The 57,242-nt window shown below is 46.5% G+C and carries 55 protein-coding genes, 1 tRNA gene and 4 pseudogenes (1 of these 60 running past the window's edge); 32 read left to right on the plus strand and 28 right to left on the minus strand.

What is annotated here, in order from left to right; translation table 11 throughout:
- Positions 1-482 precede the first annotated feature (482 nt).
- Together pyrG and eno are read left to right on the plus strand one after the other, a co-directional pair.
- Positions 483-2,120: a glutamine hydrolyzing CTP synthase gene (gene pyrG, locus BN1044_RS11910; RefSeq protein ID WP_025800558.1), complete on the plus strand. Its 1,638-nt coding sequence runs from the start codon at positions 483-485 to the stop codon at positions 2,118-2,120.
- Between the two features lie 83 nt (positions 2,121-2,203).
- A complete protein-coding gene (gene eno, locus BN1044_RS11915) occupies positions 2,204-3,508 on the plus strand; it encodes a phosphopyruvate hydratase (RefSeq protein WP_025800559.1) in 1,305 nt (434 codons plus the stop codon).
- A gap of 113 nt (positions 3,509-3,621) precedes the next feature.
- Here eno and BN1044_RS11920 read toward each other — a convergent pair whose 3' ends face one another.
- Positions 3,622-3,849 (minus strand): HP1242/YdcH family protein, encoded by a 228-nt coding sequence (locus BN1044_RS11920; protein ID WP_072308888.1) that lies wholly within the window; start codon positions 3,847-3,849, stop codon positions 3,622-3,624.
- A 354-nt stretch (positions 3,850-4,203) separates the two neighbouring features.
- Between BN1044_RS11920 and BN1044_RS11925 the strand changes: the two genes are divergently transcribed.
- The 3 genes from BN1044_RS11925 (at position 4,204) to BN1044_RS11935 (ending at position 6,540) form a co-directional block, all read left to right on the plus strand.
- Positions 4,204-4,971, plus strand: a complete 768-nt coding sequence (locus tag BN1044_RS11925) for a basic amino acid ABC transporter substrate-binding protein (protein ID WP_072308890.1) — start codon at positions 4,204-4,206, stop codon at positions 4,969-4,971.
- A gap of 95 nt (positions 4,972-5,066) precedes the next feature.
- On the plus strand, positions 5,067-5,831 hold the full coding sequence (locus BN1044_RS11930; RefSeq protein ID WP_025800562.1) for an amino acid ABC transporter permease: 765 nt from the start codon (positions 5,067-5,069) through the stop codon (positions 5,829-5,831).
- The gene (locus BN1044_RS11935) at positions 5,818-6,540 is read left to right on the plus strand and encodes an amino acid ABC transporter ATP-binding protein (protein ID WP_072308891.1); all 723 of its coding nucleotides are present in this window, start codon (positions 5,818-5,820) and stop codon (positions 6,538-6,540) included. The genes BN1044_RS11930 and BN1044_RS11935 overlap by 14 nt, the downstream gene beginning before the upstream one ends.
- Before the next feature lie 118 nt (positions 6,541-6,658).
- On the opposite strand, the gene BN1044_RS11940 is transcribed toward BN1044_RS11935, so the two are convergent.
- The 9 genes from BN1044_RS11940 to tesA form a co-directional block, all read right to left on the minus strand.
- A complete protein-coding gene (locus BN1044_RS11940) occupies positions 6,659-8,092 on the minus strand; it encodes an amino acid permease (protein ID WP_072308893.1) in 1,434 nt (477 codons plus the stop codon).
- 101 nt (positions 8,093-8,193) lie between these two features.
- A complete protein-coding gene (hutH, locus tag BN1044_RS11945; RefSeq protein ID WP_072308894.1) occupies positions 8,194-9,729 on the minus strand; it encodes a histidine ammonia-lyase in 1,536 nt (511 codons plus the stop codon).
- On the minus strand, positions 9,729-11,417 hold the full coding sequence (gene hutU / locus BN1044_RS11950; protein ID WP_072308895.1) for a urocanate hydratase: 1,689 nt from the start codon (positions 11,415-11,417) through the stop codon (positions 9,729-9,731). Before hutU ends, hutH begins: the two co-directional genes overlap by 1 nt.
- A 342-nt stretch (positions 11,418-11,759) precedes the next feature.
- A complete protein-coding gene (locus BN1044_RS11955) occupies positions 11,760-12,215 on the minus strand; it encodes a DUF5071 domain-containing protein (protein ID WP_072308896.1) in 456 nt (151 codons plus the stop codon).
- Between the two features lie 10 nt (positions 12,216-12,225).
- A complete protein-coding gene (locus tag BN1044_RS11960) occupies positions 12,226-12,570 on the minus strand; it encodes a hypothetical protein (protein ID WP_072308898.1) in 345 nt (114 codons plus the stop codon).
- 71 nt (positions 12,571-12,641) lie between these two features.
- The gene (locus BN1044_RS11965) at positions 12,642-13,568 is read right to left on the minus strand and encodes a hypothetical protein (RefSeq protein WP_072308899.1); all 927 of its coding nucleotides are present in this window, start codon (positions 13,566-13,568) and stop codon (positions 12,642-12,644) included.
- 315 nt (positions 13,569-13,883) lie between these two features.
- Positions 13,884-14,738 carry a co-chaperone YbbN gene (locus tag BN1044_RS11970; protein WP_072308900.1) on the minus strand — a complete coding sequence of 285 codons (855 nt, stop codon included), beginning with the start codon at positions 14,736-14,738 and terminating at the stop codon, positions 13,884-13,886.
- Positions 14,739-14,812: 74 nt separating this feature from the next.
- Positions 14,813-15,586 (minus strand): SDR family oxidoreductase, encoded by a 774-nt coding sequence (locus BN1044_RS11975; RefSeq protein ID WP_072308901.1) that lies wholly within the window; start codon positions 15,584-15,586, stop codon positions 14,813-14,815.
- A gap of 54 nt (positions 15,587-15,640) precedes the next feature.
- A complete protein-coding gene (gene tesA, locus BN1044_RS11980) occupies positions 15,641-16,279 on the minus strand; it encodes a multifunctional acyl-CoA thioesterase I/protease I/lysophospholipase L1 (RefSeq protein WP_072308903.1) in 639 nt (212 codons plus the stop codon).
- On the opposite strand from tesA, the gene ybbA reads away from it, so the two are divergent.
- From ybbA to BN1044_RS23900, 4 genes and pseudogenes are all read left to right on the plus strand, one after another.
- Positions 16,250-16,936 (plus strand): putative ABC transporter ATP-binding protein YbbA, encoded by a 687-nt coding sequence (ybbA, locus tag BN1044_RS11985; protein ID WP_072308904.1) that lies wholly within the window; start codon positions 16,250-16,252, stop codon positions 16,934-16,936. The two genes, tesA and ybbA, sit on opposite strands and share 30 nt — an antisense overlap.
- Positions 16,933-19,338: a putative ABC transporter permease subunit YbbP gene (gene ybbP / locus BN1044_RS11990; RefSeq protein WP_072308906.1), complete on the plus strand. Its 2,406-nt coding sequence runs from the start codon at positions 16,933-16,935 to the stop codon at positions 19,336-19,338. The genes ybbA and ybbP overlap by 4 nt, the downstream gene beginning before the upstream one ends.
- Positions 19,339-19,579: 241 nt before the next feature.
- A pseudogene (locus BN1044_RS23895) lies at positions 19,580-20,282 on the plus strand (MASE4 domain-containing protein); the annotation flags it as partial.
- Positions 20,283-20,396: 114 nt separating this feature from the next.
- On the plus strand, positions 20,397-20,936 hold the full coding sequence (locus tag BN1044_RS23900) for a GGDEF domain-containing protein (RefSeq protein WP_247650351.1): 540 nt from the start codon (positions 20,397-20,399) through the stop codon (positions 20,934-20,936).
- A 191-nt stretch (positions 20,937-21,127) separates the two neighbouring features.
- On the opposite strand, the gene purK is transcribed toward BN1044_RS23900, so the two are convergent.
- The gene (gene purK / locus BN1044_RS12000) at positions 21,128-22,198 is read right to left on the minus strand and encodes a 5-(carboxyamino)imidazole ribonucleotide synthase (protein WP_072308907.1); all 1,071 of its coding nucleotides are present in this window, start codon (positions 22,196-22,198) and stop codon (positions 21,128-21,130) included.
- On the minus strand, positions 22,195-22,719 hold the full coding sequence (gene purE, locus BN1044_RS12005; protein WP_072308908.1) for a 5-(carboxyamino)imidazole ribonucleotide mutase: 525 nt from the start codon (positions 22,717-22,719) through the stop codon (positions 22,195-22,197). Before purE ends, purK begins: the two co-directional genes overlap by 4 nt.
- 515 nt (positions 22,720-23,234) lie before the next feature.
- Here purE and BN1044_RS12010 point away from each other — a divergent pair.
- The 3 genes from BN1044_RS12010 (at position 23,235) to dnaC (ending at position 26,144) form a co-directional block, all read left to right on the plus strand.
- Complete coding sequence (locus BN1044_RS12010) at positions 23,235-24,620, plus strand: sensor domain-containing diguanylate cyclase (protein WP_072308909.1); 1,386 nt, start codon at positions 23,235-23,237, stop codon at positions 24,618-24,620.
- A 211-nt stretch (positions 24,621-24,831) separates the two neighbouring features.
- Complete coding sequence (gene dnaT / locus BN1044_RS12015) at positions 24,832-25,395, plus strand: primosomal protein DnaT (RefSeq protein WP_072308910.1); 564 nt, start codon at positions 24,832-24,834, stop codon at positions 25,393-25,395.
- A gap of 20 nt (positions 25,396-25,415) precedes the next feature.
- Positions 25,416-26,144, plus strand: coding sequence for a replicative helicase loader DnaC (gene dnaC, locus BN1044_RS12020; protein ID WP_432612992.1), 729 nt, complete (start codon positions 25,416-25,418; stop codon positions 26,142-26,144).
- Between the two features lie 18 nt (positions 26,145-26,162).
- Here dnaC and BN1044_RS12025 read toward each other — a convergent pair whose 3' ends face one another.
- Complete coding sequence (locus BN1044_RS12025) at positions 26,163-26,888, minus strand: UDP-2,3-diacylglucosamine diphosphatase (protein WP_072308912.1); 726 nt, start codon at positions 26,886-26,888, stop codon at positions 26,163-26,165.
- An 11-nt stretch (positions 26,889-26,899) separates the two neighbouring features.
- Positions 26,900-27,394: a peptidylprolyl isomerase B gene (gene ppiB, locus BN1044_RS12030; protein ID WP_072308913.1), complete on the minus strand. Its 495-nt coding sequence runs from the start codon at positions 27,392-27,394 to the stop codon at positions 26,900-26,902.
- A 298-nt stretch (positions 27,395-27,692) separates the two neighbouring features.
- Here ppiB and cysS point away from each other — a divergent pair, with 298 nt between their 5' ends.
- Complete coding sequence (gene cysS / locus BN1044_RS12035) at positions 27,693-29,078, plus strand: cysteine--tRNA ligase (protein ID WP_072308914.1); 1,386 nt, start codon at positions 27,693-27,695, stop codon at positions 29,076-29,078.
- Positions 29,079-29,143: 65 nt separating this feature from the next.
- Here cysS and ybcJ read toward each other — a convergent pair whose 3' ends face one another.
- The 3 genes from ybcJ to folD all read right to left on the minus strand — a co-directional run bounded on the left by ybcJ (position 29,144) and on the right by folD (position 32,044).
- Positions 29,144-29,356 (minus strand): ribosome-associated protein YbcJ, encoded by a 213-nt coding sequence (ybcJ, locus tag BN1044_RS12040; RefSeq protein WP_072308915.1) that lies wholly within the window; start codon positions 29,354-29,356, stop codon positions 29,144-29,146.
- A 186-nt stretch (positions 29,357-29,542) separates the two neighbouring features.
- Positions 29,543-30,910 (minus strand): NAD-dependent succinate-semialdehyde dehydrogenase, encoded by a 1,368-nt coding sequence (locus BN1044_RS12045; protein WP_072308916.1) that lies wholly within the window; start codon positions 30,908-30,910, stop codon positions 29,543-29,545.
- A gap of 276 nt (positions 30,911-31,186) precedes the next feature.
- Entirely contained in the window at positions 31,187-32,044 is an 858-nt protein-coding gene (gene folD / locus BN1044_RS12050; RefSeq protein WP_072308917.1) for a bifunctional methylenetetrahydrofolate dehydrogenase/methenyltetrahydrofolate cyclohydrolase FolD, read from the minus strand.
- 204 nt (positions 32,045-32,248) lie between these two features.
- Here folD and BN1044_RS12055 point away from each other — a divergent pair.
- From BN1044_RS12055 to BN1044_RS12080, 6 genes are all read left to right on the plus strand, one after another.
- Positions 32,249-32,325: transfer RNA gene (locus BN1044_RS12055), tRNA-Arg, on the plus strand.
- A 195-nt stretch (positions 32,326-32,520) separates the two neighbouring features.
- A complete protein-coding gene (locus BN1044_RS12060; protein ID WP_072308918.1) occupies positions 32,521-33,732 on the plus strand; it encodes a tyrosine-type recombinase/integrase in 1,212 nt (403 codons plus the stop codon).
- Between the two features lie 120 nt (positions 33,733-33,852).
- Positions 33,853-34,143 (plus strand): hypothetical protein, encoded by a 291-nt coding sequence (locus BN1044_RS12065; RefSeq protein ID WP_072308919.1) that lies wholly within the window; start codon positions 33,853-33,855, stop codon positions 34,141-34,143.
- Positions 34,144-34,748: 605 nt separating this feature from the next.
- Positions 34,749-35,609, plus strand: a complete 861-nt coding sequence (locus tag BN1044_RS12070; protein WP_072308920.1) for a hypothetical protein — start codon at positions 34,749-34,751, stop codon at positions 35,607-35,609.
- A gap of 2 nt (positions 35,610-35,611) precedes the next feature.
- Complete coding sequence (locus BN1044_RS12075; protein ID WP_072308921.1) at positions 35,612-36,088, plus strand: DUF4234 domain-containing protein; 477 nt, start codon at positions 35,612-35,614, stop codon at positions 36,086-36,088.
- A gap of 170 nt (positions 36,089-36,258) precedes the next feature.
- A complete protein-coding gene (locus tag BN1044_RS12080) occupies positions 36,259-36,570 on the plus strand; it encodes a hypothetical protein (protein WP_072308922.1) in 312 nt (103 codons plus the stop codon).
- Positions 36,571-36,657: 87 nt separating this feature from the next.
- Here the strand turns inward: BN1044_RS12080 and BN1044_RS12085 are convergent, their stop codons facing one another.
- The 6 genes from BN1044_RS12085 to BN1044_RS12110 form a co-directional block, all read right to left on the minus strand.
- Complete coding sequence (locus BN1044_RS12085; RefSeq protein WP_072308923.1) at positions 36,658-37,488, minus strand: ATP F0F1 synthase synthase; 831 nt, start codon at positions 37,486-37,488, stop codon at positions 36,658-36,660.
- The gene (locus BN1044_RS23905; RefSeq protein ID WP_247650346.1) at positions 37,488-37,922 is read right to left on the minus strand and encodes a hypothetical protein; all 435 of its coding nucleotides are present in this window, start codon (positions 37,920-37,922) and stop codon (positions 37,488-37,490) included. The genes BN1044_RS12085 and BN1044_RS23905 overlap by 1 nt, the downstream gene beginning before the upstream one ends.
- Before the next feature lie 262 nt (positions 37,923-38,184).
- Positions 38,185-41,100: a type I restriction endonuclease subunit R gene (locus BN1044_RS12095; protein WP_072308924.1), complete on the minus strand. Its 2,916-nt coding sequence runs from the start codon at positions 41,098-41,100 to the stop codon at positions 38,185-38,187.
- A 59-nt stretch (positions 41,101-41,159) separates the two neighbouring features.
- Complete coding sequence (locus BN1044_RS12100; RefSeq protein WP_072308925.1) at positions 41,160-42,392, minus strand: restriction endonuclease subunit S; 1,233 nt, start codon at positions 42,390-42,392, stop codon at positions 41,160-41,162.
- A complete protein-coding gene (locus BN1044_RS12105; RefSeq protein WP_072308926.1) occupies positions 42,389-43,996 on the minus strand; it encodes a type I restriction-modification system subunit M in 1,608 nt (535 codons plus the stop codon). The genes BN1044_RS12100 and BN1044_RS12105 overlap by 4 nt, the downstream gene beginning before the upstream one ends.
- Positions 43,997-44,037: 41 nt before the next feature.
- On the minus strand, positions 44,038-44,625 hold the full coding sequence (locus tag BN1044_RS12110) for a restriction endonuclease subunit S domain-containing protein (protein ID WP_072308927.1): 588 nt from the start codon (positions 44,623-44,625) through the stop codon (positions 44,038-44,040).
- A 285-nt stretch (positions 44,626-44,910) separates the two neighbouring features.
- On the opposite strand from BN1044_RS12110, the gene BN1044_RS12115 reads away from it, so the two are divergent.
- Together BN1044_RS12115 and BN1044_RS12120 are read left to right on the plus strand one after the other, a co-directional pair.
- Positions 44,911-45,342 (plus strand): helix-turn-helix domain-containing protein, encoded by a 432-nt coding sequence (locus tag BN1044_RS12115; protein ID WP_072308928.1) that lies wholly within the window; start codon positions 44,911-44,913, stop codon positions 45,340-45,342.
- Positions 45,343-45,346: 4 nt separating this feature from the next.
- Positions 45,347-45,643 (plus strand): hypothetical protein, encoded by a 297-nt coding sequence (locus BN1044_RS12120; protein WP_072308929.1) that lies wholly within the window; start codon positions 45,347-45,349, stop codon positions 45,641-45,643.
- 138 nt (positions 45,644-45,781) lie between these two features.
- Here BN1044_RS12120 and BN1044_RS23105 read toward each other — a convergent pair whose 3' ends face one another.
- Positions 45,782-46,270, minus strand: a complete 489-nt coding sequence (locus BN1044_RS23105) for a putative zinc ribbon protein (RefSeq protein WP_081329584.1) — start codon at positions 46,268-46,270, stop codon at positions 45,782-45,784.
- Here BN1044_RS23105 and BN1044_RS12130 point away from each other — a divergent pair.
- A pseudogene (locus BN1044_RS12130) lies at positions 46,199-46,927 on the plus strand (IS630 family transposase); the annotation flags it as partial. The gene BN1044_RS23105 and the pseudogene BN1044_RS12130 sit on opposite strands and share 72 nt — an antisense overlap.
- A gap of 288 nt (positions 46,928-47,215) precedes the next feature.
- Here the strand turns inward: BN1044_RS12130 and BN1044_RS12135 are convergent.
- Both BN1044_RS12135 and BN1044_RS12140 read right to left on the minus strand, forming a co-directional pair.
- A complete protein-coding gene (locus BN1044_RS12135) occupies positions 47,216-47,431 on the minus strand; it encodes a helix-turn-helix transcriptional regulator (protein ID WP_020303517.1) in 216 nt (71 codons plus the stop codon).
- A gap of 106 nt (positions 47,432-47,537) precedes the next feature.
- Positions 47,538-48,179 carry an inovirus Gp2 family protein gene (locus BN1044_RS12140; RefSeq protein WP_072308930.1) on the minus strand — a complete coding sequence of 214 codons (642 nt, stop codon included), beginning with the start codon at positions 48,177-48,179 and terminating at the stop codon, positions 47,538-47,540.
- 619 nt (positions 48,180-48,798) lie between these two features.
- On the opposite strand from BN1044_RS12140, the gene BN1044_RS12145 reads away from it, so the two are divergent.
- From BN1044_RS12145 to BN1044_RS12185, 10 genes and pseudogenes are all read left to right on the plus strand, one after another.
- Positions 48,799-49,785, plus strand: coding sequence for a hypothetical protein (locus tag BN1044_RS12145; RefSeq protein ID WP_072308931.1), 987 nt, complete (start codon positions 48,799-48,801; stop codon positions 49,783-49,785).
- 297 nt (positions 49,786-50,082) lie between these two features.
- Positions 50,083-50,904, plus strand: a complete 822-nt coding sequence (locus tag BN1044_RS12150) for a DUF932 domain-containing protein (RefSeq protein ID WP_072308932.1) — start codon at positions 50,083-50,085, stop codon at positions 50,902-50,904.
- 32 nt (positions 50,905-50,936) lie between these two features.
- Positions 50,937-51,386, plus strand: coding sequence for an antirestriction protein (locus BN1044_RS12155; RefSeq protein WP_072308933.1), 450 nt, complete (start codon positions 50,937-50,939; stop codon positions 51,384-51,386).
- Positions 51,387-51,397: 11 nt separating this feature from the next.
- Positions 51,398-51,877 carry a RadC family protein gene (radC, locus tag BN1044_RS12160; protein WP_072308934.1) on the plus strand — a complete coding sequence of 160 codons (480 nt, stop codon included), beginning with the start codon at positions 51,398-51,400 and terminating at the stop codon, positions 51,875-51,877.
- Between the two features lie 13 nt (positions 51,878-51,890).
- A complete protein-coding gene (locus BN1044_RS12165) occupies positions 51,891-52,112 on the plus strand; it encodes a DUF987 domain-containing protein (RefSeq protein WP_072308935.1) in 222 nt (73 codons plus the stop codon).
- A gap of 24 nt (positions 52,113-52,136) precedes the next feature.
- Positions 52,137-52,494: pseudogene (locus BN1044_RS12170) on the plus strand (type IV toxin-antitoxin system YeeU family antitoxin).
- Between the two features lie 55 nt (positions 52,495-52,549).
- Positions 52,550-52,936, plus strand: a complete 387-nt coding sequence (locus tag BN1044_RS12175) for a TA system toxin CbtA family protein (RefSeq protein WP_072308936.1) — start codon at positions 52,550-52,552, stop codon at positions 52,934-52,936.
- Positions 52,937-53,022: 86 nt separating this feature from the next.
- Positions 53,023-53,868 (plus strand): DUF4942 domain-containing protein, encoded by an 846-nt coding sequence (locus BN1044_RS12180; protein WP_072308937.1) that lies wholly within the window; start codon positions 53,023-53,025, stop codon positions 53,866-53,868.
- A 198-nt stretch (positions 53,869-54,066) separates the two neighbouring features.
- A pseudogene (locus tag BN1044_RS23910) lies at positions 54,067-54,241 on the plus strand (integrase); the annotation flags it as partial.
- Positions 54,242-54,698: 457 nt separating this feature from the next.
- Positions 54,699-55,364 carry a YidX family protein gene (locus BN1044_RS12185; protein WP_072308938.1) on the plus strand — a complete coding sequence of 222 codons (666 nt, stop codon included), beginning with the start codon at positions 54,699-54,701 and terminating at the stop codon, positions 55,362-55,364.
- Positions 55,365-55,402: 38 nt separating this feature from the next.
- On the opposite strand, the gene yiaA is transcribed toward BN1044_RS12185, so the two are convergent.
- Complete coding sequence (gene yiaA / locus BN1044_RS12190) at positions 55,403-55,852, minus strand: inner membrane protein YiaA (protein ID WP_072308939.1); 450 nt, start codon at positions 55,850-55,852, stop codon at positions 55,403-55,405.
- 321 nt (positions 55,853-56,173) lie between these two features.
- Positions 56,174-57,242, minus strand: the 3' portion of a protein-coding gene (locus tag BN1044_RS12195; protein WP_139130936.1) for a flotillin family protein. The gene runs 662 nt beyond the window's last position; 1,069 of the gene's 1,731 nt are visible here — the last part of the coding sequence; its start codon lies off the right edge, out of view — the gene reads right to left on this strand; the stop codon is at positions 56,174-56,176.

The following is a 57,242-nucleotide window of genomic DNA, read 5'->3' on the forward strand; positions in this document are numbered from 1 at the left end:
GCGGAAAAACGCCCTATGAATAGGGCGATATTCGAGGCAGTTTAAATGGATAGTGCAAATTTTTCCGCCCTCATTTGTCATCCGGCAGTGCAATCCCTCGGGTTCCCAATAAAAACAGCAGCGTCATTAGTGCTATTGCTAGCAGACCAGCTTGGCTGACGCGGGCTCGAGATCGTTGGTAAGCCTCGGTGATAGCTAGGAGGTCTTATTTGGCTTATGCCACTGACTTTGGGAGGGGAAATTGGATGAGTTATCATCGGTTTTAACAAATTTCACCGCCTATCGTTGGTTTATAGGTTTTTTTTACCAATGAAATTTTTATCTAATTGTAATTTAAAGATTAAATGAATTTAGTCATACCTTTTACCCTAAACAAATGTGACTTAGGCTCTGAGATCGTTTGTGGCAAATGAAAGGTTCGGGTATACTACTGTCCCGTCTTGGTTCTTCCATCGTCTTTAAACCTAACTCTCAGGTTCAGCATGACAACTAATTATATTTTTGTGACCGGCGGGGTTGTATCCTCTCTGGGTAAAGGCATTGCCGCAGCCTCCCTGGCGGCTATTCTTGAAGCCCGTGGCCTCAACGTAAGCATGATGAAACTGGATCCGTACATCAACGTCGATCCGGGCACGATGAGCCCTATCCAGCACGGAGAAGTTTTCGTCACCGAAGACGGCGCAGAAACCGATCTGGATTTAGGTCATTACGAGCGTTTCATCCGTACCAAAATGTCCCGCCGCAATAACTTTACCACTGGCCGCATCTATTCCGATGTGCTGCGTAAAGAGCGTCGTGGCGATTATTTGGGCGCTACCGTTCAGGTTATTCCTCATATCACTAATGCAATCAAAGAACGCATCCTTGAAGGTGGCGAAGGTCACGATGTGGTTCTGGTTGAAATCGGCGGTACCGTCGGTGATATCGAATCCTTGCCATTCCTCGAAGCTATTCGCCAAATGGCGGTAGAAGTGGGTCGCGAGCACACCATGTATATGCACCTGACTTTGGTGCCATATCTGGCGGCGGCTGGCGAAGTGAAAACTAAGCCTACTCAGCACTCTGTAAAAGAGCTTCTGTCTATCGGTATTCAGCCTGATGTGCTGATTTGTCGTTCAGATCGTGCTGTTCCTGCGAATGAGCGCGCAAAAATTGCGCTATTCTGTAATGTTCCTGAGAAAGCCGTTATTTCTCTGAAAGACGTTGATTCTATTTATAAAATTCCAGGTCTCTTGAAATCTCAGGGACTTGATGATTACATTTGTAAACGATTCAGCTTAAACTGTCCTGAAGCAAATCTGGCAGAATGGGAGCAGGTGATTTACGAAGAGGCTAATCCAGGTGGTGAAGTGACCATCGGTATGGTCGGTAAATACATCGAATTACCGGATGCCTATAAGTCTGTTATCGAAGCATTGAAGCACGGCGGCCTGAAAAATCGCGTTACCGTGAACATCAAGCTTATCGATTCGCAAGACGTAGAGACCAAAGGCGTTGAGTTGCTGAAAGGTCTGGACGCGATTTTGGTACCTGGCGGCTTTGGCTACCGTGGTATCGAAGGCAAGATCGCTACCGCACGCTATGCGCGTGAAAATAATATTCCATATCTGGGCATTTGCTTAGGTATGCAGGTTGCTCTGATGGAATTTGCCCGTAACGTGGCAGGCATGGCTGATGCGAACTCAACCGAGTTTGTACCAGACTGCAAATATCCAGTGGTTGCGCTGATTTCAGAATGGCGTGACGAAGAAGGCAACGTAGAAGTACGTACAGAAGAAAGCGACCTAGGTGGCACGATGCGTTTAGGTGGACAACAATGTAATCTGGCCGATGGAAGTTTGGTTCGTCAGATGTACGGTTCACCAACCATCGTTGAGCGTCATCGCCATCGCTATGAAGTAAACAACATGCTGTTGAAACAGATTGAAGCTGCGGGTCTGCGAGTGACCGGCCGTTCTGCGGATAACAAGCTGGTGGAAATCATTGAGTTGCCAAACCACCCATGGTTTGTAGCCTCTCAGTTCCACCCTGAGTTTACTTCTACGCCGCGTGATGGACATCCGCTGTTCGCTGGTTTTGTTAAAGCGGCCGGTGAGTACCAGAAGCGTCAGGCAAAATAAGTGAATATACTGGTAGGCGCGAAGCATCGGTTTCGCGCCTGTCGTCTGGAGTTTTTAGTTTAACTTGTATCGAGGAAAACCTAATGTCCAAAATCGTTAAAGTCATTGGTCGCGAAATCATCGACTCACGCGGAAACCCAACTGTAGAAGCTGAAGTTCATCTGGAAGGCGGCTTTGTAGGTATGGCTGCTGCACCATCAGGTGCTTCAACTGGTTCCCGTGAAGCGCTGGAACTGCGTGACGGTGACAAATCCCGTTTCATGGGTAAAGGCGTACTGAAAGCCGTTGCCGCTGTAAACGGCCCAATCGCTCAGGCGGTTATGGGTAAAGATGCGAAAGACCAGGCTAACATCGATAAGATCATGATCGATCTTGATGGTACAGAAAACAAATCCAAGTTTGGCGCTAACGCTATTCTGGCTGTTTCTCTGGCTGCTGCTAAAGCTGCTGCTGCCTCTAAAGGCCTGCCGCTGTATGCGCACATCGCTGAACTGAACGGCACTCCAGGCAAATATTCTATGCCTCTGCCTATGATGAACATCATCAACGGTGGCGAACATGCCGACAACAACGTTGATATCCAAGAGTTCATGATCCAGCCTGTTGGCGCTAAAACTCTGAAAGAAGCGGTTCGCATCGGTTCTGAAGTGTTCCACAACCTGGCTAAAGTTCTGAAGTCTAAAGGTATGAACACTGCTGTTGGTGACGAAGGTGGCTACGCGCCTAACCTGGGTTCTAACGCAGAAGCGCTGGCTGTAATTGCTGAAGCGGTTAAAGCAGCAGGCTACGAGCTGGGTAAAGACGTTACTCTGGCTATGGACTGCGCTGCATCTGAATTCTACAAAGACGGTAAATACGTTCTGGCTGGCGAAGGCAACAAAGCTTTCACCTCTGAAGAATTCACCCACTTCCTGGAAAACCTGACCAAAGATTACCCAATCGTTTCTATCGAAGACGGTCTGGACGAATCTGACTGGGATGGCTTCGCATACCAGACTAAAGTACTGGGCGACAAAATCCAGCTGGTTGGTGACGATCTGTTCGTAACCAATACCAAGATCCTGAAAGAAGGCATCGAAAAAGGTATCGTTAACTCCATCCTGATTAAATTCAACCAGATCGGTTCTCTGACCGAAACTCTGGCTGCAATCAAAATGGCTAAAGACGCTGGTTACACTGCAGTTATCTCTCACCGTTCAGGTGAAACTGAAGATGCTACCATCGCTGATCTGGCTGTTGGTACCGCTGCAGGCCAAATCAAAACCGGTTCTATGAGCCGTTCTGACCGTGTTGCTAAATACAACCAGCTGATTCGTATCGAAGAAGCTCTGGCTGCACAAGGCACCCCAGCACCATTCAACGGTCTGAAAGAAGTTAAAGGTCAGTAATTCGTTACTGAGCACGTTTTTTTAATTAAAAACGGCTTCATTAAAAAACCCGCTCATGAGCGGGTTTTTTTATTCGGTATTCTGTATTTAGAAGAAAACGGCACCATAACCTATCAGGTTGTTGTTTCATCTTCATACGAACGCAGGATTTTATAAAGCTCGTCTTTCAATCTGAGCTTTTCTCGCTTCAATCCTGCAATTTGCTCATCAAACGGGGCTCCTGGCCGGCTTTCAGCCCTTCGGATCGTATGATCCAACTGGTTGTGCTCATGAAAGAGCGTGGCAAAACGGACGTCTTCTGTTTTCAGTCTTGAGATAAGATCTCGATACTCTGGGAACATATGCACTCCTTTTTGTCAAAACCTAGAAGTACTATGCCACAAAAAATCTGCTTATTTTGTAATCGATATCTCAACGTGTTCGATAAAGCGTAAAGTTATGTCTTTCTCCCCGCCGCTTCTCCTCCCTATCATGCTATCTGATTTCGTATAAAACATAGCCTTTGCGTGTGTTTATAAGATCTCCCACTGGAATACTGAACTCCTGCAACAACAGATGCTTAATTGTGGTGCTAGATTGAATTTTTATGCTGATAATGAAATTTTATTCGCAATGGTATTGAGTTGGTATGCTTTGTTGTGTATTTTTATGCATTAAAACTGCATAAATAAAACATCTAACGTCAGGGGAAAGACATGTTGAAGAAAATGGTATTAGCAGGCTGCTTTATGGCTGCCATGATGGGGAGCACCTTCGCTGCACAACAAACTTACGTCGTGGGCTCTGGCGGCACTTATCGCCCATTTGAGTTTGAAAATAGCCAGAAGCAGCTGGAAGGTTTTGATATCGATATTATTAAAGCGATCGCTAAGGCTGAAGGGTTTGATATCAAACTGGTTAATACGCCGTGGGAAGGCATTTTCGCCACGCTGAACTCAGGCGATCGCGACATCATTATTTCTGGTATCACCATTACCGACAAACGCCAGCAGATGGTGGACTTCTCCGCGCCATACTTCCCAGCCGAACAGTCTATCGTGGTGCCGAATGGTTCAAAAGTAGACTCGGTTAATGCGTTAAAAGGGCAGAAGGTTGGGGTGGTGAATTCAAGCACCGGCGACATTGTGGTGTCTGAGGTATTAGGCAAAAACAGTACTGATATTAAACGCTTCGATAATACACCGCTGATGCTGCAAGAGCTGTATGAGGATGGTTTGGGCGCGGCGGTTGGTGACGTGGGCGTGGTGAAGTACTACATCAAAAATCATCCAGAGAAAGAATTCAAGCTGGTTCCCGATAGCAAATTTGAACGCCAGTATTTTGGTATCGCCGTGGCAAAAGGAAACCAAGAATTACTCGGAAAAATTAATGCCGGCCTGAAGAAAATTGTGGCCGACGGGACCTATGCCAAGATTTATACCCAATGGTTTGATACGAACGTTCCAACGCTGCCTGAAAAGTAAAGGCTGTGAGTTGCGCTCATGGACTGGGCGCAACCGGTATAGCTGTTATAACTTGCTGTCATAAATAGAAAAAATGTAATAAACAGGAAAGTTGTATGACCGGATTCCGTTGGGAAATCATTCAGGAATATGCACCGCTGTTTGCTGAAGGCGCGTGGATGACCATTAAATGCACCATTATCTGTGTAATTTTAGGCACGCTTTGGGGGTTAACCTTAGGCTTAGGAAGAATGGCTAAGGCGGAAAACGGCCCATGGCGCTTCGTGCTGCGTTATTTTGTGCAATGGCCTGTACGTGTTTACGTGAGTGCTTTCCGTGGCACACCGCTGTTTGTACAGATTATGGTGGTGCATTTTGCCCTCGTTCCTCTGCTGATAAACCCACGCGACGGTGTTTTGGTGACGAGCGGACTGATGTCCGTGGATTTTGCCCGCATGCTGCGTTCAGACTATGGCGCGTTCCTCTCTTGTATCGTGGCGATTACGCTTAATGCTGGCGCTTATGTGTCGGAGATCTTCCGTGCAGGCATTCAATCTATCGATCACGGACAAATGGAGGCCTCACGTGCGCTTGGTATGAGCTGGGGTAAAACCATGCGCAAAGTGATTTTGCCGCAGGCGTTTCGCCGGATCCTTCCGCCGCTGGGGAATAACGCGATTGCTATCGTTAAAGATTCTTCACTGGCCTCCGCCATTGGCTTGGCCGATCTTGCGTATGCGGCGCGTACCGTATCTGGCGCATATGCGACTTATTGGGAACCCTACCTAACGATTTCAGTGATTTACTGGATGCTTACGTTCATTCTGTCGCTGCTGGTGCAACATATGGAAAAGAGGTTGAGCAAAAGTGATTCACGTTGATAATTTGCAGAAGCAATTTGGTGAAACGCACGTGCTGCGTGGGATCTCTTGCGATATCAAACCGCAGGAAGTGGTTTGCATTATTGGCCCGTCTGGATCGGGGAAAAGCACATTTTTGCGCTGCCTCAATGCCCTAGAAAAACCCGATGGCGGCGAAGTGTCGGTTAATGGTTTTGACGTTCATAACCCCAAAACTAATTTAAATAAAATGCGCGAAAGCGTTGGCATGGTGTTTCAGCGTTTTAATCTGTTCCCGCATATGACGGTGTTAGACAATCTGATTATGGCGCCGATGTCGGTGAAAGGGATGTCGCGTGCCGATGCGCTCAAGCGCGCTGAGCTTTTGCTGGATAAGGTCGGCCTACTCGACAAAATCGATGCATGGCCTGCTAGCTTGTCTGGTGGGCAGCAACAGCGAGTGGCAATTGCACGTTCTATGGCGATGGAACCCTCGATTATTCTGTTTGATGAGCCTACCTCTGCGCTTGATCCTGAGTTAGTTGGCGAAGTGCTGGAAGTGATGAAGAAGCTGGCTCTAGAAGGAATGACGATGGTGATCGTGACTCACGAAATGGGCTTTGCCCGTGAAGTCGCCGACCGCGTGGTGTTTATCGACCAAGGCATCATTCAGGAAGAGGGCACGCCGGAGCAGATTTTCACCGCGCCACAGAATCCACGTACGGCAGCGTTTTTGAGTAAGGTTCTCTAGACAGACCCCACCCTAACCCTCCCCTTGGCAGGGGAGGGAACCGTTCGACGTAGATTGTGAGAATTCTCGATCAACTCCCCCCTGTCAAGGGGGCGGCTGGGAGGGGGTATTCGCTGAGCTACACATCCGCCTCAGTTTCTGCATTAAAATCATTCACAGATTGGCCTTTCGGTTTTCTCACCCAAATCCACCATGCCAAAGTCAGTAGTGCCATCCACACCACACCCACGGCGAGAGCGACTCGGCTGTCTTCAAAATAACCCAGCAGGGCAATAACGAAGGCCATGAAGATGATGGTTAACGCTGGCGCTAACGGCCAGAACGGTACTGGGAATTTCAGCGTAGCGACTTCTTCCTTGCTCATCTGGCGGCGCATAGCAACCTGAGAAAGCAGGATCATCAGCCATACCCACACGGTGGCAAAGGTAGCGATAGAGGCAATAATCAAGAACACTTTTTCTGGGATCAGATAGTTCAATACCACACCGGTGAGCAGCGCAATCGCCATCACTAGAACGGTCATCCATGGCACACCGCCCGCGGTTAATTTGGTAAAGCACTGAGGTGCTTGTCCATCTTTTGCCATGCCGTACATCATTCGGCCGGCGCCAAAAATATCGCTGTTGATGGCTGATATTGCCGCGGTGATCACTACCACGTTGAGGACGTGAGCGGCAGAACTGATCCCCAGACTTTTAAAGATTTCAACGAACGGACTGCCGTGCTGGCCAATGCTATTCCACGGGTAAATCGCCATCAATACCATCAGCGTGAGGACATAAAACAGCAGAATACGTACTGGTACCGTGTTGATGGCCTTCGGGATCACCCTCGCCGGATCGCGGGCTTCGCTCGCCGTTACGCCGATAATTTCTATCCCACCAAAGGCAAACATAACCACGGCCAGTGAGGCGATAACGCCGGTGAGGCCGTTGGGCATAAATCCGCCGTGTTGCCACAGATTACTAAAGCCCGTTGCCTGTTCATGCTGGCCGAATCCAAACATCATAATGGCACCGCCGCCAACGATCATGGCGATAATCGCCACTACTTTAATCAGCGAGAGCCAAAACTCCATTTCGCCAAATACTTTAACGCTGCACAGGTTTAGCGCGCCGATAAAGCACACGATGCTGAGCACCCAAATCCATTGTGAAACATCGGGGAACCAGAGCCCCATGTAGATGCCGAAGGCCGTGACGTCTGCCATGCCGACAATTACCATTTCAAAGGTATATGTCCAACCGGTGATGAAACCGGCTAAGGGGCCAAGATAGCGGCTGGCATAGTGACCGAAAGAGCCGGATACCGGCTGATGCACCGCCATTTCACCCAGCGCGCGCATCACCATGAAAACGGCAAGCCCGCCCACGAGGTAGGCTAATAAAACCGCGGGGCCGGCGAGTTGTATTGCACCCGCAGAACCGTAAAACAAACCGGTGCCGATAGCCGAGCCTAAGGCCAGAAAACGAATGTGGCGTGCGTTCAGACCACGTTTGAGGTGCGAAGTGTTGTGAGGTTGCAGGGGCGATGTTTCATTATTATTTTGCATGTTTTATCCCGTCATATTGGTCGGCAGGTACAGATTACCGACGCAGGGTATAGAATATATACCCTGCGTGCTCTTACTTTTTGCAGATAATGAGAGAGGACTTAGGCTTGGCTAGGCAGCAGCGCGGTAGGAATAAGCGCTTTGAGCTGGCCGGAACCTAGTAGCTGGCTGGCGGCTTCAATGTCGGGGGCGAAGAAACGATCCTTGTCGTAATAAGCCACGCTTTCGCGTAACAGCTGACGTGCTTGTTCCAACCGTGGGCTGGTTTTTAAGCCGTCGCGGAAATCTAACCCTTGGCAAGCTGAAAGCCATTCAATCGCCAGAATTCCACGCACGTTTTCTGCCATTTCCCAGAGTCGGCGGCCCGCAGCTGGCGCCATCGAAACGTGATCTTCCTGATTAGCGGAAGTCGGTAAACTATCGACGCTAGAAGGATGCGCGAGGGCCTTGTTTTCACTGGCCAGCGCGGCCGCAGTGACCTGAGCAATCATAAAGCCGGAGTTAACGCCGCCGTTGTTAACCAAGAATGGCGGCAGCTGTGACATATGCTTATCCATCATCAGCGAAGTTCGGCGTTCAGACAGCGCACCGATTTCAGCCAACGCCAGCGCCAGATTATCTGCCGCCATTGCCACCGGCTCTGCGTGGAAGTTGCCGCCAGAAACCACGTCATTTTGTTCGGCAAAGACCAACGGATTATCGGAAACTGCGTTAGCCTCAATCTCAAGCACGGCAGCGGCCTGACGGATTTGTGTCAGACAAGCCCCCATCACCTGTGGCTGGCAGCGTAGGGAGTAAGGATCTTGAACTTTTCCGCAGTTATGATGGGAATCAGAAATTTCACTGCGTTCACCGAGCAGATGGCGGTAGGCTGCGGCGCTGTCGATTTGGCCAATCTGTCCACGTACGTCGTGAATACGGGCGTCAAACGGGCTACGTGAGCCCAGCACGGCCTCAACGGTTAAACCGCCACACACTAACGCAGATGCATACATATCCTCTGCGTCGAAAAGGCCACGTAGCGCATAAGCGGTCGAAACCTGGGTGCCATTAAGTAACGCTAACCCTTCTTTGGCCGCCAGTTGAATAGGTTTCAAACCGGCTTTCTCTAGCGCCTGCGTGGCGGGTAGCCATTCGCCTTGATAGCGTGCCTGACCTTCACCCAGCAGCACCAGACTCATGTGTGCCAGCGGGGCTAAATCTCCAGAAGCGCCGACGGAGCCTTTTATTGGAATATGCGGATACACTTCGGCATTCACCAAGGCAATCAAAGCGTCCAGCACTTCTTCGCGAATTCCCGAGAAGCCACGCGCTAGGCTATTGATTTTCATCACCATGATTAAACGCACGATCGCGTCATCGTTAGCGCTGCCTACACCTGCCGCATGTGAAAGCACGATGGAGCGCTGAAGGTTTTCTAAATCGCAGGTTTCAATACGTGTTGAAGCCAGTAGGCCAAAACCGGTGTTGATGCCGTAGGCGGTACGACCTTCGGCCACGATACGTTCGACGCAGGCCACGCTTTGACGAATTGGCTCACGCGCGCTGCTGTGCAATTGAATATGCACCGGATGATGGTAGATCTCACGCAGCTGGCTAAGGGTAATTTTTCCTGGCTGAAGCATTAATTCGAACATTATTTTTTCCCCTGAGCGGAGGTAATCATTGGCAGGTTTAATCCCTGCTCGTGTGCGCATTCAATGGCAATCTCATAGCCAGCATCCGCATGACGCATCACGCCGGTTGCGGGGTCGTTGTGCAATACGCGGGCGATGCGTTCAGCGGCTTCGTCGGTGCCATCACACACGATAACCATGCCGGAATGCTGAGAAAAGCCCATCCCAACGCCGCCGCCGTGATGCAGTGAAACCCATGTTGCTCCGCTGGCGGTGTTTAATAATGCGTTCAGCAGTGGCCAGTCGGATACGGCGTCAGAACCATCTTGCATGGATTCTGTTTCGCGGTTTGGACTGGCAACCGAGCCTGAATCTAAGTGGTCGCGACCTATCACGATAGGGGCAGAAAGCGCGCCGCTGCGTACCATTTCATTGAAAGCTAAACCTAACTTAGCGCGCTGGCCTAGGCCAACCCAGCAAATACGCGCTGGCAACCCTTGGAAGTGGATGCGCTCACGCGCCATATCCAGCCAGTGGTGCAGGTGTTCATCGTCAGGAATAAGTTCTTTGACCATGGCATCGGTTTTGTAGATATCTTCAGGATCACCTGACAATGCCGCCCAGCGGAACGGACCTACGCCGCGACAGAACAGCGGACGAATATACGCGGGGACAAAACCAGGGAAATCGAAAGCGTTAGCCACGCCCATCTCTTTGGCCATCTGGCGGATGTTGTTGCCATAGTCAAAGGTAGGGATACCCATCTTTTGGAAAGCCAGCATGGCTTCAACGTGCTCAGCCATGGACTCTTTAGCAGCGTTCACCACGAATGCAGGCTCGGCCTGCGCTCGCTCGCGATACGCTTCCCATGTCCAGCCTTTCGGTAAATAGCCATTGAGCGGGTCGTGCGCGCTGGTTTGGTCGGTTACCATGTCTGGGCGTACGCCGCGACGGACTAATTCAGGCAGAATTTCTGCCGCATTGCCGCACAGGGCAATAGAGATAGCTTTACCCTCATTGGTATAACGTTTGATGCGTGCCAGCGCGTCGTCCAGATCGGTCGCCTGTTCGTCGACGTAGCCCGTTTTTAGACGAAAATCGATACGGCTTTGCTGGCATTCGATGTTCAATGACGTTAACCCTGCCATGGTTGCGGCTAACGGCTGAGCGCCACCCATGCCGCCCAAGCCTGCGGTCAGAACCCAACGACCGGTTAGATCGCCGTTGTAATGCTGGCGGCCTGCTTCCACAAACGTTTCATAGGTGCCCTGAACGATGCCTTGGCTACCGATGTAAATCCAGCTGCCAGCGGTCATTTGGCCGTACATCGCCAAGCCTTTGGCATCGAGTTCATTGAAGTGTTCCCACGTTGCCCAGTGAGGTACCAGATTGGAGTTAGCAATCAATACGCGCGGTGCATTGCTGTGGGTTTTGAATACGCCAACGGGTTTACCCGATTGCACCAGCAGGGTTTCGTCGTCGTTTAATTTTTTTAGTGTTTCAACGATTTTATCGTAGCACTCCCAGTTGCGTGCAGCGCGCCCGATGCCGCCATAAACCACTAATTCATGAGGGTTTTCTGCAACTTCGGGATCAAGATTATTCATCAGCATGCGCAATGGCGCTTCGGTCTGCCAGCTTTTGGCATTGAGTTGAGTACCACGCGGGGCGCGGATGTCGATTTCACGCAGTCGGTTTGGAAGAGCCACTTTTATTTTTCCTTTCGCGTTATCAGTTCAGATATCAGGATTTACTAGTTAACTAGTGTTTAACAAAAGCCGTTATTGATTAACATATACTTGTATAGACAAGTATATGCAAATAGATTTTATGCGAGTGATTTAAAGGAATAAGGACGTGGAGAAGAAAAGTATTTATAGATAAAACAATGAATTAATTTCTTAATTGTGAAGGGTTTTAGCCGATAGTCGCAGGGGCGGTTGTATAAAAATTGGGAAGGGGATCACAGGTGGGGAGTGAATCAATGAAAAGACAAAAGATAAAGGCGACGAAAAACACACTGAATTTCGCCGCCTTTATATCAGGTGAAACTAAGGGCGCTGTGTTTGGAGTTTATGCAAAATCGCGTCAATAGCTGAATTGACGCTAATATCATCCTCGTCGAGGCTCGCCGCCGTTTTGAGTTTCAACTGCTGCAGTTCAGGGGCGATGGCTTTGGCCAGTTGTAGGTCGGCTGTATCGACTAATTCACTGATGACCCAATATTTCCAAATCGAGTCTTGAGTTTCAAGCACATCAAGTACTGGCTGTTTTAGCGGGGCACCAATTTGGGCTAAAAACGGTGTTAACTCCTGCGCTACCGGCCAGTTAAGATCCTGCAGCCAATAGATGAGCACCGGCAGAATAGTCGCAACTCCTGGATAGCCGTAGTCCACCGCTTTTTTGGCGGTTTCTACGTCCATTTTATCCTGTGGGATAAGTGCATAGAGTTCAGAAGAAATCGTTGTGAAATCAAATGAACCGCACATTTGTTTAATGAGATCCATAAATCTTCCCCTAGTTAACTTGGCCTGTACGTGCCGTGTTGACGTCCGTAGTGTAGGGGCCGATGAGAGGATTCGTCCATGTATTATCGGCGAGCAGAGCCTCTCGAGTTGCGGCCCAATCTAGCAAATCCTGTCCTACATTGGGATTTGGCAAAATTGAATAATGCTGTGGGTTTCCTGGGGTAGGCGTATTAATAATTTGGGTCACCTGAGTTAAGTCTGAGTCAATAACCTGCGCCCTTACTGCTGGCGCCGCATTTGCCATGGAGAGCCCCGCGCCGGGCCCTACGGTATCGGCAATACGCGGTGTGAAATTAGCTGGGGTTCTATTCCCAAGTCGATAGTAATTAGGCATAGCGGTTTTCCTATGATATTTAATTGCTGTGGGTATGAATTTGATCTGAAGTGAATATATTTGTGTTTTAATTATATTTTTAACAACCCAGCCTCTCTGCGTTTTATTGCTTCGAGTAGATGTTTGTTACTGGAGTAAAATATTCTGTATAGAGCGTTTTGAGAAATAAATTCTTTTGCCAATTGTGTTCCTCTTTCTTTCTTCGGATCGAGTTCGCGTATTTTCTTTAAAATATCTTCTATGACTTTTTCAAATTTAGCGGACATGACAGACCACTGTTCATAGGTTATTTTATCCTCAAAGAATTGCTGGTCATTTTTGTCCGAGGCAAATTTAGTCACGTTTAACGTGTTTTGATACTGATCGATAAGCGCGATTTTTGCCTGCAGTTCAAACTCTTCAACGGAGAATCTAACAATATAAGCAAACTGATAGGTTGCGATTTTCTCGTTATTAAAGAAAGAGGAACGCTGGAAGGTTTGGGTTCCGACGGAGCCGAAAATTCGTAGCCCACCGCCAATAGGATCTGACTTGGTACCGTGCTTCACGGTAATGGAGGTGGCATTGCCGAACGATCCAACGATACCGGCCAGTAGGTTAAAGCAGTTAGTCGCAATTAATAACCGCTTATCCTTATTCATATCATACTTTTTATTAATATCCTGTGCTTTATCTCCTGCATCAGTTCCTGCTGGCAGATTCTCAATTTTTCCATCGACGGTACCAATAACCGCAGCGGATATTTTGTTAATAATGGCAGATACAGATGCGAGCGACCACTCTTGCACGGATTGGTAATCAAATTGTTTGCCCGTAATATAAAGATCGCTCGACCAGGGTTTTTCATGTTCTTTTTGATAGAAGTTTTCAGCTTCTTTTTCTAACGTTGCGTAGGTATTTCCGAGTTTGTTAGTCAGTTCATTGGCTATGTCATCTAAATATTCACGGCTTTTTTTATCTTTCTTTTCCATTTCTTCAATACTTGGACTTTTACCCATGATTTATCCTCTCTTGTTAATATCAGAGACAAACATTTTTAATGAAAATAGATTTGGTGATAGCCGGAAAATACGATGCTTGTCATCGGACTCAAACTATCACTAAAAATGATAGATTAAGACTGTCTATTATCAAGCGAGGATAATCATATTTTTTCTTAGATGAGGCTAATATATTGATTTCGATCAATCTTTATTTTTTGATGTTTTTTTAAGAGTTAGATTAAGCTATTTAAAAAAGTGTATATATCAGATTTTATTATGAAATGCCGCTGATTTAATATCGGCGGCATTAGCATCGGGAATAACTATTGATTAATACAACAACGAATACAGTTGTTTCCGGTACTTAGACGCCAATGCATCGCCATTCCCCAACGCGGCAAGAATGTCCATCAGGGTTTTACGCGCAGCACCGTCGGCGGCGGTCAGATCTTTGCGTAGATGAACCATCAGCAGTTCAAGAGCCTCTTCGTTACGTCCGACCTGATGCAGCTGTAAAGCCAGCTGAGCGGCAATAACCGCATTTTCTGGTTCAGCTTCTACCTGTTTTTGCAGCAGCTGAATTTCAGGTGTATCGGCGGCCTGTTTCAGTAACTCAATTTGCGCCACAAGGCCTTGATAGCGAGAATCCTGATCCTGCATTGGGATGGTCGCTAATACCGCTTCTGCTTCATCACTGCGGCTGAGTGCGATCTGTACTTCGGCCAGCATCAGGGCGATATCGCTGCGTTTAGTATCCAACGCACGCGCTTCTTTCAGCAACGGTAAGGCTTCGGCCATTTTGCCTTCGGCAATGAATTCTGCAGCCTGTGCAGCTTTCAGCTCTTCTTCTTTTGGCAAGAAGCGGCCTAACAGTTCGCGGATAAACTCTTCCGACTGTGGCCCTTGGAAGCCATCTACTGGCTGACCATCTTTAAATAAGTAAACCGTTGGGATGGCACGCAGCCCAAACTGTGAGGCCACCATTTGTTCTGCGTCGCAGTCCACTTTAGCTAGCACGAACTGGCCCGCGTATTCTGACGCGAGTTTGTCGAGAATAGGGTTGAGCTGTAGGCAATGCTGGCTGCGTTCAGACCAGAAGTAGAACAGCACCGGAATAGATGCAGACTGCTCTAGCGTTTGATGTAGGTTGGCTTCGGTAACGTTGATCACGGAATTATTTAGCATTCTTTTGTTCTCTCAGACGCTTAAACATATAAAAACGATATGGGGCTTATCTGGCCGTTTGCAATGCCAAGGCGTTAATTACCACTTAGAACCTTGTCGAGTAATCTCCCTGGCAAAATACGGCGCAGCACGGTTAGCGCGTGAGCAACCAGCGTAACCGGATAGCGAAGTTTTGGCCTTTTGCTTTCTAAGGCATGATGCAACTTAGGCAGAATGGCATCAGGCGTGAGCGTAAAGCGCGCAGCAATGCCTGGATTGGTCACCGGTTTATCTTTTTCCATTTGATGCACATTGCTCGTGAAGCGGGTATTTATCGGGCCCGGTTCAATGAGTGAAACATGGATGCCGCTGCCGTGCAGCTCCATTCGCAGTGCATCAGACCAGCCTTCAAGCGCAAATTTGCTTGCAGCGTAAGCACCTCGCCCCGGCGTTGCGACGAGTCCCATCACTGAACTGGTTTGAATAATTCGGCCTTCACCGTGTGGCAGCATAATGGGTAATAAAAGCTGAGTGAGCTGGTGGGTGCCAAACAGGTTAGTGGCAAACTGCCGTTCTAATTCGGCTCGGCTGATGGTGTTGAGCGGGCCATAGAGGCCAAAACCGCCGTTGTTAAACAGCGCATATAGGCGTCCTTCAGTGATACGAATCACTTCCGCAGCGGCGTGTTCCACGCTCTCGCTGTCGTCCAAATCCAGCTCAATACCTTCCATGCCCAGATCGCGCATCACCTCAACGTCTTGCGGCTTGCGACAAGCGGCTAGCACCCGATATCCCCGGTTACGGAGATCCTGTGCTGCGGTAAGTCCAATTCCGCTGGAGCAGCCGGTGATAAGGATAGCTTTTTGCATAACTTTACCTATGTAAACCTGTTGGCACGGCGTTAAAGATGTTTAATTAAAACATTACTGATGGGGATTCGTCAGCAAGGGGTGAAGCTGTTCGCTCATCCATTGCGCAATAAACGGCTGTGCTTCACCGTTTGGATGTAATCCGTCCTGCTGCATCCACTCGGGTTTTAACGCCACCTGCTCCATATAGAATGGAATAAGCGGTATTTGATGCTGTTTTGCCAGTTTGGGATAAATGGCCGCAAAGGCTTCGGTGTAGCGGCGGCCATAGTTAGGCGGTAGCTGAATTTGCATTAGCAGAGGCTGCGCTCTCGCCTGTTGTACCTGAGTAATGATTTTGTCTAAGGCTGCTTCAATATCGGCGGGGGCAAAACCTCTCAGCCCATCGTTAGCGCCGAGTTCTATCAATACCCAGCGCGGCTGATGCTGTTTCAACAACGTAGGAAGTCGAGCAAGACCTTGATCGGCAGTGTCACCACTAATGCTACCATTAACCACAGAAACTGATGGCGTCGTTTTTTGCCATTGCTGTGCAAGACGCGTGGCCCATGAATCGGCAATGGGTAATCGATAGCCTGCACTAAGGCTGTCGCCTAATATTAACAATGTATCAGCGGCCATTGCCCGCCCACATAACAGGCTGAATAGAAGAAGGAAAGGGATATGCCAACGGAAAATGTTCTTGAAGTTCATCATTTAGCCAAAGAGGTCGGTCAAGGTGATAGTCAGCTTTCCATCCTTACCGGAGTTGAGCTGGTTGTCAAACCTGCGCAGACATTAGCGTTGATTGGTGAGTCAGGCTCGGGTAAATCAACGCTGCTGGGGATTTTAGCCGGTTTAGATGATGGAACGCGTGGGGAGGTTTCCCTTTTAGGCCAGCGTTTAGATCAAATGGATGAGGAGCAGCGGGCGGCGTTGCGTGCGCGAGACGTTGGCTTTGTGTTTCAGTCGTTTATGTTAGTGCCCACGCTAACGGCATTAGAGAACGTTCAACTACCCGCGTTACTACGTGGTGATAGCGATCGTCAAAGCCGTCAACAGGCGGTGCAGCTGTTAAACCAGCTCGGGCTGGGCAAGCGTTTGAATCATCTACCGGCGCAGCTATCAGGTGGAGAACAACAACGCGTGGCGTTGGCGCGTGCGTTCAGTGGCCGTCCCAAAATTCTGTTTGCCGATGAGCCAACCGGTAATCTCGATCGCCATACCGGCGACCGTATCGCCGATCTCCTGTTTTCCCTAAATACCGATTTTGATACCACGTTGATTCTGGTGACTCACGATCCTCAGTTGGCAGCAAGATGCCAGCGGCGTATGCGCTTGGTTGAAGGCGTATTGCAGGAGGAAGCATGATTCTGCGTTGGTTTTGGCGCGAGTGGAAATCGCCTTCGCTATTGATTGTGTGGATGGCTTTAACGCTGGCGGTGGCCTGTGTGTTGGCGCTGGGAAGTATCAGCGACCGAATGGAACGCGGGCTGAGTCAGCAAAGCCGCGATTTTCTGGCCGGTGACAAAGTTCTGCGCAGCGCACATCCTGCTGATGAACAGTGGCTGACGCAGGCTCAGCGCGACGGGCTGAGCGTAAGCCGCCAGCTTTCTTTTTCCACCATGACGTTTGCTGGAGATAGACCACAGCTGGCGGATGTAAAGGCAACTGACACGCTTTATCCGCTGTATGGTGAATTAATTACGCAACCTGCCGGATTACGTCCTGAGCCTGGCGAAGTGCTGGTCGCCTCACGTTTGCTATCCCTGTTAAATTTAAAAGTTGGGGATAGTTTAGATGTGGGGGACGCGACGCTAAAAGTGGCTGGCGTGGTGGTGCAAGAGCCTGATAACGGGTTTAATCCGTTTCAAACTGCGCCAAGAATTCTTATCAACCTTGCTGATGTTGATAAAACGGGTGCGGTGCAGCCAGGCAGCCGCCTGAGCTATCGTTATATGTTTGCCGGCCCCGCTGATGCTATCGAACGGTTTACGCAGTATCTGACGCCACAGCTGAAGCCTGACCAAAAGCTGTTTGGGCTGGAGGAATCCGGTGGGACGCTGGGTAAGTCATTGCAACGCTCGCAGCAATTTCTGCTGTTATCCGCGCTGCTAACGCTTTTACTGGCGGTGGCTGCGGTGACTGTAGCAATGAACCACTACTGCCGAAGCCGCTATGAACTGGTGGCGATCCTAAAAACGCTCGGCGCTGGGCGTAAAACGTTGTTGCGTTTAATTGCAGGGCAATGGCTGGCCTTGCTGCTGGTGGCTGGTGTGGCGGGAAGTGCGTTAGGGCTATTGTTTGAAGCATTGTTGATCCGCCTATTGGCACCGGTTTTACCGACAGCACTTCCTGCTGCGGGAGGCTGGCCTTGGGTTTGGTCGCTGGGAGGCATGGTTCTGATTTCGCTGGTGGTTGGTTTAAGACCTTATCGCCAACTGATAGCCACTCAACCGCTGCGAGTGCTGCGTAGCGATGCTTTTCGCGTGGTGTGGCCGCTGCGCTATTACCTTCCCATTACGGCGCTGATTTTAATTGCAGGCTTGATATCGTTAGTTGGGCTGAGCACGCTGCTGTGGTCGTTGTTATTGGGCATGGTGGCCTTGGCATTTCTGCTTAGCGTGGTGGGCTGGGGTGGGTTAGTTGTGCTGCGTAGGCTTACGCTTAAGAATTTGGCGCTACGTTTAGCGGTTAACCGCTTATTGCGCCAACCTGCGGCGACCATCAGTCAACTGGCTGCGTTCTCACTGTCGTTCATGTTATTGGCTTTGCTGTTAGTGCTGCGTGGGGATTTACTCGATCGTTGGCAGCAGCAATTACCGCCGGACAGCCCGAACTATTTTCTGATGAATATGACGGAGCAGCAGGTTCCACTGGTAAAAAATTTCCTTGAGCAACATCAGGTAGAGGCACGTACGTTTTATCCCGTGGTGCGCGTGCGTTTAACAGAAATTAACGGACATGAGGCGACAAAGTTAATTGCTGAAGATGCGCCTGGGGGAGAGGCGGTTAACCGTGAGCTCAATCTGACGTGGCAAGATAAATTACCTGAGCATAATCCGTTAACCGCGGGCTATTGGCCGCCTAAGGCCGGTGAGGTTTCCATCGAGCAGGGGATTGCAGAACGTCTGGGCTTGGGGATTGGTGATGAGGTGGCGTTCAGTGGTGATACGCAAAACTTTAGCGCCAAAATCACCAGCCTGCGTAAAGTTGACTGGGAAAGCCTGCGGCCAAACTTCTACTTCATTTTCCCCCCGCATGCGTTGGATGGACAGCCACAGACTTGGCTAACCAGCTTCCGTTATGTGGGCGACGAACAGCTACTGACTCAGCTTAATCGGCAATTTCCAACGCTGAGCCTGCTTGATATCGGTGCGATATTGCAACAGGCGAGTCAGGTATTGCAGCAGGTAAGCCGCGCATTAGAAGTGATGGTGATTCTGGTCATTATCTGCGGCGTATTGCTGCTAATGGCGCAGGTGCAGGTGGGAATGCAACAGCGTCGGCAGGAGCTAAGCGTTTATCGTACGCTAGGTGCAGGGATGCGTTTATTACGCCGCACATTGTGGAGCGAGTTTGCCTTATTAGGATTGGTGTCTGGTATTGCGGCGGCAGCGGGTGCCGAAGTAGCATTGTGGCTGCTGCAACGACAGGTGTTTGATTTCCCGTGGCAGCCGAATTACTTAATGTGGGCCTTAGTTCCTATTAGCGGTGCGCTGTTGCTTTCATTGTGCGGTGGCTTCTTAGGTGCTCGCTTGCTGAAGAGATAATTAATATGAGCACGCCGACATGGGCGTGCTCATCGATATATTATTCAATTCATCTCTTTCTTAATACTAATTTCTCTGGTTGATTGAGATATAAATCCCGAGGTGTTTGCTCGTTTATTTTATAAAATCATATGTTTTTAGTGTGATTAATTGCATGTGATGTCATTCATAAGTAATATCGTTTTATATGGTTTTAGTAGAATATATGGATGTTTGTTTAATATTTAAAAGGAATTTAAATATGAATAGAGCTGAGGTTAGTGCAGAGTCTATTAAAATAAATAAATTTGTTATCTTTTCAATTACATTATTGATTGTGCTTTTTGCCTTGTTTCGCCTGTTTGGTTACATCAGACTTCCCGCATTAGAAGCATTATTCCCAGTTTCTACATCAGTAACGCTGGTGCTAAATGTTTTACTAGCACTATTTATGCTGATGAAGTTTAGCTTCGATAGAAAACACCTTTATTTGGTGGTGCTGGCGTTCGCTTATGGTATCTCTTCTCTTTACCTCATGAGCAAACTGCTTAGTTATCCGGGAGTTATTTTTATCGATGGCGATATTTTTTCTTTTATCTTTAGCTGTTTATCGCTTATGGAATAATCGATTTATTAATATGGTTTCGGTCACTGCTCTGTGCACGTGCTTGACGATTATTCTGCTGTCTACTGCCTATTTTGTTTCAAGCCATAGTTTGGTTTTAAGTTTGCCAATTGTTGATGAGGGAAGTCTTTCTTATCAGCAGTTTTGGAGCTCATTCGTAGGGATTTATCTGGTTTTTCTCTGGGGCGGAACCACCTGTGCGGTGATGTGTTTTGCCGGTGTGAAGAATAATTTTTGGGCAAGCCTAAGTCTTAGTTGTATGGCATTTTTAGGTAGCACTATGCTGCTTAGCGGCAGCGAATATATGACGTCTCTAGCATGGTATGGCGCTCATCTTTTTGAAGTGCTTGCGACATTTGTTGTGATGCTGGCTTTCTTATTCGATATTTTTAAACTTTATCAAAAAGCACGTATCGATTATAAGATTTCCTACAATAATTCCATTCGTGATCCTATGACGCGTTTATATAATCGTAGTTACTACTATGATTCTTTAGTCAATCGAATGCATAGCGTATCAAAAAGCGCGCCGATTACCTTACTCGTGGCTGATATTGACCATTTCAAACGGATTAACGATATCTACGGGCATATAACCGGTGATCGTGTGGTTCAATATGTGGCAAAAACCTTGCAAAGCACAATACGCAAAACAGATATTGCAGCACGTATTGGGGGAGAAGAGTTCTCTGTGATGCTAGATGGTGTTAGCACAAATGATGCGCTAGAGATTGCAGAGAAAATACGCGTTAAGATTTGCCATCATCAGGACTCGCCATATGGGAAGGATGTTCCCGAGAAAATGACTATCAGCATTGGCATTTATACCGTAACGGGGAATGAGCTTACCGCTGAACAATGCGTTGCTCGTGCTGATGAGGCAATGTACCGAGCGAAGTTGGAAGGCCGCGATCGTGTGGTTATCTATTCGGCGCTCACCGCGCCAATGCTGGGGCGCGAGAACTCAGCGCCATTAAGAGCAATATATACTTAGTTTATTGCTGTGAAGTAAAAACGGAGCCTTTAGGTTAATGCTGGTCACTTAAGCGTGATTTTAGGGGAAGTACACCGATGGGGTCGTAGCAGCTTTAGCTGCCGGAGCGCCCCGCGGTGTGCTAGCCCCGTGTATCTCGAACTCTTAAACGATCTGCATTAGCCTTTAGGCTCCGTTTTTCATGATCAGAATTAGGCGAGTAGTTTTTCCTGCGCCCAACGTATCCCGCTGTGATACTCCGCCGAAAGCTGTGGCGTGAGCTCATTTAACGCGGCGCTGAGAAGTGAAGCGTTGGTGTCATTGAGATTGAGATGGCCAACTTTGCGCCCCGGACGTACTTCTTTGTCGTACCAGTGAAGATGGACTAACGGTTGTGCCATCCAGCTATAGTTCAGCTCGGTGCCAATCAAATTAACCATGACTGAAGGTGTGCTAACCACGGGAGTCGGGAGCGGCAAATCCAGAATAGCGCGCAGATGCAATTCAAACTGGCTTATCGATGCGCCATTCTGCGTCCAGTGCCCGCTGTTATGGACGCGCGGCGCAAGCTCGTTAATCAGTAAACCATCATCCACCACAAAGCACTCCATCGCCATTACGCCGACGTAACCAAGCTCATTCATGATAGCGCTGAGCATTTGCTCTGCCTGCTGCTGAAGCTGAGCATTTGGCTGAGGAAGGGCGACGCTAGCCCGCAGGATCCCATCTTCATGCAGGTTGTGCGTTAACGGATAAAATACACAATGGCCATCATGGGCGCGGGCACCCACTAATGAGACTTCGCCAGAAAAGTTGATGCCTTGTTCAACGATGCAATCGCCGTAAACGTCTGCGGGTAATTCAACCTCATCACCAGGGCGAATTCGCCATTGACCGCGGCCATCGTAACCGCCGGTGCGACGCTTCACTATCGCGAATTGACCAATATTGGCAAATACTTCTGGCCAGTCGCTTGTTGAGGCTAATAGCTGCCATGGTGCGGTAGCTAGATTCAGCTCATCCAGCAGCTGTTTTTGTGTCAAACGGTCAGCTAGACGCGGAAAAATATCGCGGTTAACAAAGCCACTGTGGCGTGCTAACTCTCGGGTCAGTGGAGTTTCTGGCCAGCGTTCGATTTCAGCCGTAATAACGCCTTGTTGCCAAGGAACGGCTTCTGGGTCAACGTCGAGTCCGACGGGGAAAACGGTGATCCCCAGCGGTTCACCCGCCTGACGTAGCATACGGCCAAGCTGGCCATTACCTAAAACGCAAACGGGCTTCATGCTTCCTCCCGAGGATCGGGGTGTGCCAGTACTTCGTCGGTTTGTGCCTGACGCCATGCCGCCATTCGACGTGCGAGCATTGGGTCATGCAAGGCTAAAATCTGGGCTGCCAATAACCCTGCGTTTGCAGCACCGGCTTTACCGATAGCTAACGTGCCAACGGGAATACCTCGTGGCATCTGCACGATGGAATAGAGGCTGTCTACGCCGCTGAGCGCTGCGCTTTGCACGGGCACGCCGAGTACAGGAACTAATGTTTTTGCCGCCAGCATGCCTGGCAGATGTGCAGCACCACCCGCACCGGCGATAATGATGTCAAAGCCTCGCTCGCAGGCCTGCTCGGCAAAACTAAAGAGTTTGTCTGGAGTTCGGTGAGCGGAAACCACTTCGACATGGAACTTAACATCAAGCTGGGTCAAAACTTCGGCGGCAAACTGCATGGTAGCCCAATCGCTTTTGGAACCCATAACGATGGCAATTTTTGCCTCGGATGGGTTAGCCGGAACAACATTGGCTGACATTGATGGCAAGCTCCTGTTTAACGAACTAACTTTGGTAACTCAGCACCGCTGAGCGAGTAAAGAGGTGCGAAGTATATCACGTGTTTATAGTGACGAAAACGGTTGCGTAGCGTTGCCTATACCGAGTTTTAGCGTCAACAATAGCACTTTGAGCATCAACATTATGTATGCCGTGCTGTTGTGTTTTTGAACAGATATGACGCTATGTATATTGTTATAATAGCTCGAAAAAAGTTAGTTATAATTATTAGTCGTCATTGAACAGGTTGTTAATTTTGTTTTTCTAGATACTTTTTCAGCTAAATTACATTACTGCTTATTAGTTTTAAAATATATAAGAATTCGATCTATTATAGTCATGTTATATATTTCATTGATGGTGTAATTGTAAATTGTAACGATTAATTTTATTCATTGAATGTCTGTTTATATAATGATATATATCAGTTAACAAATTAAATAACATGAAAATCCTAACTTAACCTTAGTGGTGGTTAGAGAACAGGATGTTCGCTATGTTAGAAAAAAAATTTTCCTTTCTGGAAAAAGGTCATTTTTTAAGTTTAGTTTCGTTCTTATTACTATTTTGTTTATTTGTATTTTTTGTCCGCTTTGGTGAGCATCGGTTTGATGCTCTGCGCTCTTTTTTTCCAGTATCTACAGCTATTGTCTTAGTTTTGCATATGTTTTTAACTATTATTATTTTGATACGCTTTCACTTCAATAATACCCATCTGCACTTAATCGCCATAGCAAGTGCTTATGGACTATCGAGTTTGTTTCTTGCGAATAGTCTATTTATATACCCTGGTGTTTTAATCTCAGAGTCTAAAATTAGTGAAAGCGCAAATGCTTTAGCCGTTGATTTCGTTATTCGCAGCTTTTCAATGGCCGCGTTATTTTTGCTCTCAGTGTTCTTCTATATAAAAAGAAAATGTAATTATGTTAATAAAAGCACTGTGGCCGCGAGCTGTGCTATTGTCATATTGATAGCCGTTAGCTTAGCGGTTGTTATTATAAGCAATAATGACATTTTACAATTGCCAATAATTGAAACGGATGAACTTAACTACCGCCGCCTGTGGAGTTCACATATTGGCAATGTCTTGATAATTATTTGGGTAATAACAACATTCACGGTTGTGTTCTTTACTAAGTTAGTTAATGGATTTTGGTTTAGTCTCAGTCTCAGTCTCAGTTGCCTAGCATTTCTTGGCAGTATCTTGTTGATGTGGCGTAGTGAATACGTAACCTCGTTAGCGTGGTACGGCTCTCATTTGTTTGAAGTACTGGCTACATTGTGCGTTGTTCTGGCGTTTATTTACGATATCTACAAGCTTTATCAAAAAGGCTTGGAGGATTATCTTGAATCCTATGAAAATTCTATCCGTGACTCTCTCACGCATCTCTATGACTGGCGTTACTTTAACCATAAGTTGGCTAGCCGGATTAAAGGGGCTTCTGAAGCGTCACCGATTTCACTATTTTTCATTGATATTGACCATTTTAAAAGTATCAATGATGGCTACGGTCACCCGGTTGGCGATAAAGTGATTCGTCATGTTGCTGATACAATGGTGGCATCAGTGCGTAAATCGGATGTGGTTGCGCGCTACGGTGGTGAAGAATTTGCCATTATTCTTAAAGGGTTAAATTCAAAGTCGGCATCTAGAATTGCTGAGAATATCCGCAATCGTGTGTCTGAAGACGTTCACGTTCATGGGGGACCGGAAAAAGTTACGGTCAGCATCGGTGTGTACACTATAACCGATCAACATCTCAGCGCAGATGAAGGCATATCCCGAGCCGATACCGCGATGTATCAAGCTAAAAAAAGCGGACGAAATTGTGTTGTGATTTTCTCTCATTCTATCTCCGACGTTGAGCACACAATCGCTTAGCTTCCCTCAAACATCAGAATTTTCGCGTTTTCTCATTCATCTGACTATTTCATTCCTTTTCTCGTTCGAGATAAGACTGATTTATACTGTATGGACTGGTAATATACCGCCACATCGCTTAAGGCTAAAAATGCCTAGGCGTGTGGCATTTGGACGGTATGCACCGTTATTCGCTTTATCAGTTCACACTTCATCAGAGTAAAAAGAAAACATGTCTGTCAAAATTTTGGCCTCCTCCATTACGAGCCTAGACTCATTTAGCCGCGATCCGGCGACGGCGTTAAAATCCGGCGATCGCGGAGTGATGACTGTGCTCGATAACAACATGCCAATTTTTTACGCCGTGACGCCAGAGAGAATGGCTGAGCTGTTGGCCATTGAAGATGCTGCCGGTCGTGCAAATTCAGATGTCGCTCTTGAAGAGTCTCTGTTTAATGATGATTTTAGCCATGACGCTGCCGCGCCTGTGGTACAGAATATTCCAACGCCGTTGGGTAAATTTATGATGTACGCAGGATGGCAGCCTGACGCTGACTTTTTGCGCATGGCGGCAATGTGGGGATGTATTTTGACCTCACCGGTGACGCCAACCGAACTGGCCTCCTTTGTTGCTTATTGGCAAGCAGAGGGGAAAGCCTTCCATCATATACAATGGCAGCAAAAACTCGCACGTAGCGTGCAGCAAAACCGCATGAGCAACGGCGGGCAGCCAAAACGTGATGTTAATGACATAGGCGAACAAGATTATTCCATCCCTAAAGGTTTCAGAGGTTAAAGATGAAAGATGCCGCTAGCATGAACCTGATGCAGAGATTGAAGAAAATGATGCCTGCTCACGTTGAGCCTAAATTCACTAACGCCGAAGAGTGGCGGGTTTGGCAGGAAGAAGAAGGGCGCAAACGGTCAGAAGCCATTTCACGTGAGAATCAGGCAATGAAAATGCAGCGCGTTTTCAAGCGCTCTGGCATTCGCCCCCTGCATATGAACTGTTCGTTTGATAATTATCGTGTCGAGTGTGAAGGGCAACGCATTGCTCTAGAGCGCGCGCGCCAATATGCTTCAGAATTTGACGGCAATATCGCAAGCTTTGTGTTTTCTGGTAAGCCTGGTACAGGGAAAAATCATCTGGCGGCGGCTATCGGCAACGATCTGATTTTGCGAAATAAGTCAGTACTTATTGTCACCGTGGCGGATCTGATGTCGAGCATGAAGGGCACGTTTAGTGGCCACAGTGACACCACCGAAGAGCGCCTGTTAGAGGATCTCAGCGCGGTGGATTTGCTTGTTATCGATGAAATTGGTGTGCAGACTGAATCACGCTATGAAAAAGTAATCATCAATCAAATCGTTGACCGCCGTTCATCGTCTAAACGACCAACTGGCATGCTGTCTAACCTAAACGTGCAAAGCATGAATACGTTACTCGGCGAACGCGTGATGGATCGCATGAGCTTAGGTAATAGCTTATGGGTTAATTTTGATTGGGAAAGCTATCGCAGCCGCGTAGTGGGTAACGAATACTAACGCGCGTTCAAGGCGTATTTAGAAGGGAAACTCAATCAGTTCAATACCTGCGGGCGTAACGCTTATCATCGAACCTTGATAGTGCCATGCGCCCAGTACGGCCCGCTTTGCAAGCTTATCGTTTGGCATGGAAACATCATGAATCGCTGGACGGTGAGTGTGCCCATGAATCAGCCACTCGGCCTGATTTCTCTCTAACGCTTCTATAACAGCCTGTTGATTGACGTCCATGATGGCGTCAGATTTATCACCGTTGGTCATTTGGCTGCGATCGCGCATCTTGGCCGCGATATTTAAGCGGGTACGCAGGGGTAACCACAAAAACAATTTTTGAATAAGCGGGTTATGCACTTTACGGCGGTAGCGTTGGTAGTCTTCATCGTCGATACACAGGGTGTCACCGTGCATGATGAGAATGCGGTGTCCATACAGCGTCAATAAAGTTTCTTGGGGAAGTAACGTCATCCCGCATTCCTGTGCGAAACGTTTACCGATCAAGAAATCACGATTGCCATGAATGAAATAGCAAGGTGTGCCAGAGGATGTTAGATCGCGTAATGCTGCGGCAATTTCACGGTGCAGCGGCTGCGGATCGTCGTCGCCAATCCAGTATTCAAAAAAGTCACCGAGAATATACAAAGCATCTGCCTGATAGGCATCGCGCTGTAAAAAACGCAGAAAACCGGCGGTAATCGCCGGTTCCTGTTCGCTAAGATGCAAATCTGCAATAAATAGCGTACGCATCAAGAAAGCGATTATTCGCTTACGGTGACGCTTTTGATGAACACGTCTTCACGTGGAACATCTTGGTGCATGCCGCTACGGCCAGTAGAGACAGCTTTGATTTTGTCTACTACGTCTAAGCCTTCAACGACTTCGGCAAAGACTGCATAGCCCCAACCGTCTGGACGCTCTGAACGGAAGTTCAGGAAATCGTTATCAACCACGTTAATGAAGAACTGCGCAGTTGCTGAATGTGGGTCGTTGGTACGCGCCATTGCCAGCGTGCCACGGGTGTTTTTCAAACCGTTGTTCGCTTCGTTTTTGATCGGAGCTTTGGTTTCTTTTTGTTTCATGCCAGGTTCAAAGCCGCCGCCCTGAATCATGAAGCTATCGATAACACGGTGGAAGATGGTGTTGTCGTAGAAACCTTCACGGCAATATTCCAGGAAGTTGGCAACGGTAGCCGGTGCTTTGTCGTCAAAAGTTTTGATGACGATGTCACCGTGGTTGGTGTGGAAAGTAACCATATCAATAATCCTGTTTTTTTGATGTAGAGGACGAAAGAATGCGATTGTAGCCGATGCGCAGGGCGCTGACACCCTTTTGTCGCAGTTAGCGTATCGCCTTTCTTAACGGTACATCACTACGATAACGGAAATACCCCTTGGGCTGCAAAACTCTGTGAAAATCGAAAACTTGAAAGAGTACAAAGAAGAACACAAGAAATCGGCCCCCAAACGGGTGAAAATAGGGGTTATTCTTGCAAACAGCCTTTCTTCGCGGTTCAATACACCTAATATTATGTCAAACATCACGGATGCCCCGATGCTAAAGATTTTTAACACACTCAGTCGTCAAAAAGAGGAATTCAAACCTATTCACGCCGGTGAAGTCGGTATGTATGTGTGCGGGGTAACCATTTATGATCTGTGTCATATCGGCCATGGCCGTACATTCGTTTCTTTTGATGTGGTGGCGCGTTATCTACGCTATTTAGGCTACAACCTTAAATATGTGCGTAACGTGACGGACGTAGATGACAAAATTATCAAGCGTGCGCTGGAAAATGGCGAAACCTGCGAGCAGTTGACCGAACGTATGCTGGCTGAGATGCACAAAGATTTCGATTCGTTGAATATTGCGCGTCCCGATCTTGAGCCACGTGCGACGCACCATATTCCTGAGATTATTGAAATCGTCGAATTGCTGATTGCGCGCGGTCATGCTTACGTCGCCAGCAACGGCGATGTGATGTTTGCCGTGGATACCGATCCGGATTATGGTCTGCTGTCTCGACAGGACTTGGATCAGCTGCAGGCAGGTGCTCGCGTTGAAATTGCCGACGTGAAACGCAATCCGATGGATTTCGTGCTGTGGAAAATGTCGAAACCGGGTGAGCCAAGCTGGGAGTCCCCTTGGGGCCTAGGTCGTCCTGGATGGCATATTGAATGTTCAGCCATGAACTGCAAACAGTTGGGCGAACATTTCGATATTCACGGCGGCGGTTCTGACCTGATGTTCCCGCATCACGAGAATGAAATTGCGCAATCAAGCTGTGCGCACGATGGTCCTTATGTGAATTACTGGATGCACTCCGGTATGGTGATGATTGACCGCGAAAAAATGTCGAAATCGCTGGGCAACTTCTTCACTATTCGTGATGTGCTGCAGCACTATGACGCTGAAACCGTGCGCTATTTCCTGATGTCAGGCCACTATCGTAGCCAACTCAACTACAGCGAAGAGAACCTGAAGCAAGCACGTGCTGCTTTGGAACGTCTGTATACCGCGCTGCGTGGCACCGATCCTCACGCTGAACCAGCCGGTGGCAACGTCTTTGAAGCACGTTTCCGCGAAGCTATGGACGACGATTTCAACACGCCAGAAGCCTATTCGGCATTGTTTGATTTGGCGCGTGAAGTTAATCGCCTGAAATCAGAAGATATGACGCTGGCTAATGCCATGGCGGCCGAGCTACGTAAGCTGGCGAAAATCCTTGGCCTGTTGGAGCAGGATCCAGAAGTATTCTTGCAAAGCGGTGCGCAGGTTGACGACGGCGAAGTGGCTAAGATTGAAGCATTAATCAAACAGCGTAACGATGCTCGTGCGGCAAAAGATTGGGCGATGGCCGATTCGGCGCGTGATCAATTGAATGAGCTCGGTATTGTGCTCGAAGATGGCCCGCAGGGCACGACTTGGCGTCGTAAATAAGACGTTCGATTTATCCAATAAAAAAGCCGGCGGATAAGCCGGCTTTTTCACATCAAGCGTAGAGATTACGCTTTGACCTGCACGCTTTGACCGTTATAAGTCACCGTCTGGCCGTCAATAATTTTGCAGCGTTTACGGGTTTCGATCTTCCCATCAACTTTCACATAGCCGTCAGCAATAGCGTTTTTTGCTGCTGCGCCGCTGTCATTCCAGCCTTGTAGTTTCAGCAGATCGCACAGTTCAACGTGCGGATGGTTTTCCAGATGGAAGATTTCCATGGTGTTATCTCTTTATTCTTTGGGAGTGATTCGTTCGAGATGCCGTAGCCATCATATAGCCAGTGCATGGCTATCAATATACGGCGGGCAATGCGCTATTATGCCAGTTTGCACGCAATGGCGCATAGCTAATCTACGAGTGCGGGTGCGTTGCCACACCCGCGGAGAATTCACCCCAAGAATAATTTAAGCCACAACGACCAGTTTTTGGTTTGTGAACTCTTTAATCCCCAGATCGGCCAGTTCATGGCCATAGCCTGAACGTTTTACGCCACCAAACGGCAGTTCTGGCGCAGTACCGCTCAAGGTATTGATAAATACCATACCGGTTTCAATGCGCGAGGCCATTTTTTTACCGCGTTCAATGTTGTTAGTGAAGATGGCACCACCAAGGCCATAGTGTGAATCGTTCGCCAAGCTGATGGCTTCATCGTCACTCTTCACGACGAACACCATCGCAACTGGGCCAAAGAACTCTTCGAAATAGGCTGGATTATCGCGCTTGATGTCGGTGAGAATTGTTGGGGGGTAGAAATAGCCTTGTTGATCCACCGCCTTGCCACCTAATGTGGCCTTAGCGCCATTTTTGACTGCTTTATCAACCTGTTTAACCAAGTTCTGCAATGCGCCTTTAGAAGATAGCGGCCCCATGGTGGTGCTCGGATCGAGCGGATCGCCCATTTTTACGGATGCCAAAGCTTGGGTAAAACCAGCAAGAAACTTATCGGCAATTTTTTCATGAATAATGAAGCGTTTGGCTGCGGTACACACCTGACCCGCATTTTGCAGACGAGCCTGAGCGCCTACTTTTATCGCCTTGTCGAGGTCGCAATCATCAAGAACCACAAATACGTCGTTCCCACCAAGTTCCATGGTGGATTTTTTAAGGTTCTTGGCCGCCTGTGCAGCCACCACGCTACCCGCTTGTTCTGAACCGGTAAGAGCAACGCCGCTGACACGATCGTCATCGATGATGCTGGCGACTTGATCCTGTGAGATGAACAAATTGGTATAGGCACCTTTGGGGGCACCAGCCTGAGAGACCATCCGTTCGAAGGTTTCTGCGCAGTGGGGGACGATGCTAGCGTGTTTCACCATCACGCTGTTACCGACGGCCATATTAGGGGCTAATACGCGCATAAGCTGGTAGAACGGGAAATTCCAAGGCTCAACGGCCATGATGATGCCAATGGGATGATGTTCAACCCACGCATCACCGAGCGATGAAGGGTATTTCACCGGTTTTAGAAACGCTTTAGCGTTGTCTGCATAATATTGGGCGATTGCAGCGCAGATCTTAACTTCCCCACGGCTCTGCTCAATAAGTTTACCCATTTCTTGGCTGATCGTTTTCGCCAGTTCTTCTTCGTGTTGGGTAAACAGCTCAGACAGCTTGCTAAGAACCTTAAGGCGTTGAGATATATCGCCTTGTGCCCAGTCTGACTTATAAAGTTGGTGTGCGGTTGCTAAGGCCGATTCGACATATTTATCGTCGTGCTGCGGATATTCTTTGATGAGTTTATCGGTGTAAGGGTTGATTGTCTGGTATGGCATGATGGCTCCTTATCGGTATAGATCATGTTGACGAAGACGAGTTGGATATTCTCCGAGCTAGGTGATTGAATGACATCATGTTTATGAACGTGAATGGAGCAACTGAGGTTAACGAGTTCGCGGCTCAATCGCAGATGTGTAATAAATAACTATAGGCTGGAATGACATATCTACAAGGAAATGGCGTGAGACTAGGAATTATCTTGCTGAGTTGACCGGCGCTAAAAATGAATAAAGCCAGTCAATGACTGGCTTATATTGAAAGTGGTTTGCTGCTTAAATATCGTGAAACTCTTCGCAAGCCTGCAGGGTATTTTGAATCAGCGTTGCTACGGTCATTGGCCCAACGCCACCCGGTACCGGCGTGATCCAACCCGCGCGCTCAACGGCAACGTCAAACTCAACGTCACCAACGACTTTCCCACTGGCTAAACGGTTGATCCCAACATCGATCACTACGGCGCCAGGTTTGATCCATGCACCTGGAATAAAGCCCGGCTTACCCACGGCAACCACAACCAGATCGGCATTTTCAACGTGCTTTTGCAGATCCTTGGTAAAGCGATGGGTAATGGTGGTAGTACAACCAGCCAATAACAGCTCGAGTCCCATAGGACGGCCCACGATATTTGACGCCCCAACGACCACGGCGTTCAAGCCATAGGTATTGATTTCGCAGCGTTCTAGCATGGTGATGATGCCGCGAGGGGTGCAAGGGCGGAGCTTTGGCGAACGCTGGCATAAGCGGCCAACGTTATAAGGATGGAAGCCATCAACGTCTTTATCTGGGCTGATTCTTTCCAGCACTTTTACGTTGTCGATACCGGCAGGCAGCGGAAGCTGAACCAAAATGCCGTCGATAGTGTTATCGGCGTTGAGGTCATCAATCAAACTTAATAGCTGCTCTTCGCTGGTGGATATCGGCAGATCGTAAGATTTTGATACGATACCGACTTCTTCACATGCGCGGCGTTTGCTACCGACATAAATCTGTGAGGCAGGGTTTTCGCCTACTAATATTACCGCCAGCCCAGGGGCACGTTTCCCCTCAGCCAAACGTTGTTCTACGCGCACAGCCATCTCGCTTCTAACCTGCTGCGCAATCGTTTTACCATCAATAATCTTTGCTGCCATCAGTGACGAAATCCATCAATATTGTTCAAGCGGGGGAGGGCTTCTATTGTGTCAGATGCAAAGCGTGCTGTCAGGCAAAGAATAACCATAAAATAACCAAGTAGATGATCAAACGGACAAAAGGCATTGACTCAAACCGTGCTGACCGTATAATCCAAATCCGCTGCATGACCCGACAGAGAGCAACTGCTCAACCGTCTCAGTGCGCCCTTAGCTCAGTTGGATAGAGCAACGGCCTTCTAAGCCGTAGGTCACAGGTTCGAATCCTGTAGGGCGTACCATTTCGAAGTAAACAGACGTCAACTGACGTCTTTTTTTATGCCTGAAATTCAGCGAGTTGGCTGTTTTTAGTGCGTCGAAACTCTCTCAGACTCTACCTACATCTACCAGCATCAAGTAGTATCTGTTGGTATATGTGATGGTACATCCCCGTTCAATGACATCTTATACCAACAGCCAGCAACGGAGGGCCTCAAATGGCATTAACCGATGTGAAGGTAAGAAGTGCAAAGTCCACGGATAAGCCCTACAAGCTTACCGATGGCGAAGGCATGCATTTAATGGTTCATCCTAATGGATCTAAATACTGGCGCTTACAGTACCGCTTTGATGGTAAACAAAAGATGTTGGCGTTGGGTATCTATCCTGAGATTTCGTTATCTGAAGCCAGACAACGAAGAGATGAAGCTAAACGGCAAGTCGCTAACGCTATCGATCCCAGCGAACACAAAAAGGTTCAGAAACAAGCTCGCAAAGCGACAGTGGAAAATACCTTCAAAGCTATAGCATTGGAATGGCATGAGTACAAACGCCCTAACTGGTCGAAGGGTTACGCTGAAGACATTATGGAAGCGTTTGAAAACGATATCTTCCCGGATATCGGTAAGCGACCGATTGCAGAGATCAAGCCTCTGGAGATCCTCAGCTCACTGCGTAAACTCGAAAAACGTGGTGTCCTCGATAAGCTGCGCAAAATCCGCCAGGCCTGCAACCAAGTATTTCGTTACGCGATTGTCACTGGTCGAGCTGAAACTAACCCAGCCTCAGAGCTGGCAAGTGCATTAACCCCGCCAAAATCTGTGCACTACCCTCACCTGTTAGCGGATGAACTTTCTGCTTTCTTAAAGGCTCTCGCCGCTTATTCCGGTAGTCCAATAACTCGGCTAGCAACAAAAATTCTGATGCTAACTGGCGTTCGGACCATTGAACTCCGCATGGCTGAATGGAAAGAATTTGATTTTGATAAGCTAGTTTGGGAAGTACCGGTGGAACGGATGAAGATGCGCCGCCCTCACCTTGTACCGCTATCTGATCAAGTTGTGACAGCACTACGTGAGATTCAGGCGATAACAGGCCGTTATAACCTGGTATTTCCTGGGCGCAATGACATTACCAAGCCTATGAGTGAAGCAAGCATCAATCAGGTGCTGAAAAGGATTGGATATCACGGAAAGGCTACAGGACACGGCTTCCGGCACACGATGAGTACCATCCTGCACGAACAAGGCTACAACACGGCGTGGATTGAGTTACAGCTAGCCCATGTCGATAAGAACACTATTCGTGGCACCTACAATCATGCACAGTATCTGGATCAGCGTAGGGAAATGCTCCAATGGTATGCCAATTATATAGAGTCTTTAGCACAAGGCTCCGTTATACAGGGAATATTTAGTAAGGTGGTATAGCCAGACTACTGGCTGATTCTTTAGCAACATAAAGCCGTAATGTCACATAGAAAGCTTCCGTTCATGAATTTTCGGGGGCTTTTTTGCTTTTTAAGTAGCTGAAATCAGGAGAATTACAACATGACTATGATATGCCCGCAATGCGGCTCTGACCGTGTACGTGAACGTCATATTGGCAGGAAGGCAGGGGGGATCGCCGGAGGGGGGGCAGGCGCACTGAGCGGTGCGGGTACGGGCGCAGCAATTGGTTCCGTTGTTCCGTTTGTGGGGACTGCGAGTGGAGCGGTCATTGGTGCAATACTTGGACGATTTGTTGCCGGTGCGGCGTCTGGAGCCGTGACAGGAGCATCGCTTGATGGTGTCCTGTTTGATCAGTATGAATGCCGTGACTGTGCACATACATTTGATTGATTACCTCGCATTTTCTTTCTATCGATTCGCCATAAAACCTCAGTAAATTTCCACTTCTATTTTCAAATACTTCTACTTATTGATCTGCAATACCGATCGGTGGATTGTATTTTGATAGCTTAAATCAATCGTTAAATCATAATTGATCGTTTTAATCAATAGGTTTTACAGATCAGTAAAGCGAATTCGATCGGGATTAACAATTTTACACACCTCTCTCTTCCTGAAAAGATCACGAAGCATTAACCCTGTAAATACTTACTTTTCTTATCGTCGATTACTGTAATTTTTGTTTTTAAATCAGATAGTTAAATTAAGTGGTGTAGGGGTCCGCACATATGAAGGACCATCAATAAGTACATAATGTGATCGGTATCAAAGGCTGATTACGAATGCAGGCATTTCTATGGGAGCAATCCAGCCAAGCTGGTGAGTAAAGAGAGGGAGCTAATAGATTACAAAGAAAATGGCTGTTGCAACCCTGGTGAAAGCGGCCAAAACAGCGGTTGTCAGTGGGTTAAAGAAAGCGTGGAATTTCTTCTTCGGCTAACAACCTGTTCAGCCTCCTGATTATCAGGGGCTTTTTACATTTAAAAGGATTACATATGAAAAAATTACTCAGTGGTACTGTGCTGTTAGCTGGAGGCATGTTCTCTGTTTCTGTTCTGGCTGAGGGCATTCCTTGCGGTGGTGGTCCAGTGGTTTTCTATGGAAAAACGACTAGTCATAAAAAAGCAGTAGAAATCTGTAAGTTCAGTGATGAATACAACTATATATTCGGAAAGGTTGACGATGAGCCTGACATAAATATTAATGTTCCGGTCAATCAAGTTCAGGTAGAGGACTTAAAGGGGCATGCTGTTGGCATTACCACTATTACCATTCCAAATGGCAATGTTAAATATGAAATTGGTTATACTCAACCCGAAGGAACGGAAGGTGGGTATGCAATTACCGTCTGGCAGAATAATAAGACGACTACCGTTGTTAAATTAGATTCTGCTACCGTCACCAATAATATCAGTAACTATGCTGATTCAGGTGAGGAATCTGACACCAACGTAAACCCAAATACCAATGATACACTTAAACTTAATGTCTCAGCCAAATACAGCGATGCTCCTGCAGGTAGATATTACTTCTGGAAATATCAACTGATCAGTAACGTGGATAAACTTACGATTAATAAGATTATCATCAACAATGGTCGATGCTCTATAAATGAGAAGAAGAGAACGTTCTTCACTAAGGCACAGGAGCAAAATATCCTGAATCGCACGCTCTATGGTAGTAAAGCTCGTCTAGTTCCAGAGGGCAATGAGAAAGCCCGTACTGACTGGGATCTAAATATGGGTGGTATCTATTACTTTACGGTCTCTTCTGACAGTGATTATGGCAAGTGCAGGCCTCGTGAAGCCCTTATTGAAACCAACAAAGGTATTTCAACCTTCCGCTGGAAAAATTAATTATGAAAGATATAAATTCATTAAAAAATAGCCTCGATACTAAAGTATTAAACTTTGTGCTGTTGACTGTCGTTACAGGAGGAATTTATCCGCTAATGTGGTTATATCTCAACCAGAGAAAGTTAACCGAGTCCATGAACGATAACTTTGTCGATAATAATTACCCGTTATGGATCGCAGTTGCTACGGGCTTGGGGTGGTTGTTGTCTGATGTTGGCATTGCGATTAGTGAAAATGAAAATCTATTTGATCATATCTCCACACTGCTTTCTTTTGCATCGGTTGTTATGTACATCGTGTGGGGGTTTAAAGCTAAGGTAGCCTTACAGGCTTACGTTTTGAAAGAATACAAGTTTGAACTCAAAATGAACATGTTCTACACCTTTATCTTCAACGTTTATTATATCGTCTACTGCATTAACAGCATGGAATCTGAATACCAGAAACACAAGATTATTTTTAGCCAGCATCAAGATTAGTTATTGTGTTACCTATAAAAAATGAGCGCCGTAATGGCGCTCTTATCATGTTGTTCAAAGTTTATTGTTCGGCTAGCAGACTAAAATTTTCCCGCCATGAGCTATTGATTTTTTTTAAATCGCCATCATAGATCTATCTGCTATGTCCAACGCTAACTAAGGAGGTCAACATGGCAGGTAAAGAGAAAAAAGGTACTGATAGTACCGGTACTGCACGAGCAACTCATGAGTTGAGTGAGTATGAAATGCTTGAGTACGATTACGACGAAGATGTGGCTTTATCCGTAACGACTAGGGCATTCCAACGCCATGACGCCTCGATCACTCGTGAGGATGTTCGTTCTACTGTGAAAGTAGTGAGAGCGGCCCGTACTGGCAGTGTTGATGTTGCAGCTGAACGGGAGCGCATGGAAAGTAAAGCCGAAGCCGCTGTTACTGAAATTCTTTACAATATCGGTAATACGGAGGCAGAAGCTAAGTGATTTCAATGGGGGAGGCGTCTTCCCCCCATTTCTATTTATTTTTTTACGCTGTTCAGTCACTCATTTCTCTATAAGAATCGTCCGCTATTATAGTCTTAGTATCGAATTAGCCAACCTTTTCTCATTGCCAAATCTCGTCGTGTAAAATCGTTGTTCAATACCGTACAATAGATATTTCAACTCTTCCTCTGATAAAACTTCAAATTTATTTCCTGCGGCGTCGTATTTAAGTTTTTCCGCACAATAATCATTGATATAAAGTAACATTTCATTTCTGTCTCCAGCAGGCATTTCTGTAAGAGTATCCATAGCTAATGCAATTCTCCTACGATTAGGTTTTGACACCTTCTCCATATCATAATCTGGTGAAAGACCGATGAATGATTCACCTAAAAAGGTATTGACTTGCTCTTCTGTTGCCTCTTTATAGAGAACATCAATGCCTTTAAATATGCTTGAAATTGTAGCTAAGTTTCTAAATATTAGTATATCTCTGTCCTTGAGGTATACAGCATCAGGAGTGTAATTAACAATTAGTCGCCCTTCATTTTCTTCTATTTCAGCTGATTCACCAAAAGCAATTGTTTTTCTCTTGATAAATAATGAAGGAGTTATCTTCTGGAAATAAAAATCATCATCCTGATTTGAGAATATGTATGATATTTTAGTAAAGTATCTCTTGGTTAAATCATCATAATCTTTAGAATCAAAGTCTGCTGTGATGTACGATAAGCAGAATGGTTGCTGACTAAATCTCTCAATAACGAACCATGAATCTTCATCGAGATTATGGTCTGGGTTATATGGAATGAGACTAAGAGTAGATAAATCTAAAGCGTCAAACAAAGTGTAGTCTGATACCAATTTAAAAAAAGGTTTCTTACGCGGTCCTTTTACTTTTGCAAAAATATTATCCATCATTCTTTCCTTTCGATAAAGGTATAATTGTTTATTCTAAAAGCCACGGGGATCTTGATGTCTTTAGGAGTTTTGTATTTATGTCGGCTAATTAAAAAAATGGATGCACCGCTCTTGTTTTTAATATTATAAAACTCATATCTAAAAAGTAAAAATAAAGGGTTGAAATATAATGCTTGAGACATAAAGGTAAAGATAAATAAAACGATATAAACAAAAAATAAGGCAGACCAACTCGTTATACTTAAAGCGACAAAAAAATAACCAAGATAACTTGGAAGGAATGAGTTGTTTGCATGCTCCACAGAAACTACCTCACCTTCTCTAAATTCATCCTTGCCCAGTTTAGAACTTAAAAACAAACTAGCCCAAGTTAGTAATATGGGTATTAGCATGTAAAATACGTATGATGTAATTTGTGGTAAGAAACTCAACCAATGGCTGTGTTAAAATCCTTGAAAAAAATAATATAAAGTATACTTCTTTTGTACAAAGAAAATTATAACCAACAATGATGTTGCGTTAAATGTTAAAAGAACTCTAAAGAGGAAGTTTATTATCATAATGTTTTTCCTGTATCAAATGCTGCGTACAATTTTTATAGTATATCAATTAATCATTTACTTTCTACTTACGATATTTCGCTCAACCGGATAAATTATCAATAGCGAAGCCCCAAGTGAGGCTTCGCTATCCTCAGAACCCACGCATTCCGTTGATAAAGGTTTCAATCACGCCACAAACCTTTTCATAAACACGTTTAAGAACTGTTTTCCTTTCAAGGATCCTGGGCGTCCATGTGAGAGCCCTGGCTACCTCGTCCTCGCGTGGGGTCACATCAGTAAACAGGTAGTTATCCAGCAAGGCGGCAACTTTTCTTTCATCCAGATTTTCTTCAGCACATAGCGTTGCAACCGCTTTACGTTTTTCACGTTCAACGTAGGTTTCAAAGGCCTGGGTAATATCTTCATCATGCGATACATGCAGCAGGTTTTCTTCGATGAAATTATCAATCAGTTCGCGTTTGCTGCGCAGCGTGACGTCACTGTCAACGATATCCATGACCTTCTTCTTCTGCTCCTGCTGCGCTTCAGGTGGCATAGCCTGGATACCAGCCAGTAGCCTCAGGATATAACCGACATTAATTTCATCACGATGAATCAGCGACACTTCAAAATCGACCTCATCCAGAATCGAGACTTTATCTTTGCCAGTGCGTTTTTTCACTTTATCATAAATATCGAGATATTTACTGGTGTAATCGGCAAGAGTCTGATCCGATAAAGGCTTACTCACTTCATCAAAATCAGCAAAACTCTCCAGGATATTCTTCAGTCGCATCATGTCACGGAAAGCCGTCACAAAAGCAAGCTGAGCTTTTTCATCAGGGAGGCTGTCCACGCTTTCCACTGTAGGTGTCAGGGTCAACAGGGTATCTACAGCAGCTTGATAGTCGCTCAGGTACTCCTCAAAAGGTTTAACCAGCACGACTGAGGATGCGTCTTTGTTCGAGAATAGCGCTATGGCATCATCAGTGGCTTTCTTGAGGTTGCGGAAGCAGACGATGTTACCGTGGCTTTTCTTCTCATTAAGAATACGGTTGGTACGAGAGAATGCCTGTATTAATCCGTGATAACGCAGGTTTTTATCCACGTAAAGCGTATTGAGAGCCGGGCTGTCAAATCCCGTCAGGAACATATTGACCACCAGCAGGATATCAATCCCTTTTTCTTTGGTTTGTTGTGCAATGTTTTTGTAATAATTGTAAAAGCTTTGCGAATCATTAGCTGAATAGCTGGTGCCATACAGCGTATTGTAATCCTTGATGAAGCTGTCCAGATGATCCCGGCTGGAGATATCGATTTTCCCGCCCTGAGGCAGGCTGATGTCTTCTTCATCCAGTAAGCCATTAACTGCTTCCTTATCGCTTTTGTCCGCTTCGTTGGCTGCATAAGTGTAGATTGTTGCGATACGCAACGGTTTGTAACCCGGATCAGCCTGTTGAAGCTCTGTTTGTTTATCTTTAAAGAGTTTGTAGTACTTAATCAGCATATCCACCGAGCCCACGCAGAACATTGCAGTAAACTCACGGCTTCGGGTCTTTGCATTGTGGTGAGCCAGGATGTAGTCAGTTATCTTGCCCAGCCGGATATCGCTTTCCATGACCTCTCTGGCGTCGATATCTTCCACATCAATATCGATCTCATTACTGGTTTCCTTACGGCGATAGGTTCCTACATACTCCACGGCAAAGCGCAATACGTTTTCATCACGGATGGCATCGACAATGACATACTTGTGCAGGCATTTATCGAACAGCATTTCAGTAGTCTGCTTGATACCATTAGTAATATTGACGTTATCGGCAAAGATAGGTGTACCGGTGAAACCAAACAGTTGCGCATTTTCAAAGAAACTGACGATAGCCTTGTGAGTGTCACCGAACTGACTGCGGTGGCATTCGTCGAAGATAAAGACAATACGTTCCTTACGCAGTTGCTCGAGCTGTGCCTTATAGCCTTCATGAGTAATGGCATTGTTCAGTTTCTGAATGGTGGTCAGTATCAGTTTACTGTTGTTAGCCTTGAGTTGCTTAATCAGCGTACTAGTGTTGTTAGTGGTATCTACGCTGTCTTTGGCAAAGCTGTTGAACTCTTTTGCTGTCTGATAATCCAGATCGCGACGATCGACGACGAAAATAACCCGATCAACTTCAGGCATGGACATGATCACCTGACTGGCCTTAAAGCTGGTTAACGTTTTCCCACTACCTGTAGTATGCCAGATATAGCCGTTACGGGGTTTGCCCTGTAGATGGAGACTGTCCTTAACATGACGGATCATCGCCTCACAGGCATAGTACTGATAGGGGCGCATGACCATCAGGCACTTACGAGTTTCATTCAGCACCGTGTAGTGAGTGATCATTTTTGCAATGTGACAAACTTTCAGGAAGGTTTCTGTAAACTTCTCCAGCGACTTAATGGGGTCATTTTTCTCGTCTGTCCAGAAAAAGGTCTGCTCGAAATGGTTAGCCCGGTTATTAGCGTAATACTTAGTATCAACACCATTACTGATAATAAACAACTGAACATACTGGAACAGACCACTGCCAACCCAGAAGGCATCCCGATGGTAACGGTCAATCTGATTAAAGGCTTCTTTCAGGCCCAGCCCACGCCGCTTAAGCTCAATCTGTACCAGCGGCAGGCCATTAATCAGCAGCGTAACGTCAAAGCGCGTTTTGCGTGTGTTTTGTTCGGCGTTGTACTGCTTAACCTGACGGGTGACCTGAAACTCGTTCTGGCACCACTCATCTTTATTGATAAAGCTGAGCCATTTTTCAGTACCGTCATCACGCAGCAACTGGTAGCGATCGCGCAGGATTCTGGCACGATCGATCACTTCATTACCTTTGGTCAAATGCAGAAAAACATTGTTAAACTCGCTGTCGGTAAGTGGGGCAGCCTCCAGTCGATTAAGAATTTCAATCTGCTTGCGCAGGTTGGCTTTCATACTGGATTCATCGGTCACATTCACTAGTTCATAGTGCATACCAACCAGTTGATTAACCAACTGCGTTTCTAACTCGTATTCGCTTTGCGTTGCCATCGGTATGTAGTGCCTTTAGTTATTGTGCTGGCCCGGAGTTAGGCCGGGCCGGATAGTTTCTATACGAACATTTGCTGGAGCAGGCCCTGCTTCCAGGTTTTTAACTTATCCAGTTCTGTTTTTTTTGTAGTGATTTTGTCGTCAATGGCAGAGATAAATCTAGCAATTTTAGTTTGTTCTTCATCAGAAGGTTGGGGTACCGGAAGATCGAAGAAATCTGCTCCTAAAATATTCATACGGTCATGTCTGGCGCCACTGTTCGCTACACTTTTCATGTAATCATGCCAAACTGAACTTTCAAAAAAATATTGATAGAATTTCAACAATCCTTTTTCAAAACGAAAAACCGTATACAAAGGAGACATAACTCCTAGAGTCACTTCATTCATTTTTATAGGACCAACGGGAGCCGTTGAAGATATACGCGGGTTGTATACGAAATCACCGATTCTAACGACGTAATATCCTTTTAGGTTACTCTCTGTAACAATCTCTCTTTCAAAATAACTTTCTTGGCTAACAATGCCTTGCGTAGCAGAATTAGTTAGAACTGTACTTACTAAATTATCTTTATTTTTAGTATTTACCTTAGAGGCTATTTTTTTTAGCTCTACCTCTTCCCAGTCCGAAAACTCGCCCCCGCTATCATCTTTAAACCGCAATTCCTGAGTAAATATTTTCTGCATCATGCCTTTTTTGTACTGGCACAGCAGGTTGTGTTGCTTGTTCAGTAACGTGATTTTTTCGTCAACAGATGCAAGAAAATTTGCGATTTTGGTTTGCTCGTCAATTAAAGGAATCCATATTTCAAGTGTCTTTAGTTGGCTCGAATATAAATGAACTACTGAGTTCCCTTGAGCCATTTTTGCTAATTCTCTTTTCTTTTTACCTACAATGGAATAAGACAAAAAAAGGCTATTAAGGCTATTTGATCTAGGTGTAAGAATATTAATATCCCCACCCAAAATAACATCATCTCTCAATATGGAGCTAGCTCTAGCGATATCGACTGCAGTCTCACCAGATGCTGGGATAAGGATGTCGCCAGATTTACTGATAACATTTTCATTAGGATCACAATTTGTTTTTGATTGAACTTTATCAATTTTTTCGTTATAAATGGTATACAATTCACCATATCGAACACATGGATATGTCCCATTTTTTGATATATCACTTTTGGATATACCTTTACCTTTTTTAAATTCAACGATTTCACCAAGATTAGCTAGAGACCATATTGAGGATTTATTATCTTTGAATAAACTTAACCGCAGTTTTGGTACCATCATTTATCCCCCTCAGCCAACACAAACGGTTTATCAATCCCTAGTTCCTTACAGAATTCAGCAATAGTCTTATTGATTTCCGCCACTTTCCCTTCCAGCTCACGAATCTCTTGCGCCACGGCGTTGAGGTCAATCTCTTCTTCCGCTTTAAAGGTATCGACGTAGCGAGGGATGTTAAGATTGTAATCGTTATCGCGGACTTCTTCGAGGGTAGCAATATGGCTGTACTTTTCCAGCGCTTTCCAGTCGTTGTAAGTATCTGTAATCTTATCGATATGTTCCGGCAACAGGCGATTCTGGGTTTTCACTTTCTCAAAGTCGTTGCTGGCGTCAATAAACAAAATACCGTCGTTGTGCTTGCGGCACTTACGCAGCACCAGCACACAGGTTGGGATACTGGTGCCATAGAAGATATTCGCGGGTAGCCCGATAACGGCGTCAATACAGTTCAGCTGTTCAATCATGAACTTGCGAATGTGTCCTTCTGCCGCACCACGGAATAAGACCCCATGAGGCAGAACCACTGCCATCGTGCCGTCATCTTCCAGGTGATAGAACATATGTTGCACAAATGCCATATCCGCTTTGCTGGATGGGGCCAGTTTGCCGTATTGTGCGAAGCGCTCATCGCTCATAAACAGCGAACTGGCACTCCATTTGGCTGAGAACGGGGGGTTCGCAACAATGGCATCAAACTTCAGATGGGTATGCTGCGGGTGCTCCAGGGTATCTTCCTGCATGATTTCAAAGTCAGCATAGTGAACACCATGCAAAATCATGTTCATACGTGCCAGGTTGTAGGTGGTTCGGTTCATCTCCTGACCGTAGATTTTACCTACGGAAGAGGCTTCACGTTTTACGCGCAGCAACAGAGAGCCAGAGCCACAGGTCGGGTCATAGACGTTTTTAAGTTTGAGCTTATGTGTGGTAACAATTTTTGCCAGTAACGTAGAAACCGGCTGCGGTGTATAGAACTCACCCGCTTTCTTACCCGCACCGGATGCGAACTGACCAATCAGGTACTCGTAAGCATCGCCCAGAATGTCAGAACTGGCTTCACTCAGATTAAAACTCAGTTTGTCGAGTTCGGTGATAACCTTACCAATCAGCTCATTTTTAGCTTTGGCAGTATTACCCAGTTTGCTGGAGCCTAAATCCAGGTCTTCAAACAGGTTGCTAAAGTCATCTGCGGAGTCTGTGCCCAGGGTGCTTTGCTCAATATTGCGCAGAGTGGTAGCCAGGTCTTCGAGGATAAAACCTTCTCCAGCACCTTTCTGATCTTTCGCTACACGCTGAGCCATGGTGTGAAACAGGTTTGTCGGTGGCAAGAAGTAACCCAGCGTCCGAATGCTGTCATCTTTTACTGCATCAATGATGTCCTGATAAGCCGGATGTTCAGCGGTCAGCTCGTTATACTTAATCCCGTCTTCCTTCAGGATGTTGTTGGCATAGGTGACAAACTTCTCCGAAAGATACTTGTAAAAGATGAAACCAAGGCAATAGTCACGAAATTCATCGGCATTCATCTTACCACGTAGCGTATCAGCAATATTCCAGAGACGACTTTGCAGTTCACTTAAATTCTGTGCTTCAATTTGGGGCGACATACTTCTTCCTGTTGTTCTTGTAAGTCCCGGTTAAGGGATAATTACTGAATCATATCACTGAGCTGGCTCAGGATCTGTTGTTCGTTAAGGGCGGCCAGGCGCTCCTGGTAATGGCGTTTTTCAATGGTGGCCAGATAGAGCCCACCGATTGCCTTCTGCTTATTAAGAGGAGGCAGCGTTGCAGTAAACTGACGTACCTCAGTAAGAGACAAACGCAAGACAAACGTTGACCCCTGCGTTGCCAGCGCCTGCTGGCGGCGACTTTCTTTGCTTTCGTTGAAGTGCCAGACAAACCACGCCGGAACAACCTTACTGCCGTCAACCTCGATCCTGACATAGTTATTACTGAGCAGACGCCCGGCATGCTCGGGGCTGACGATAGCGGCCTTACCATGAATCAGGCTAATGACCACATCTCCCGTCCTGACTGACAGAACAGCCTGAGTGGGGCGCACAACCTGTTCTTTATCACCGTTGATGGTATTACCCGGTTGCCAGCAGTCGCTCATAAACTGCTCGGTCGCGTAAAAACGACATGCTTTAGCCTCATCATTCTGTCTGATGCGACTGACATGGGCACCGGGCGTAAATGAAGCAACGGTGGAATAGGGGACTGGCTCAGTTTTCATTGAATAAACTTAAATTACAATCTGTATGATGAGTGTATCGAATCACACGATGAAGTCAATTGAATTTAAATTTATTACACATAAATCTCATTTTCAGGCCAGCGAGAGGCGTCATACTGGAGAGTTGCATGCTACTTATTGAGTAAGTTTATTGATATTTTCACGTACTAAATTCCGGTTGTTAGTTGTTTTCATCTTATTAATGCGATTTTTAATTACTTTATTACGTTTTAATGATATTAACTCATCTTAAATGGTTAGAATGCGATGAGGTAGTAACTTCGTATGGAAAGCTATCAGAATAAGATGACCTGGGGAGAACTTCCTTTGCCAAAAGGACCTGAGCATTTTGGTGAGCGCCTGAAAACTGTTATCGGGAAACAGTCTGTCGCCTCTTTTGCCAGGGATTGTGGGGTTTCCGAAGCCTCCATGAGGAAATACCTTAAAACCGATACCGTGCCGAGTATCGACAGTGTGGCTATGATTGCTGCCTGCACGGGGCGTTCTCTGACCTGGCTCATTACTGGTGAGGGAGACCCCTTTACTGACAACGCTAGGCAAAAATGCTTTTCAGAAGAAGAAATTAAAAAGTGGTGGACTCTGATTTTTGACGCTCTGGATACGGAGGATAAAGCTAATGTTATCATGGCATTTCAGCAAGGTGGCCTGAACGCGGTGTTCAGCCCTGAGATTATGACTGGCAAAAGGAAGGGATAACGGTATGAGTCACAAGAAAGAACACACCGTCATGGTTAACAAGGTGCTCCGGGAGCTTGCCAGGCAGCAGGGCCAGACTGTCGAGGCTGTTCTGGAACAATTATTCTGCCGGGCCAGCATCGTCAATACGTGGCTGCTGAATGAGTCTTTTCGTGAAGCCTTTCAGCAGCATTATCCCGGCAAGCCATTCAACCACGTTACCTGGTGTCCTTTCTGCCAGTGTTTCGACCTTATGCAACGCTCCGACCCAATGATGCAGAGAGAAGCTTGCTGGACATTCAGTTCCACACAGTTTTTATAACGGATATTCCTTCTCTCTTTTTAATAAATAATAAATTAAAACAATGAAGTAATTTCATGCCTGTCGTCAGTGAAATACGCTGCAAACGATTTTCACGCTAAGGGCAGGGAAACATAAGGGTTGATCCGGTTAACGCAGTCAGGATGGGGTACAGGCTGTCTGGTGATGATGATTTAAGTTGGTGGCTGTATGGCCGATGATTTCTGACGTATCTTCCTTCTGGTTATAATTCCAGCACCAGTCGCCATGGCTGATGCTGTATATCCCTGTGTTGCAGGCTTTACAGTGTTTCTCCCCTTCATAATGCGCTTTACACCATACACAGAACCAGTACCGCGTTGCTGTCAGCGTATCCAGTTCGTCAATCATCGTGCGTAACCGCAGGATGAAGACACGCCTTTTGATTTCAGTGTTGAGATAACCACAATTCGCCAATAGCGGTTTTGTTGCCTCATCGGGGTTGTGTACAAACCAGGCATCCTCTCCCGAGGTATCGTTGTGGAGTTTCACAGGGCAATAGCAGGAGGGACAGAACCACTGAGCATCAGGAGTGTTTATCAGCGTTCCCGTTGGAGCACCGAACTTATAGCAATAAAAATCAATGAGATAACCGGATGTCGGTTGCATGCCGGAACAATCAGGCGCTGGCTTTCCGCCGCCGGGCTTGTATGGAGGCGCGCAGCGCCAACTCTCCGTATCCGTGACCCAAATAAAGAAGAGAAAATGGCAGCGATAAGCGCATCACTGGGGCAGTGCAGTCAGGAACATCCCGTGTTTTATGAAGATGAGGTGGACATCCATCTCAATCCAAAAATCGGAGCCGACTGGCAACTCAGGGGGCAGCAAAAAAAGGTCGTCACGCCGGGTCAGAATGAAAAATATTATCTGGCGGGAGCTCTTCACAGTGGCACCGGAAAAGTCAGTTACGTGGGTGGAAGCAGTAAAAGTTCAGTGTTATTTATCAGCCTGTTAAAGCATCTTAAGGCGACATACCGGCGGGCAAAAACTATCACCCTCATCGTCGATAACTACATTATTCACAAGAGCCGGGAAACGCTGAGCTGGCTGAAACAGAATCCAAAGTTCAGGGTGATTTACCAGCCGGTTTACTCGCCGTGGGTCAATCATGTTGAGCGCCTGTGGCAGGCCCTGCACGATACCATTACACGCAATCATCAATGCCGGTCAATGTGGCAACTGTTGAAAAAAGTACGCCACTTTATGATAACGGTCAGCCCGTTCCCGGGCAGTAAACACGGACTGGCAAAAGTGGAGCGCTATTAGACGCAGCTATTTAGGTATAACTTCAGATTGTGTAACGTGGACTTATGCATAGTTATTCACTCTCAGATGCTGGATGATTGTGGTTTATGAGGTATTTGAAATCGCTATTCGTGTTATTCAATACACCGCCGTTCCCGTCGATGTTGTTTAAACGCGCTATAAGGCGTTTTGAGAGGGGGTATGATTAACGCGATGAAATATACTGGGTTTATGGTGTGATGGTCTTACAAGGCTTTACAGGCTGCCCAATGGGGGGACGATTAATTGATTGTTATTGTTGGAATTTAATTACTTCCGTGACTGACTGATACGCTGCTGAACCCAGGCTTCCACTTCGCTTTGCATCCAGCGGGAACTGCGGCCCAGTTTGATAGGCTTCGGAAATTCACCGTCTTTAATCAGCTTGTAGAACCATTTGTCGGTTAATCCCGTAAAACGGGTAATGAATGCCATATCAACCATTTTGTCGTTGAGCAGGCTGGTGTTGTTATTTTGAGTGGTCATGATGGCTGTCTCCATAGAGATAATGAGATATGGAGAAGCGCTGGTGATATTTAGCCATTGACGCATTCTCCTTCTCAACATCCACCTGCCAGTAATGATTTACGGATTAGTTCTGAGAGCAACCAAAGTTACGATAACCGTCTGATTTATCTTTGCTGCGCTCTTTAGCCAGATACATGGCTCTTTCGGTTAGTTCTTCATAATCAGCTTTGAAGTCAGGGTTATTGCGGTTTAACTGGTAAAAACCAGAAACAGGAAGGTGAATCAGTCCATGAAAGTCTTTATCAGAGTCTGTACGTTTAATAGCCCGTATCCAGGCATTAATGACCTTCTGAAAAACACTGTAGCGGTCGAATGACGTTTCGGTATGTCTTTTGCCCGGCCACGGATAAGCGTCTTTGTTAAGCAATAGAACCACGTGATAGTGGTGCTTTGTTTCCTCCTGATTAATCTCCCTTACCCAGAAATATCTCATCTTGCAGGTTAACGATCCTTTACCGGCTTTTCTCTTGCGCTTAATGTCTTCGGCTATCTGGGATTTCACTGAGTCAATGAAGCGGGATATAACGTCTGGGCCTGCATAACACTGTGTAGGGCAGTCCCGACGTTCTTCTTCGTCAGGAAAGCGAAGGTCAAACCTGACAGCCAACAACCGGGGATAGTATTCCAGAGCTTTATCAATGGTTTCTGTTATACGCCGGGCGTAGTACTGATTAGAGACGTTTTTACATGATGTCTTCTTGCTCATTGCGTTGAGTCCTTAGCTGATTAGTTTCAGTTCATCGGATCTCTGGTAATGATTTACGAATTGATGCTTATCCCTTCTGCTCAGGGTTATACCTCTTGTCGTCTGCTCAAGTGCTTCTGCTCACCGTTGTATGTCTAATCTCCCCTTGGGGGTGACTACTGGTGCATTACTACTGTTTGTCTGTGAATACTGTCAGGTCATTATTAACAATACGGAGCCCAGAAGGGCTGGAGCAGGGGATTTGCAATAGAAGAAGAAAACCTTCAGAAAGAGCATACATACACCTGAAAATCACTCCGTAGTTAGCAGCAGGAAATCTCTTGGTTTTAGACCTACCGCTCAAACCATCGATTAGTGAAGAAGATGTGGACTGGCGGGAAGAAACATCAGGGAGTATTCCAGTATTTTTTACGATAAACCTGTGATCCATCACCGATAGAACCCCTCTCATCAACGAATGCTGGAGAAACTGTTTTTTTTGCGTTATTTTAATAACTATATGTTTTTAAAGAAAGTGAGTCACTTTGTTGTGATTCACTCTTTAACAAAAAATAAAATTATAAAAATGTAAAAAGTGCGTCCCTTTGTTAGGGTGGTACAGAAAATCTGGAGGGTACTAATGGCAGGAAAAAACCGAATGATCGTCAATTTTTCATCGAAAAAACTGAGGGATTTGATTGTTGAAATCGCTGAAAAAAACCATATGAGTTACTCGAAAGTCATCGAGAAACTGGTTTCATTCAGGCTTTTCGAGAGCAACGGTGATCCGGTGATTGATGCTTTCTGTGATGCCAGTAAGACTGTCATGGAACAGCAGCAGAAAGACGATGGTGAGTTCAGTGTTGCTTTGCGTACTCCTTATATAAAACATAACGTACGTCTTTATAAAGTCTTTGGGGATTTATCCGGTAAGGGCTCTATTACTGTTAATCATATAAATAATGAAAAATTGAATGCCCTGGACTTTGAAAAAGAATTAAGAAAAATTATAGAAGATAAAATAAACGGAATGAAGCCCCATGAATGGGAGGGTGTGTTCGACAGCGCAAGGATTACATTTGCCGATTTGTGGTTGATCTTTTTTAACAAAATAAATGTTGAGTATAAAGTTGAAAGGCAGGAGAGCAATTCCAGTGAGGTCAGTGTTAAATACAAAGCTAGTGATATATGTTGCATTCCTTTTAGTTTTAATAAACATGCCTCTCTGAAAGAAAAATATTGTAATGCAATGAGCCATCTTGATTTTAGTTCTGTCAGATACCACTCTTTCAAAAGTGTAGCGACAAAAGGGTGGTGCAGGAATAAATATTCACATCTTCTTTTTATTCATCAGTCTTCGTCATCTGATAAAGGCGGTTTTTTTATTGGTGTGCAGTATGAAAAGAATGATGTGGTTTTCTCTGATGAATCGCCACGCTCTCCTTTTGTGCACCCTGAGGGGGCACTTATGTATACTGAAAATGGCAGCACGGAGGATTCATATTCCCTCCACCGCTATGCGCCATACAGCGATGTTAATCCTGAACTGAAAATCAGCATTTATCATGAGCCCGCAAATATTAAAATCCAGAATCTCAATCCTGAGTTAAAAAGTAAAATCAAGTAAGGGGGTACAGGCAACATGCATAAAAATTCAGGAATACATAATCTATCTGTATAACAGAGACTGGTTGGTACAAACTTAACTTCGGTCAGGATGACGATGAGCAGGTGAGTGGTAATATTATCCCTCATCGCATCTTGTTTGACTGAGAAAAGCGGGTCCCCACGAATTAACTCGCTGCGGCATTGGTTTCGCAGTCTCTGAGAGCAATACCTGTTTTTTATATCAATCAGAAATAAAGGCCATGTTCCGTAAGGGGCATGGCCTTTTCTTTTGTTTCTTTGAGAAAGGAAATTGACCATGAAATTAGCCAGTCGTTTTGGTCGGGTGAACCAGATACGCCGCGACCGTCCTTTAACACGTGAAGAGCTGATGAGCTATGTTCCCAGTGTGTTCAGCGAAGAAAAGCATGAATCCCGCAGTGAGCGTTACACATACATCCCTACCATTACTCTACTCGACAGTTTAAAGCGTGAAGGCTTTGAGCCTTTCTTTGCCTGCCAGACACGCGTTCGGGACCAGAGCCGACGGGAGCACACAAAGCACATGCTGCGACTGCGGCGTGCCGGACAGTTAACCGGCCACCAGGTGCCCGAAATTATCCTCCTCAACAGCCATGACGGCTCATCCAGCTATCAGATGCTGCCAGGCCTGTTTCGTGGTGTCTGTACCAACGGCCTGGTCTGCGGGCAGTCATTCGGGGAAGTGCGGGTGCCGCATAAAGGAGATGTGGTGGAAAAAGTCATTGAAGGGGCTTACGAGGTGCTGGGCATTTTTGACCGTGTGGAGGAGAAGCGCGATGCGATGCAGTCCCTGATATTACCGCCACCCGCACAGCAGGTACTGGCGCAGGCCGCGCTGGCGTATCGCTTTGGTGAAGACCACCAGCCGGTGACTGCCGCGCAGGTGCTCTCACCCCGTCGCTCTGAAGACCGCAGCGATGACCTCTGGAACGTTTACCAGCGCGTGCAGGAGAACCTGATGAAGGGAGGGCTGTCAGGACGAACCGCACAGGGTAAACGCAGTCGTACCCGTGCCGTGAACGGCATTGACGGGGACGTAAAGCTCAACCGGGCCCTGTGGGTGATGACCGAAAACATGCTGGCCCTGTCTGACCGCTGATGCCAGTCATTTTGATTACAGGTGATATATCAATGGATAAACACATTTCACTGACCCCTGGGGTGACAGAGCCATTCATCCTCGCGGCCACTGTTGTACCGGATGAACAGCGCCTTCTTTTCTGGCCTCAGCACTTTGGCTCCATCCCGCAATGGATAACCCTTGAGCCCTGCATCTTTGCCTTGATGGACCGGTTGTGTGCGGATTACAGCGGTGGCGTCTGGGCTTTTTACACTCTCAGCAACGGTGGTGCCTTCATGGCTCCGGAAGAGAGTGACGGTCTCTGGTCACTGTTTAATATCCTGAATGGTAACGGGGCTGAAATGAGCGCTGAAGCTGCGGGTATTGCGGCCTGTCTGATGGCTTACAGCCACCACGCCTGCCGCACGGAGTGCGATGCCATGACGGAGCATTATTACCGTCTGCGCGACTATGCGCTGAACCACCCTGAGTGCAACGCCATTATGCACATCATCGACTGAGGCCCTGCACCATGGAAAAACAGTTACCGCTGTTTGCATATGAACTGACAGACTCCGCACAACAGACCATCCGTGAGGCGCTGACTCTTCTGGAGCGCCAGTTACGCGAGCCCGGCGCGTCGTTTACCTCCAGCAGCTCAGTACGTGACTGGTTACGTCTTCAGCTGACAATGGAGGAAAGAGAGGCATTTGTTCTGCTGCTGCTGGATAACCAGCACCGGCTGATTACGCACGAAACGCTGTTCAAAGGCACCATCAGCCACACCGAAGTCCATCCACGGGAAGTGGTGAAAGCCTCCCTGAAATACAATGCGGCAGCGGTCATTGTTGCTCACTGTCATCCCTCAGGCCATGCCGAACCCAGCCAGGCTGACAGACGGGTGACAGAGCGACTGAAGAACGCTCTGGACCTTGTGGATGTGCGTCTCCTGGATCACCTCGTTATCGGCGGTATGGATATCGTCTCGTTTGCTGAACGGGGCTGGTTGTAAGAGAGGATTATTAATGAAAATTATCAGTAAACGTCAGGCAATGGCGATATATCGCGAGCATCCACAGTCCCGGTTGTTTCGCTTCTGTACCGGCAAATACGCGTGGTCCGGCAGCATCTGCCACTATGCCGGTCGCGAGGTGGAAGATATCAGCGGTGTACTGGCTTTATTCGCTGAGCGCCGCCAAGATTGCAACGGCCCGTATGTCGTATTTCGCAGCGTAAGCCTGAATTAATTCACGATTAAGGAGAACTACATTTTGTCGAAGAAAACCACGATAACAACGCATGATATCAGCGAACCTTGGTGGGGGCTCAGGCGCAGTTTCCCCGTGTTTTGGGGCTCGTCTGGTCCAGGAGGGAAACCGCCTGCATTACCTGGCTGACCGGGCGAATGTTAGCGGACAGTTCTGTGATGCAGATTTACGCCATCTTGACCAGGCGTTCCCGGTATTGCTCAAACAGCTGGAGTTAATGCTCACCAGTGGTGAACTGAACCTCCGTCATCAGCACTGTGTCACGTTGTATGCAAAAGGTCTGACCTGTGAAGCCGATACGCTCGGTTCGCACGGCTATGTTTATATCGCGATTTATCCCACCCCCGTCACCACAAAATAACACCGTAACACTTAGCCCTCCAGCACATACGTCTTCCACTAAAGAGATAACGCTTATGCAAACTACATTACCCTTCATGCGGGCGGCATCGTCACGCCCGTCTCCCGTGTGTGTCTGGCAGACCCTGCTGACCTGCCTGCTGGAACACCACTATGGTCTCACGCTTAATGACACGCCGTTCAGTAATGAGCAGGTGATTCAGCAGCATATCGACGCGGGTATCTTGCTGGCCGATGCCCTGAATTTTATTGTTGAAAAGTACGAGTTGGTCCGCACTGACCGGCCAGGCTTCAGCATCATGGAGCAGTCTCCATTTATTAGGGCCATTGATATCCTCCGGGCCAGAAAGGCAACGGGGCTGATGAACCGTGGCACGTATAATGAGGTGACGGCTATTACTAGAGGACAACCTCCGAAGGTCAGTACTTCAGACAAGCGATGATGTGGAGAAAACGAACCGAGTCCAGAAAGTACATAAACACCAGCCCTGACCGGCTGGTGTTTTTCTGACTATAAAGGAGAAAAATAATGGTCGTGCAAAATGTCACTGAACCCGAAGTGTTAACCGGATACACCGATGTGATTTGCTCCACCAGCATTGAACGCATTGTCACAGGCCGTAATACTGCACTGACACGGATTGAAAGCCTTATCCGTGAACTTGATGATATCTCGACGCTGACAAGTAGCATCGGTGGCAAAGCGGCCCGTGACTGGGCGATGCGTCAGGACTTTCGTTGTGGCTGCTGGCTCATGGAAAACGTGAAAACCGCAATGAGTACCATTACCTGTAATATTGATCGCAGTATCTGGCGAGATTTGATGCAAAGATCAGGGATGATCTCGTTGATGGACGCTCAGGCACGTGACCAGTGGGACAAAAACCTTGAGAGTGACAACATTCCTGAGATCAGCGAAGCCAATATCCTCAGTACCTTTGAGCAGTTACATTTGAATAAAAGGGATGTCTTTGAACGTGGCATCATTAACGTCTTCAAAGGCCTGTCGTGGGATTACAAAACCAATAGTCCCTGCAGCTTTGGTAAAAAGATCATCGTCAACAATCTGGTGAGTCACAATCGCTGGGGATTTAGTTTGAACTGGGGTTGGCGACGGGATCAACTAGCGGACCTGGAGCGAATGCTGTTTCTACTGGATGGAAAATCCATCCCTGACAACCGAAGTGATATCTCTACCCGTATGATGGAGTATATTCGTGATAATCCGACTAAGGACGTTTACGAAGATGAATTCTTCAGCATTCGTTACTTTCAGAAGGGAACCGCTCATCTGACATTCAAGCGCCCGGAGCTGATTGAGCGAATGAATGATATCATTGCCAATCATTATCCGGGCATGTTGGCCCATCGATAATGGTCTATATTTTCTAACAAACTTATCTGTTGGTATAAATGTTGGTACAAATTTCATCGAACACGATTTTATTCATATAAAACATATGAATGACTGGTGTATTCGAATCCTGTAGGGTACCATTTTCAAGTCAACACACCTCAACTGAATTCGCTTTTTCTCCTTTATACTCTCTGAAATCACTGGATTTTTCTGTCTCAAGCACTCGCCATGTATACCGGTAGCCCCATCACGCGGTTGGCTACACTGCTTTTGATGCTAACAGGCGTTCGTTGCGTATGGTTGGATAGATTTCGATAAGTGTACTTGGTGGGTTATTGAGATGATGAAATTGCGTCGTTCTCACCTTGTGCCACTTTCCAGCCAAGCAATTACCATATAGCTTGAGCTTATTTTCTTTTTAACGTGATGAAGGGATAAATGAATATGACAACGACATGCCAGAATGTGGTTCTGATAATGTCATTGAGCGCTATAAGGCATCATCATAAATACGTCTATTTTCATTTCAGCTTATTCCCGAGTTTGATTTCATTACGGCTCTATTTTTTAAGATAAATGAATTTTTAATTCAATCTAGTGCGTTAAGTTGCCAAGCTTATAGTGAAGTCTTGCGTTATTTATAATGGATGTGTTTATATGGATTTTTTATCTGTGAGCACCATTAAAAAATAGTGGCGTCAATTTCATTAATTTTATTAACTTCTTTATTTTCATGTGGTTGATATGAAAAAATATCCGATATTCCTAATTTATTCTGCATGGGTTGCAAATATTAATTTTTATTAGTAACGTGGCTAGACCAATTCAATTCGTGAAAAATTTAAAGTATGTTTTGCTACAAAAAATTAATTATCAGAATATTATGCCTTTTGCTAGTTTGTTCCTCGTTATCAGGCTGTATATCATTGGGTCTGATGCTCTCTACCGATCGGAGTAACGATTTCCATAAATCAACTTGGAAATCCGATACCATCACCGCGCTCTCGTTAGGCAAAAATAGTAACGGAATAACCGGTTGGGTATTTGTCGGAAAACATTTTGACTACCTTCTTACAAAAGGCGGGGATAACGTTGTTGAACTGTTAATGGATCCCGCTATCTATCGGGAAAAAATAAAGGTTGCTAACAACGTACATTTTCTAATTAATCCAGATAAAAAAGAATTCGAGGGAGAAATTACGCTAAGCTACACGTGGACTAATGAAAAAGATAAAACTGCAGCGATAGGATATGGATTTATTTGTAAAGATAACGCCATCACATGTTCACTATCGATAAACAATTTAAGCGGAACTATCCATCAGAAAAATAGCGATCAGAATGCAGTAAAACTTCTCCCTTTTTACCACCCATTTGTTGTTGAATTCTATCAGTATAAAAGAGACCTCATTGGACCAAGATCGGCTTGGGTTCTGTTGCCGGTCACTCTAGCATTAGACGTGGTGACGCTACCTCTACAGTTTCTTATCGTTTCCGTTGCTACCCACCATTGATATTTTGTGTGTGCAGGAATACCTGCACACTGGAAGAATTACTCTTCTTCGGCAAGCGGCGTTTCATTCACTTTATTCTGAATGACATCGCCGTACTCAGCCTGAGAATCCCGGACGTTTTTCTGTACTGAAATAGCACCAAATAAACTCAGGAAAAAGGCGATGGCATAGAAGCCTTTTTCGCTTGGCAACAACCCGGCATTCCACAAGCCAATCGCCAACAGAACAATAGAGATGGCAAAAGAGGCAACACAAGAGATGTAATAGATGTGGCTGGTAGGAATGCCTTCAATACGGTCCCGCACCGTTTTTTGCAGTGATACTGATGCGAATAATCCGAGCAACATCACGGCAAAATAGTATCCCCTTTCGTTCAATGCCATATCAGAACGCCAGAGTCCTATCAGGTAGACCACAACGCCACCGCCCAGTGCCAGCCAAGACATAGCATTAAAAGCCTGAGAAGTATTTTTCAAAGCTGTTTTCATTAAAAACCTCGTTCCTTGTTGATTTTAGAGCACGGGAACTATCCGCTACTCAATTTTTGGTTGGTCCATATGGACTAACGCATCATTCCAAGATAGTGACTCCAAGAATAATTTTTGATTCGCAAACATGCGGCCGCTGATTGTACGTGAGGAGGTCACACGACGCGCCCATCGCTACAATGGCGGCCACTTACCCGTGCGTCAAATTAGCCCTAGTCTTAGTAGGCCATTTTTTGTGGCATGACGCTAGACCGCGTCAGATGTTTATCGCAAAACTCTACTGAAAAACGTCTGACACGGCCTAGTTATGCTGAAAATATCTTAAGCAGGTAGCGGAGGATTTTCGTTGCTAACAACCGATATATTTTCTTGTACAGGATGCTCAGCCGCTGTTAGGTCTGCATGGCCAAGAGTGTTGGGTAATGCTGCTGTGAGTGCGGCTAGTGAACCACCAGAAAGGCCGACTTCTTTGAGCAGAGAATCTACAATAGGTGCATGCGTACGGTAGGATAATGCAGCCGTCATCGCTTGTTCTGCGAGATTACCGCCACCATTGTTGCTTGGTTCTGATGAGCTTCCGGCTGTGGCAGAACCATTACGGTTTAAACCGTCAACCTGAATTATTTTAATTCCGTCGATAGATTTCATTGGCTCAACGGATTTCTCAATGATGCTAGGCAGGGACTGCAATAGCGCCAATTTGAATTTTAAGCTGGTCTGATTATCCGACAGTATATTGACCGCATCGTTTAACGCCCTCTGGGCTTCAGCTTCAGCCAACCCTTTCTTCAATGTTGCTTCAGCAAGTTTAATGATGGCTGATGCTTGCAGTTCCGCTGCTTCTTTCTCGGCTTGTGCCTTTAGCGTTAACTGTACGGCTTCGGTTTCTGCTGATTGTTTAGCAACGATTAATGCAACCTGTTTTGCACGATCCGCCTCTGCAGTTTCTCTGGTTGTCACCACATGCTCTTCGGCTCGGACTGCCTCGGCTAATGCATCGTTTGCCCTTGCTTGAGCTTGGGATTGCTGTTCAGATTTACTGGCAATAGCAATATCTTTGTCCTGTGCTGCGATTTCGGTAACTTGCTGTTGTTCAATTTCTTTTATTCTAATTTCACGTTCAGCCTCCACCTTACGAGTGCGAACAGCCTGCTCTCGCGCGATTTCTGCTTCCTGGATCTGACGTTCAGTACTAATACGACTCTGTTCAGCTTCTCGACGACGTTCAGCCTCAAATACAGCAATGTTGGCGCTTTGCTCAGCGCTACGGGTTTTCACCTGCTGCTCTTGGTCAAAGGTCATGAACGATTCTTGCTGCTCAATTTCTAGCTTACGTGACATGGCATCGCGGTTCTTTTCACGCACGGCCACTTCTATGTCTTGTTCGACT

The sequence above is a fragment of the Hafnia alvei genome (assembly GCF_900095695.1).
GTDB lineage: Bacteria > Pseudomonadota > Gammaproteobacteria > Enterobacterales > Enterobacteriaceae > Hafnia > Hafnia alvei_B.

Bases quoted from the DNA above. Each gene is read 5' to 3' on its own strand.
- pyrG (WP_025800558.1), top strand. From the start codon at position 483: ATGACAACTAATTATATTTTTGTGACCGGCGGGGTTGTATCCTCTCTG.
- eno (WP_025800559.1), top strand. From the start codon at position 2,204: ATGTCCAAAATCGTTAAAGTCATTGGTCGCGAAATCATCGACTCACGC.
- BN1044_RS11920 (WP_072308888.1), bottom strand. From the start codon at position 3,849: ATGTTCCCAGAGTATCGAGATCTTATCTCAAGACTGAAAACAGAAGAC.
- BN1044_RS11925 (WP_072308890.1), top strand. From the start codon at position 4,204: ATGTTGAAGAAAATGGTATTAGCAGGCTGCTTTATGGCTGCCATGATG.
- BN1044_RS11930 (WP_025800562.1), top strand. From the start codon at position 5,067: ATGACCGGATTCCGTTGGGAAATCATTCAGGAATATGCACCGCTGTTT.
- BN1044_RS11940 (WP_072308893.1), bottom strand. From the start codon at position 8,092: ATGCAAAATAATAATGAAACATCGCCCCTGCAACCTCACAACACTTCG.
- hutH (WP_072308894.1), bottom strand. From the start codon at position 9,729: ATGTTCGAATTAATGCTTCAGCCAGGAAAAATTACCCTTAGCCAGCTG.
- BN1044_RS11955 (WP_072308896.1), bottom strand. From the start codon at position 12,215: ATGGATCTCATTAAACAAATGTGCGGTTCATTTGATTTCACAACGATT.
- BN1044_RS11960 (WP_072308898.1), bottom strand. From the start codon at position 12,570: ATGCCTAATTACTATCGACTTGGGAATAGAACCCCAGCTAATTTCACA.
- BN1044_RS11965 (WP_072308899.1), bottom strand. From the start codon at position 13,568: ATGGGTAAAAGTCCAAGTATTGAAGAAATGGAAAAGAAAGATAAAAAA.
- BN1044_RS11970 (WP_072308900.1), bottom strand. From the start codon at position 14,738: ATGCTAAATAATTCCGTGATCAACGTTACCGAAGCCAACCTACATCAA.
- BN1044_RS11975 (WP_072308901.1), bottom strand. From the start codon at position 15,586: ATGCAAAAAGCTATCCTTATCACCGGCTGCTCCAGCGGAATTGGACTT.
- ybbA (WP_072308904.1), top strand. From the start codon at position 16,250: ATGCCAACGGAAAATGTTCTTGAAGTTCATCATTTAGCCAAAGAGGTC.
- tesA (WP_072308903.1), bottom strand. From the start codon at position 16,279: ATGAACTTCAAGAACATTTTCCGTTGGCATATCCCTTTCCTTCTTCTA.
- ybbP (WP_072308906.1), top strand. From the start codon at position 16,933: ATGATTCTGCGTTGGTTTTGGCGCGAGTGGAAATCGCCTTCGCTATTG.
- BN1044_RS23900 (WP_247650351.1), top strand. From the start codon at position 20,397: ATGACGCGTTTATATAATCGTAGTTACTACTATGATTCTTTAGTCAAT.
- purK (WP_072308907.1), bottom strand. From the start codon at position 22,198: ATGAAGCCCGTTTGCGTTTTAGGTAATGGCCAGCTTGGCCGTATGCTA.
- purE (WP_072308908.1), bottom strand. From the start codon at position 22,719: ATGTCAGCCAATGTTGTTCCGGCTAACCCATCCGAGGCAAAAATTGCC.
- BN1044_RS12010 (WP_072308909.1), top strand. From the start codon at position 23,235: ATGTTAGAAAAAAAATTTTCCTTTCTGGAAAAAGGTCATTTTTTAAGT.
- dnaT (WP_072308910.1), top strand. From the start codon at position 24,832: ATGTCTGTCAAAATTTTGGCCTCCTCCATTACGAGCCTAGACTCATTT.
- dnaC (WP_432612992.1), top strand. From the start codon at position 25,416: ATGAACCTGATGCAGAGATTGAAGAAAATGATGCCTGCTCACGTTGAG.
- BN1044_RS12025 (WP_072308912.1), bottom strand. From the start codon at position 26,888: ATGCGTACGCTATTTATTGCAGATTTGCATCTTAGCGAACAGGAACCG.
- ppiB (WP_072308913.1), bottom strand. From the start codon at position 27,394: ATGGTTACTTTCCACACCAACCACGGTGACATCGTCATCAAAACTTTT.
- cysS (WP_072308914.1), top strand. From the start codon at position 27,693: ATGCTAAAGATTTTTAACACACTCAGTCGTCAAAAAGAGGAATTCAAA.
- ybcJ (WP_072308915.1), bottom strand. From the start codon at position 29,356: ATGGAAATCTTCCATCTGGAAAACCATCCGCACGTTGAACTGTGCGAT.
- BN1044_RS12045 (WP_072308916.1), bottom strand. From the start codon at position 30,910: ATGCCATACCAGACAATCAACCCTTACACCGATAAACTCATCAAAGAA.
- folD (WP_072308917.1), bottom strand. From the start codon at position 32,044: ATGGCAGCAAAGATTATTGATGGTAAAACGATTGCGCAGCAGGTTAGA.
- BN1044_RS12060 (WP_072308918.1), top strand. From the start codon at position 32,521: ATGGCATTAACCGATGTGAAGGTAAGAAGTGCAAAGTCCACGGATAAG.
- BN1044_RS12065 (WP_072308919.1), top strand. From the start codon at position 33,853: ATGACTATGATATGCCCGCAATGCGGCTCTGACCGTGTACGTGAACGT.
- BN1044_RS12070 (WP_072308920.1), top strand. From the start codon at position 34,749: ATGAAAAAATTACTCAGTGGTACTGTGCTGTTAGCTGGAGGCATGTTC.
- BN1044_RS12075 (WP_072308921.1), top strand. From the start codon at position 35,612: ATGAAAGATATAAATTCATTAAAAAATAGCCTCGATACTAAAGTATTA.
- BN1044_RS12080 (WP_072308922.1), top strand. From the start codon at position 36,259: ATGGCAGGTAAAGAGAAAAAAGGTACTGATAGTACCGGTACTGCACGA.
- BN1044_RS12085 (WP_072308923.1), bottom strand. From the start codon at position 37,488: ATGGATAATATTTTTGCAAAAGTAAAAGGACCGCGTAAGAAACCTTTT.
- BN1044_RS12095 (WP_072308924.1), bottom strand. From the start codon at position 41,100: ATGGCAACGCAAAGCGAATACGAGTTAGAAACGCAGTTGGTTAATCAA.
- BN1044_RS12100 (WP_072308925.1), bottom strand. From the start codon at position 42,392: ATGATGGTACCAAAACTGCGGTTAAGTTTATTCAAAGATAATAAATCC.
- BN1044_RS12105 (WP_072308926.1), bottom strand. From the start codon at position 43,996: ATGTCGCCCCAAATTGAAGCACAGAATTTAAGTGAACTGCAAAGTCGT.
- BN1044_RS12110 (WP_072308927.1), bottom strand. From the start codon at position 44,625: ATGAAAACTGAGCCAGTCCCCTATTCCACCGTTGCTTCATTTACGCCC.
- BN1044_RS12115 (WP_072308928.1), top strand. From the start codon at position 44,911: ATGGAAAGCTATCAGAATAAGATGACCTGGGGAGAACTTCCTTTGCCA.
- BN1044_RS12120 (WP_072308929.1), top strand. From the start codon at position 45,347: ATGAGTCACAAGAAAGAACACACCGTCATGGTTAACAAGGTGCTCCGG.
- BN1044_RS23105 (WP_081329584.1), bottom strand. From the start codon at position 46,270: ATGCAACCGACATCCGGTTATCTCATTGATTTTTATTGCTATAAGTTC.
- BN1044_RS12135 (WP_020303517.1), bottom strand. From the start codon at position 47,431: ATGACCACTCAAAATAACAACACCAGCCTGCTCAACGACAAAATGGTT.
- BN1044_RS12140 (WP_072308930.1), bottom strand. From the start codon at position 48,179: ATGAGCAAGAAGACATCATGTAAAAACGTCTCTAATCAGTACTACGCC.
- BN1044_RS12145 (WP_072308931.1), top strand. From the start codon at position 48,799: ATGGCAGGAAAAAACCGAATGATCGTCAATTTTTCATCGAAAAAACTG.
- BN1044_RS12150 (WP_072308932.1), top strand. From the start codon at position 50,083: ATGAAATTAGCCAGTCGTTTTGGTCGGGTGAACCAGATACGCCGCGAC.
- BN1044_RS12155 (WP_072308933.1), top strand. From the start codon at position 50,937: ATGGATAAACACATTTCACTGACCCCTGGGGTGACAGAGCCATTCATC.
- radC (WP_072308934.1), top strand. From the start codon at position 51,398: ATGGAAAAACAGTTACCGCTGTTTGCATATGAACTGACAGACTCCGCA.
- BN1044_RS12165 (WP_072308935.1), top strand. From the start codon at position 51,891: ATGAAAATTATCAGTAAACGTCAGGCAATGGCGATATATCGCGAGCAT.
- BN1044_RS12175 (WP_072308936.1), top strand. From the start codon at position 52,550: ATGCAAACTACATTACCCTTCATGCGGGCGGCATCGTCACGCCCGTCT.
- BN1044_RS12180 (WP_072308937.1), top strand. From the start codon at position 53,023: ATGGTCGTGCAAAATGTCACTGAACCCGAAGTGTTAACCGGATACACC.
- BN1044_RS12185 (WP_072308938.1), top strand. From the start codon at position 54,699: ATGTTTTGCTACAAAAAATTAATTATCAGAATATTATGCCTTTTGCTA.
- yiaA (WP_072308939.1), bottom strand. From the start codon at position 55,852: ATGAAAACAGCTTTGAAAAATACTTCTCAGGCTTTTAATGCTATGTCT.